48 protein-coding genes and 1 pseudogene (1 of these 49 running past the window's edge) are annotated in these 57,671 nt (G+C 57.3%); 20 read left to right on the forward strand and 29 right to left on the reverse strand.

Annotated elements, in window-relative coordinates; genetic code table 11:
- The 4 genes from traA to RWK44_RS27965 all read left to right on the forward strand — a co-directional run.
- Positions 1–3,095, forward strand: a 3,095-nt coding sequence (traA, locus tag RWK44_RS27950) for a Ti-type conjugative transfer relaxase TraA (RefSeq protein ID WP_316029696.1), incomplete at its 5' end; no start/stop codon positions are given.
- A 26-nt stretch (positions 3,096–3,121) separates the two neighbouring features.
- Positions 3,122–3,658: a conjugative transfer signal peptidase TraF gene (gene traF / locus RWK44_RS27955; RefSeq protein WP_316029697.1), complete on the forward strand. Its 537-nt coding sequence runs from the start codon at positions 3,122–3,124 to the stop codon at positions 3,656–3,658.
- A complete protein-coding gene (locus tag RWK44_RS27960) occupies positions 3,648–4,811 on the forward strand; it encodes a conjugal transfer protein TraB (protein ID WP_163880007.1) in 1,164 nt (387 codons plus the stop codon). Before traF ends, RWK44_RS27960 begins: the two co-directional genes overlap by 11 nt.
- Positions 4,812–4,827: 16 nt before the next feature.
- A complete protein-coding gene (locus tag RWK44_RS27965; protein WP_163880005.1) occupies positions 4,828–5,448 on the forward strand; it encodes a TraH family protein in 621 nt (206 codons plus the stop codon).
- A 429-nt stretch (positions 5,449–5,877) separates the two neighbouring features.
- On the opposite strand, the gene RWK44_RS27970 is transcribed toward RWK44_RS27965, so the two are convergent.
- Entirely contained in the window at positions 5,878–6,243 is a 366-nt protein-coding gene (locus RWK44_RS27970; RefSeq protein WP_313903388.1) for a ParB N-terminal domain-containing protein, read from the reverse strand.
- 131 nt (positions 6,244–6,374) lie between these two features.
- On the opposite strand from RWK44_RS27970, the gene RWK44_RS35070 reads away from it, so the two are divergent.
- From RWK44_RS35070 to RWK44_RS27990, 5 genes are all read left to right on the forward strand, one after another.
- Positions 6,375–6,689: a response regulator transcription factor gene (locus RWK44_RS35070; protein WP_163880003.1), complete on the forward strand. Its 315-nt coding sequence runs from the start codon at positions 6,375–6,377 to the stop codon at positions 6,687–6,689.
- A gap of 182 nt (positions 6,690–6,871) precedes the next feature.
- Entirely contained in the window at positions 6,872–8,617 is a 1,746-nt protein-coding gene (locus RWK44_RS27975) for a type I secretion system permease/ATPase (protein ID WP_316029698.1), read from the forward strand.
- A gap of 2 nt (positions 8,618–8,619) precedes the next feature.
- Positions 8,620–9,969: an HlyD family type I secretion periplasmic adaptor subunit gene (locus tag RWK44_RS27980; RefSeq protein ID WP_163880001.1), complete on the forward strand. Its 1,350-nt coding sequence runs from the start codon at positions 8,620–8,622 to the stop codon at positions 9,967–9,969.
- Between the two features lie 116 nt (positions 9,970–10,085).
- On the forward strand, positions 10,086–10,979 hold the full coding sequence (locus RWK44_RS27985) for a calcium-binding protein (protein ID WP_316029699.1): 894 nt from the start codon (positions 10,086–10,088) through the stop codon (positions 10,977–10,979).
- Positions 10,980–11,162: 183 nt separating this feature from the next.
- Entirely contained in the window at positions 11,163–12,038 is an 876-nt protein-coding gene (locus tag RWK44_RS27990; RefSeq protein ID WP_316029700.1) for a calcium-binding protein, read from the forward strand.
- Between the two features lie 162 nt (positions 12,039–12,200).
- Here RWK44_RS27990 and RWK44_RS27995 read toward each other — a convergent pair whose 3' ends face one another.
- The 3 genes from RWK44_RS27995 to RWK44_RS28005 form a co-directional block, all read right to left on the reverse strand.
- Positions 12,201–12,575: a DUF5615 family PIN-like protein gene (locus tag RWK44_RS27995; RefSeq protein WP_163879995.1), complete on the reverse strand. Its 375-nt coding sequence runs from the start codon at positions 12,573–12,575 to the stop codon at positions 12,201–12,203.
- On the reverse strand, positions 12,572–13,204 hold the full coding sequence (locus tag RWK44_RS28000; protein WP_163879993.1) for a DUF433 domain-containing protein: 633 nt from the start codon (positions 13,202–13,204) through the stop codon (positions 12,572–12,574). The genes RWK44_RS27995 and RWK44_RS28000 overlap by 4 nt, the downstream gene beginning before the upstream one ends.
- Before the next feature lie 120 nt (positions 13,205–13,324).
- Positions 13,325–13,573: a helix-turn-helix domain-containing protein gene (locus RWK44_RS28005; RefSeq protein ID WP_163879991.1), complete on the reverse strand. Its 249-nt coding sequence runs from the start codon at positions 13,571–13,573 to the stop codon at positions 13,325–13,327.
- Between the two features lie 291 nt (positions 13,574–13,864).
- On the opposite strand from RWK44_RS28005, the gene RWK44_RS28010 reads away from it, so the two are divergent.
- Positions 13,865–14,155, forward strand: coding sequence for a transcriptional repressor TraM (locus RWK44_RS28010; RefSeq protein ID WP_222315044.1), 291 nt, complete (start codon positions 13,865–13,867; stop codon positions 14,153–14,155).
- Positions 14,156–14,158: 3 nt separating this feature from the next.
- Here the strand turns inward: RWK44_RS28010 and RWK44_RS28015 are convergent, their stop codons facing one another.
- From RWK44_RS28015 to traI, 14 genes are all read right to left on the reverse strand, one after another.
- Complete coding sequence (locus RWK44_RS28015; RefSeq protein WP_390889255.1) at positions 14,159–14,833, reverse strand: autoinducer binding domain-containing protein; 675 nt, start codon at positions 14,831–14,833, stop codon at positions 14,159–14,161.
- Positions 14,834–14,968: 135 nt separating this feature from the next.
- Positions 14,969–15,709, reverse strand: a complete 741-nt coding sequence (locus tag RWK44_RS28020; protein WP_163879985.1) for a helix-turn-helix transcriptional regulator — start codon at positions 15,707–15,709, stop codon at positions 14,969–14,971.
- A 183-nt stretch (positions 15,710–15,892) separates the two neighbouring features.
- On the reverse strand, positions 15,893–17,188 hold the full coding sequence (gene trbI, locus RWK44_RS28025) for an IncP-type conjugal transfer protein TrbI (RefSeq protein WP_163879983.1): 1,296 nt from the start codon (positions 17,186–17,188) through the stop codon (positions 15,893–15,895).
- An 11-nt stretch (positions 17,189–17,199) separates the two neighbouring features.
- Entirely contained in the window at positions 17,200–17,640 is a 441-nt protein-coding gene (trbH, locus tag RWK44_RS28030; protein ID WP_163879981.1) for a conjugal transfer protein TrbH, read from the reverse strand.
- Positions 17,641–17,643: 3 nt separating this feature from the next.
- Positions 17,644–18,456, reverse strand: a complete 813-nt coding sequence (gene trbG / locus RWK44_RS28035; RefSeq protein ID WP_163879978.1) for a P-type conjugative transfer protein TrbG — start codon at positions 18,454–18,456, stop codon at positions 17,644–17,646.
- 17 nt (positions 18,457–18,473) lie between these two features.
- On the reverse strand, positions 18,474–19,136 hold the full coding sequence (locus RWK44_RS28040) for a conjugal transfer protein TrbF (protein ID WP_163879976.1): 663 nt from the start codon (positions 19,134–19,136) through the stop codon (positions 18,474–18,476).
- 20 nt (positions 19,137–19,156) lie between these two features.
- Entirely contained in the window at positions 19,157–20,338 is a 1,182-nt protein-coding gene (trbL, locus tag RWK44_RS28045; RefSeq protein ID WP_163879974.1) for a P-type conjugative transfer protein TrbL, read from the reverse strand.
- Positions 20,332–20,532 (reverse strand): entry exclusion protein TrbK, encoded by a 201-nt coding sequence (trbK, locus tag RWK44_RS28050; RefSeq protein ID WP_163880021.1) that lies wholly within the window; start codon positions 20,530–20,532, stop codon positions 20,332–20,334. The genes trbL and trbK overlap by 7 nt, the downstream gene beginning before the upstream one ends.
- On the reverse strand, positions 20,529–21,326 hold the full coding sequence (gene trbJ / locus RWK44_RS28055; protein WP_163879972.1) for a P-type conjugative transfer protein TrbJ: 798 nt from the start codon (positions 21,324–21,326) through the stop codon (positions 20,529–20,531). Before trbJ ends, trbK begins: the two co-directional genes overlap by 4 nt.
- Positions 21,304–23,754: a conjugal transfer protein TrbE gene (locus RWK44_RS28060; protein ID WP_163879970.1), complete on the reverse strand. Its 2,451-nt coding sequence runs from the start codon at positions 23,752–23,754 to the stop codon at positions 21,304–21,306. The genes trbJ and RWK44_RS28060 overlap by 23 nt, the downstream gene beginning before the upstream one ends.
- 10 nt (positions 23,755–23,764) lie before the next feature.
- A complete protein-coding gene (locus RWK44_RS28065) occupies positions 23,765–24,064 on the reverse strand; it encodes a conjugal transfer protein TrbD (protein ID WP_131714756.1) in 300 nt (99 codons plus the stop codon).
- Positions 24,057–24,440, reverse strand: a complete 384-nt coding sequence (locus tag RWK44_RS28070; protein ID WP_163879968.1) for a TrbC/VirB2 family protein — start codon at positions 24,438–24,440, stop codon at positions 24,057–24,059. The genes RWK44_RS28065 and RWK44_RS28070 overlap by 8 nt, the downstream gene beginning before the upstream one ends.
- The gene (trbB, locus tag RWK44_RS28075) at positions 24,430–25,407 is read right to left on the reverse strand and encodes a P-type conjugative transfer ATPase TrbB (protein ID WP_163879966.1); all 978 of its coding nucleotides are present in this window, start codon (positions 25,405–25,407) and stop codon (positions 24,430–24,432) included. Before trbB ends, RWK44_RS28070 begins: the two co-directional genes overlap by 11 nt.
- Before the next feature lie 10 nt (positions 25,408–25,417).
- The gene (gene traI, locus RWK44_RS28080; protein WP_163879963.1) at positions 25,418–26,041 is read right to left on the reverse strand and encodes an acyl-homoserine-lactone synthase TraI; all 624 of its coding nucleotides are present in this window, start codon (positions 26,039–26,041) and stop codon (positions 25,418–25,420) included.
- 371 nt (positions 26,042–26,412) lie between these two features.
- On the opposite strand from traI, the gene repA reads away from it, so the two are divergent.
- From repA to serA, 5 genes and pseudogenes are all read left to right on the forward strand, one after another.
- The gene (gene repA, locus RWK44_RS28085) at positions 26,413–27,636 is read left to right on the forward strand and encodes a plasmid partitioning protein RepA (RefSeq protein ID WP_163879962.1); all 1,224 of its coding nucleotides are present in this window, start codon (positions 26,413–26,415) and stop codon (positions 27,634–27,636) included.
- Complete coding sequence (gene repB / locus RWK44_RS28090; protein ID WP_163879960.1) at positions 27,633–28,667, forward strand: plasmid partitioning protein RepB; 1,035 nt, start codon at positions 27,633–27,635, stop codon at positions 28,665–28,667. The genes repA and repB overlap by 4 nt, the downstream gene beginning before the upstream one ends.
- 191 nt (positions 28,668–28,858) lie before the next feature.
- Entirely contained in the window at positions 28,859–30,073 is a 1,215-nt protein-coding gene (gene repC / locus RWK44_RS28095) for a plasmid replication protein RepC (RefSeq protein WP_163879958.1), read from the forward strand.
- 143 nt (positions 30,074–30,216) lie between these two features.
- A pseudogene (repC, locus tag RWK44_RS35145) lies at positions 30,217–30,354 on the forward strand (replication initiation protein RepC); the annotation flags it as partial.
- Positions 30,355–30,611: 257 nt separating this feature from the next.
- Positions 30,612–31,850, forward strand: a complete 1,239-nt coding sequence (serA, locus tag RWK44_RS28105) for a phosphoglycerate dehydrogenase (protein WP_163879956.1) — start codon at positions 30,612–30,614, stop codon at positions 31,848–31,850.
- A gap of 85 nt (positions 31,851–31,935) precedes the next feature.
- Here serA and RWK44_RS28110 read toward each other — a convergent pair whose 3' ends face one another.
- Together RWK44_RS28110 and RWK44_RS28115 are read right to left on the reverse strand one after the other, a co-directional pair.
- The gene (locus RWK44_RS28110; protein ID WP_316029701.1) at positions 31,936–32,454 is read right to left on the reverse strand and encodes a tyrosine-type recombinase/integrase; all 519 of its coding nucleotides are present in this window, start codon (positions 32,452–32,454) and stop codon (positions 31,936–31,938) included.
- Positions 32,455–32,838: 384 nt separating this feature from the next.
- A complete protein-coding gene (locus tag RWK44_RS28115) occupies positions 32,839–33,756 on the reverse strand; it encodes a recombinase family protein (protein WP_316029702.1) in 918 nt (305 codons plus the stop codon).
- Positions 33,757–34,266: 510 nt separating this feature from the next.
- On the opposite strand from RWK44_RS28115, the gene RWK44_RS28120 reads away from it, so the two are divergent.
- From RWK44_RS28120 to RWK44_RS28130, 3 genes are all read left to right on the forward strand, one after another.
- A complete protein-coding gene (locus RWK44_RS28120) occupies positions 34,267–35,400 on the forward strand; it encodes an RHE_PE00001 family protein (RefSeq protein WP_316029703.1) in 1,134 nt (377 codons plus the stop codon).
- A gap of 218 nt (positions 35,401–35,618) precedes the next feature.
- Positions 35,619–38,066 (forward strand): sensor histidine kinase, encoded by a 2,448-nt coding sequence (locus tag RWK44_RS28125; protein WP_316029704.1) that lies wholly within the window; start codon positions 35,619–35,621, stop codon positions 38,064–38,066.
- 31 nt (positions 38,067–38,097) lie between these two features.
- Complete coding sequence (locus RWK44_RS28130; RefSeq protein WP_316029705.1) at positions 38,098–39,972, forward strand: hypothetical protein; 1,875 nt, start codon at positions 38,098–38,100, stop codon at positions 39,970–39,972.
- Between the two features lie 32 nt (positions 39,973–40,004).
- Here RWK44_RS28130 and RWK44_RS28135 read toward each other — a convergent pair whose 3' ends face one another.
- The 8 genes from RWK44_RS28135 to RWK44_RS35075 all read right to left on the reverse strand — a co-directional run bounded on the left by RWK44_RS28135 (position 40,005) and on the right by RWK44_RS35075 (position 55,412).
- Complete coding sequence (locus tag RWK44_RS28135) at positions 40,005–45,242, reverse strand: FtsK/SpoIIIE domain-containing protein (RefSeq protein ID WP_316029706.1); 5,238 nt, start codon at positions 45,240–45,242, stop codon at positions 40,005–40,007.
- A gap of 6 nt (positions 45,243–45,248) precedes the next feature.
- Positions 45,249–46,718, reverse strand: a complete 1,470-nt coding sequence (locus RWK44_RS28140) for a hypothetical protein (RefSeq protein ID WP_316029707.1) — start codon at positions 46,716–46,718, stop codon at positions 45,249–45,251.
- Positions 46,719–46,761: 43 nt separating this feature from the next.
- Positions 46,762–48,537, reverse strand: a complete 1,776-nt coding sequence (locus RWK44_RS28145; RefSeq protein ID WP_316029708.1) for a hypothetical protein — start codon at positions 48,535–48,537, stop codon at positions 46,762–46,764.
- 148 nt (positions 48,538–48,685) lie between these two features.
- Positions 48,686–49,540, reverse strand: coding sequence for a phosphoadenosine phosphosulfate reductase family protein (locus tag RWK44_RS28150; protein ID WP_158474345.1), 855 nt, complete (start codon positions 49,538–49,540; stop codon positions 48,686–48,688).
- Positions 49,530–52,982 (reverse strand): hypothetical protein, encoded by a 3,453-nt coding sequence (locus RWK44_RS28155; RefSeq protein WP_316029709.1) that lies wholly within the window; start codon positions 52,980–52,982, stop codon positions 49,530–49,532. The genes RWK44_RS28150 and RWK44_RS28155 overlap by 11 nt, the downstream gene beginning before the upstream one ends.
- Positions 52,975–53,925, reverse strand: coding sequence for a DUF4007 family protein (locus RWK44_RS28160; protein WP_316029710.1), 951 nt, complete (start codon positions 53,923–53,925; stop codon positions 52,975–52,977). Before RWK44_RS28160 ends, RWK44_RS28155 begins: the two co-directional genes overlap by 8 nt.
- Positions 53,918–55,111 (reverse strand): cysteine desulfurase family protein, encoded by a 1,194-nt coding sequence (locus tag RWK44_RS28165; RefSeq protein WP_316029711.1) that lies wholly within the window; start codon positions 55,109–55,111, stop codon positions 53,918–53,920. The genes RWK44_RS28160 and RWK44_RS28165 overlap by 8 nt, the downstream gene beginning before the upstream one ends.
- The gene (locus tag RWK44_RS35075) at positions 55,104–55,412 is read right to left on the reverse strand and encodes an XRE family transcriptional regulator (protein ID WP_410056143.1); all 309 of its coding nucleotides are present in this window, start codon (positions 55,410–55,412) and stop codon (positions 55,104–55,106) included. The genes RWK44_RS28165 and RWK44_RS35075 overlap by 8 nt, the downstream gene beginning before the upstream one ends.
- Positions 55,413–55,565: 153 nt before the next feature.
- On the opposite strand from RWK44_RS35075, the gene RWK44_RS28170 reads away from it, so the two are divergent.
- Positions 55,566–56,198 (forward strand): poly-gamma-glutamate hydrolase family protein, encoded by a 633-nt coding sequence (locus RWK44_RS28170; protein WP_316029712.1) that lies wholly within the window; start codon positions 55,566–55,568, stop codon positions 56,196–56,198.
- An 18-nt stretch (positions 56,199–56,216) separates the two neighbouring features.
- Positions 56,217–57,371, forward strand: a complete 1,155-nt coding sequence (locus tag RWK44_RS28175; protein ID WP_316029713.1) for a hypothetical protein — start codon at positions 56,217–56,219, stop codon at positions 57,369–57,371.
- A 217-nt stretch (positions 57,372–57,588) separates the two neighbouring features.
- On the opposite strand, the gene RWK44_RS28180 is transcribed toward RWK44_RS28175, so the two are convergent.
- Positions 57,589–57,671 carry the end of a PIN domain-containing protein gene (locus tag RWK44_RS28180; protein ID WP_316029714.1) on the reverse strand. 349 nt of this gene lie beyond the right edge of the window, so only the last 83 of its 432 coding nucleotides appear in the window; its start codon lies beyond the right edge, outside the window; the stop codon is at positions 57,589–57,591.

Raw genomic sequence — 57,671 nt, forward strand, 5'->3', positions numbered from 1 at the left:
CCTTCTGGAACAAGGTGGAGGGCTTCGAGAAGCGGTCCGACGCGCAGCTCGCCAAGGACGTCACCATAGCCCTGCCAATTGAGCTGACCGCCGAGCAAAACATCGCTCTCATGCGCGACTTTGTGGAGCGGCACATCACGTCGAAGGGCATGGTCGCCGACTGGGTCTATCACGACGCCCCCGGCAATCCTCATGTCCACCTCATGACCACATTGCGCCCGTTGACCGAAGACGGTTTCGGTTCGAAGAAGGTCGCGGTGCTCGGCCCGGACGGCAAGCCAATCCGGAATGATGCCGGCAAAATCGTCTATCAGCTGTGGGCCGGAAGCACTGAGGATTTCAATGCGTTTCGCGACGGCTGGTTTGCCTGCCAGAACAAACATCTGGCGCTTGCTGGCTTGGATATCCGGGTCGATGGCCGTTCCTTCGAAAAGCAGGGTATCGAGCTCGAGCCAACCATTCACCTCGGCGTCGGCGCCAAAGCCATCGAGCGCAAGGCCGAGCAATCCGACCACAAGTCGGAGACCTCGACTCCCAAACTCGAACGCATCGAGCTTCAGGAGGAGCGCTGCAGCGAGAACGCCCGCCGGATCCAGCGCCGTCCGGAGATCGTGCTCGACCTGATCACGCGGGAGAAGAGCGTCTTCGACGAACGCGATGTTGCGAAGGTCTTGTATCGCTACATCGACGATGTCGCTCTGTTCCAAAGTCTGATGGTCCGCATTCTGCAAAGTCCGGAAGCGCTCCGACTCGAACGCGAGCGGATCAACTTTGCGACAGGTATTCGGACACCCGCGAAGTACACCACGCGCGAGATGATCCGCCTTGAAGCCGAGATGGCCAATCGCGCGATCTGGCTCTCCGGTCGCGCCTCCCATGGCGTCCGTGAGGCGGTGCTGCAGGCGACCTTTGCGCGTCATTCCCGTCTGTCGGATGAGCAGCGAACGGCAATCGAGCATGTAGCCGGGGCCGCGCGGATTGCCGCTGTCATCGGCCGCGCCGGCGCCGGCAAGACGACGATGATGAAGGCTGCGCGTGAGGCCTGGGAAACGGCCGGCTATCGTGTGGTCGGCGCAGCGTTGGCTGGCAAAGCCGCCGAAGGTTTGGAGAAGGAAGCTGGCATCCAATCACGCACGCTGTCGTCGTGGGAGCTTCGCTGGAACCAGGGTCGCAACCAGCTCGACGACAAGACTGTTTTCGTACTCGACGAGGCCGGCATGGTGTCGTCACGGCAGATGGGGCTCTTCGTCGAAGCCGTCACCAGGGCCGGCGCCAAACTCGTCCTTGTCGGCGATCCGGAGCAGCTTCAACCGATCGAAGCGGGCGCCGCCTTCCGTGCGATCGCCGATCGCATCGGCTATGCCGAACTCGAGACGATCTATCGTCAGCGCCAGCAATGGATGCGCGACGCCTCGCTCGATCTCGCGCGTGGCAACGTCCGCAAAGCTGTCGATGCCTACACCGCCCATGGTCGAATGATTGGTTCGAGACTGAAGGACAAGGCCGTCGAAAGCCTGATCGCAGCCTGGGACCGGGACTACGACCCTTCGAAGACCAGCCTGATCCTCGCACACCTTCGCCGCGACGTCCGAATGCTCAACGATATGGCCCGCGCCAAGCTGGTCGAGCGCGGCGTCGTCGCAGACGGATTTGCGTTCAAGACGGAGGACGGAACCCGCATGTTCGCGACCGGCGACCAAATCGTGTTCCTCAAGAACGAGGGCAGCCTTGGCGTCAAGAACGGCATGTTGGCGAAGGTCATCGAGGCTGCACCTGGGCGGCTCGTGGCGGAGCTTGGCGAAGGGGAACATCGCCGCCTGGTTACGATCGAGCAGCGCTTCTACACCAACCTCGATCATGGCTATGCGACGACAATTCACAAGAGCCAGGGCGCGACCGTCGACCGGGTGAAGGTGCTTGCTTCCCTCTCGTTGGACCGTCATCTCACCTATGTGGCCATGACGCGCCATCGCGAGGATCTCGCCGTCTATTACGGCCGACGCTCCTTCGCGAAATCCGGCGGCCTCATTCCGATCCTGTCGCGCCGGAACGCCAAGGAAACCAGCCTCGACTACCAGAAGAGCGCTCTCTATCGCCAGGCGTTGCGCTTTGCCGAGGCCCGCGGCCTGCACCTCATGAACGTCGCCCGTACGATCGCACACGATCGGCTCCAATGGGCCGTCCGGCAGAAACAGAAACTCGCCGACCTCGGCGCCCGACTTGCCGCCATCGGCGCGGCACTCGGGTTGGTCCGCGGCAGCAACAACCACTCCATCCCGGACACAATCAAGGAGGCCAAGCCCATGGTATCAGGCATCACCACCTTGGCGAAACCGCTCGACCAGGCTGTCGAGGATAAGCTCGCCGCCGATCCCGGGCTCAAGAAGCAATGGGAGGACGTCTCGACCCGCTTCCAGCTCGTCTACGCGAAGCCGGAAGCTGCCTTCAAGGCGATCAATGTCGATACCATGTTGAAGGACCAGTCGGTCGCGCAGTCCACCCTGGCAAGGATTGTCGGCGAGCCAGAGAGCTTTGGCGCGCTCAAGGGCAAGACCGGTCTTCTCGCGAGCCGTGGCGACAAGCAGGACCGGGAAAAAGCGCTCGCCAATGTGCCGGCGCTCGCCCGAAATCTTGAACGTTACCTTCGTGAGCGGGCCGAGGCCGAATTGAAACATGAGACGGAGGAGCGCGCGGTCCGGCTCAAGGTTTCGGTCGACATCCCGGCGCTCTCATCCGCCGCCAAGCAAACGCTCGAACGCGTGCGCGATGCGATCGATCGCAACGATCTTCCGGCTGGCCTCGAATACGCGCTCGCCGACAAAATGGTGAAAGCAGAACTCGAAGGTTTTGCCAAGGCGGTTTCCGAACGTTTCGGAGAACGGACCTTCCTGCCTTTGGCTGCGAAAGACACGAGTGGCAAGACTTTCGAGACCGTCACAGCAGGAATGACGGCCGGCCAGAAGGCCGAGGTCCAGTCAGCGTGGAATTCCATGCGTACGGTCCAGCAGCTTGCCGCCTATGAACGAACGACGGAAGCGCTCAAGCAGGCTGAGACGCTGCGTCAGACGAAGAGCCAAGGGCTCTCGCTGAAATGACGGCGGGAGCTGGAACGCGCCAGGCGATGACCGCGCAACAACGACGAGCGACTGGGATCATTTTGGTGGCCGCATTGGTCGCCATACTGGCGATCGGCACCGCCCTCGCCGGCGGTTACCGCGTCAATCTGACACCGAGCGAGCCACTCGGCCTGTGGCGCATTGTTCCGCTCGATCGTCCCGTTGCTGTCAATGACCTGGTGTTCATCTGCCCACCGGCAACCGCGGAAATGCGGGAGGCGCGAGCGCGCGGCTATCTCCGTTCCGGTTTCTGCCCGGGCGGTGTCGCGCCGCTGATCAAGACGGTGATCGCAGTCGCAGGGCAGCATACCGAAATCGGCGCCAGCGTGAGTGTGGATGAGCAGGTGATTTCCTCTTCCAGTTTCGCATCACGAGATGGAAAGGGCCGGCCGTTAGCGCCGTTTCCGAGTGGCATCGTGCCGCCGGGATATGTCTTCCTGCATTCGTCATTCCCCGGCTCCTACGACTCCCGATATTTTGGTCCGGTGCCCGCCTCCGGCATTCTCGGCGTGGCGCAGGAAGTGCTCACCTATGCGCCGTGATTATCTTCGACCAATGCTGCTGATATTCGCTTCGATCGCGATCGGCGTGGTGGGCTGGAGCGGCCATGTGTTGCTTTTGCCGGTCGCAATGGGGTTTCCGGTTCTTTGGTCGATGGCGCGAACGAGATCAGTGGCGGCACTTGTCTCCGCCGGATATTTCCTGGCCGCGTCCCGTGGTTTGCCGCAAGGCGTAGCGGCGTTCTATTCGTCGGACATCTGGCCGGGCCTTCTGCTCTGGCTGTGTGCGTCTTTGAGCTTCGTTGCCGTGCATACGGTCCTCTGGACCAAGAACGCCGGCACTCGTCCCTTCCGCTATTTCCTCGCGGTCGTCGTCATGGCCATCCCGCCGTTCGGCATCACAGGCTGGGCGCATCCCGTCACAGCCGCGGGTGTTCTGTTTCCGGGTTGGGGATGGTGGGGACTTGGACTTATGACAACTGGCCTTGCGGGCCTCGTAACCCGCATTTGGCCAGCTGTCGCCATCGCCTTGACTGGCTTTTGGCTGTGGTCCGCCGCTACCTGGACCGACCCGAAAATACCGGATGGCTGGCGCGGCGTCGATCTGGAGTTGGGCGTTTCGCTTGGTCGTGAAGCCGGTCTTCAACGGCAGCGTGACATGATTGCAACGGTACGTGGCGCGGCCACCGATAGCGCCCGTTTCGTAGCGCTGCCCGAAAGTGCGCTCGGTTTCTGGACGCCGACCGTCGAGAGGGTTTGGACAGGCGCCCTCCGCGACGGCGCTGCGACGGTCATCGCTGGCGCCGCGTTGCTCGACGCCGGGGGCTATGACAATGTCCTTGTCGCGATCGACAGGAAGGGCGGCCGCATCCTTTATCGCGAGCGCATGCCGGTTCCCGGTTCGATGTGGCAGCCATGGCGATCCTGGTTCGGAGAAAGTGGTGGCACCCGGGCGGATTTCTTCACGAACCCGGTCGTCGCTGTCGGTGCCAGCCGCGCAGCACCACTGATCTGCTACGAGCAACTGATCGTTTGGCCGGTGCTTCAGTCCATGCTGCACGATCCGGATTTTGTCGTCGCCGTCGGAAACGGGTGGTGGACCAGGGGCACGTCTATCGTCGCCATTCAGCGAGCCGCTACCACCGCATGGGCAAAGCTCTTCGCAAAGCCGCTTGTTATTGCCTTCAACACCTGAGTGCTCAGGAGACACCATGCTCGACGCCGCCCTGATGAAAGAATGCGCAGACCCTTCTCTCAAGCCCGCGATCGTCGAGCAGTTCGTGTCGGCAGCGGGCTCGGTTGATCCCCTCGCCGTTACCGTCAAATCGGGCGGCCGATTGGTACTCATTCCGAAAGCGGCGTCGACTGAAGAGGCGATGGCGATCGTACGGCAGTATGCTGGTCAGGCGGTCGTTCGCGTTGGGCTGACCCAGTTCCCCGCTGGCGTGGGAGTCAAGGATCAGGCGGATCTGAAACCCGACCTTGTCGATGCCTGCCAAAACCTCCGCAAAGGTACGGCGATGTTCGCCAAGGTCCTCAGGATCGTTGCGAAATGGTACGGCAACCCCACGAGCAAAGACGTCTTTCCGCAGATTTTTGAGGATGCGGTTTACGCGTGGAAGACCGGGGAGTTCGAGGGCGTGAGTGTGTTTCAGGCGGAGGATCCGGGCGGGGCACTAGCTAACCAAAAGGAAACGCGGGCCGATAATTCGGAGGCGGATACAATCGATGCCGGGGCTCCGCTGCCGACTGAGGCAGAACTTTCGGACGGAAAGAAAATCGGCACTGCGGGGATACGGGTCGATCTATCTCGCATTGATAGTCAGCAATAGAGGGCCGATGCCTCCAGCGCTACCTCCACCCCCTTTCATGTCTCGGCCTGGCACCGGCTCCACGGTTTGCGCTAAGGCGTCCATGGCAAGTTGCGTCAATAGCGGACGGTCGGATAGGAACGTGCTGGCGTCCTCGGCATACAGGTCGCGCAAGATACTACCGCCTGCCGCCACATAGGCTTCGATGCCGACGAACCGGGCCAGCCGGTCGGTGCTGCGCACATGCTCGCGGGTCAGCCGCAGATTCAGGGGCTCCGGGCTCCCGGTTCCAGTCAGGCAGCTCGAACCAGACCCGTTCCTGTTCGTCGGCAAGCGCGCGGGCCTGCTCGACAGTCATTTCATCATTGCGCATCACCTCTATAATTCTAGGGGCTAGATGGGCGCTAGCGCACGGTGATGACCGACTGCCCGAACCGCGACGCAGTCCGCTCAGGCGCGAGGCCGGCGATGGGCAAGGATTTCGTCGATGGTGTGCATTGCCTCACGTTGGGTGTTCTCGGCGAGCGAGATTTCCGCTTCGCTCACAGCGTCCAGCACCTTGCACGGAACTTTGACATGCTCGGCGAACCGCCCCTCCGTCACCAGCAGGCGCAGCGCAGCCAGACGGCGGGCACCGGCTACGAGTTCGTGTTTGTTGGCTTTTCTCGCCCTTCTGACAGTGAGGTTCTTAATGAGCCGTGCGCCTCGATGCCGTCGGCCAGCTGCGAAGTGCCGACGGCGCCTTCCATGCGGCGGACGTTGACCGTGCTCGGCACCTCCGAACCACCCCAGGCTGGCGGGTGAACACTTTAAGATCGGTGTTCAAGCCGAGGTGGAGAAGCTCGTTTAACGATACAATTGCAAATAATGATCATTCAGAAGTTGAATTGCGATGTCATCCCCGCTAGTCCAAATAGACATCAAATCCGATGCGCCGGAGAAAAATGATGGATGGACTACAAACTCGTCACGATGAAAGGCCTCCAGCTGACGGCGAGCATCTAAGCCGCCAAGAGAGGAGATGCCTCCAACTCTACTTGAATGGCCTCAAGGATGCCGACATCGCAAAACGGCTCGATCTTTCGATACATACGGTCCGCATGCATCTCACTCGAGCGCGCCACCGCTTGCACGCTCAGTCGAGAGTTGAGGCTGTCGCCAAAGCCCTCAGAAGCGGAATCATTCATACGAGCCTTATACTTCTACTGAATTTATCGTTTGTTGTTGGCATAGTCCTTGACGAAATAAGCCCCATAATTTGATGGACTAGAGAATGAAATGCCAAATTTCGGAAAATGCCAGTTTTGACGAAACACCGTTTTAGGGCATAAAATCATACTTTTAATCCCCAAAATACATGACTTGTCGTAGATTGCACGCGGCAAAAATTCATCCCAGGATTTAAATATACCCGCGTTGGGATGGGTATCGGGGACGTGCAGACATGCCAATTCACGATCGGGAAGCTCCTGGCGGAGCTCTCGGACTCTTTTCATGGCCTATTGCCGGCGCGGCGGTCTTTTCAGGAATGATCAACATTCTTGGCTTCACCGCTCCGCTTTTTATGCTGGAAGTGTACGACCGCGCCATTCCAAGCGGTAGCGTCCCTACCTTGGTCGCCTTGATGCTTCTTGCTGGCGGTCTGTATGCCTTTTCAGGTCTGCTCGACATCGTTCGGGGCCGGACAATGAATCGAATCGCTGGGACGCTGGACGCGAAGCTCACCCAGCGGGTGTTCACCGTCATTGCAGGATCGACGTTACGTCTGCGCAATGGCGGCGATGCCTTGAAACCCGTCCAGGAAGCCGATCAGATTCGGGCGTTTCTTGCCGGGCCCGGGCCGACCGCGCTTTTCGATCTCCCATGGATGCCCGTGTATCTCTGCGTCTGCTTCCTGTTGCATCCATTGATCGGATGGCTGGCGGCTGGAGCCATGATTGTGCTGACAGGCCTGACCATTCTGACAGACTGGCAAACCCGCTCGTTGACGCGACAGGCCGCTGCGGCCGTCGCGCGACGCAACCGTTATGGCGAAGCCTCACACGCCAATGCGGAGGCCATGGCAGCAATGGGAATGATGAGCCGGGCAGCGGCCCGATGGGATGAGGCGCATTGGCGCTTCACAACGATCCAGCGTCAGATTGGCGATATTGCCGGCCTTTACTCCGGGATGTCGAAAACTGTCCGCTACATGGTCCAATCGGGGTCATTGGCGCTTGGCGCTTTCCTCGTGATCCAGGGCGACATGTCGGCGGGCTCAATCGTAGCCGCCTCGATTATTGTCTCCCGCGCGTTGTCGCCAATCGAGCAAGTCATCGGCAACTGGAAGACTCTTTTGGCCGCACGGCAGGCATGGCATCGGCTGAAGGAGGCGTTCGTCCTGTTTCCGGAGGAACAGCCACGGACGACGCTGCCTCCCCCCTCATCATCACTCACGGTCGAAGCTGTTTTCACATCACCGCCGGGGGAGCGCCTCATGACCGTTCAAAACGTATCGTTTCGCGCCGATCGTGGAACGGTTATCGGCGTCATCGGTCCAAGCGCATCCGGCAAATCGACCTTGGCACGCGCAATTACAGGCGTTTGGCCATTGGCCAGGGGGGCCGTTCGTCTTGACAACGCAAGCCTTGATCAGTGGTCGGATGATGAACGTGGCCGACATATCGGCTACATGCCTCAAAGCTCCAATCTCCTTCCCGGCACCATTGCCGACAATATCGCTCGCCTGGAACCGGTACCGGACCATGCCGCGATCATCGCAGCAGCACAGGCAGCGGGCGTACATGAGATGATTGTCGGGCTTCCCAACGGCTACGAAACTGAAGTGGGCGATGGTGGTCTCAACTTGTCTGGCGGCCAACGCCAGAGAATCGCCCTCGCCCGGGCTCTCTACCGCAACCCCTTCCTGATCGTGCTCGACGAGCCGAATTCCAATCTTGATGGGGAAGGCGATCTTGCTCTCGCCAAGGTCATAGCAGGCGCCCGCGCCCGCGGTGCAATCGTGCTTGTCGTCGCCCATCGAAGCAATATCCTTGCCCTCGTCGACTTCCTGCTCGTCATGGAGAAGGGCGTAGCAAAAGGCTTCGGGCCCCGCGACGCCATTCTCAAGTCTATCCAGCAACGTCAGCTAAAGCCTGCGCGTACAGCGCCCGGCCCAGCCTTGACGGTCATTGATGGCGATGGGGCATAGAGATGAGCGAAGCTACGCGGCTTAATTCCCTCCCCCATCGCTCGAAACCAGACAATGCGCATACCCTCACGCGATCGCTGCGCAGGCATTTGGTCGCCGGCGTCGTTGCGATCGGCCTTCTTTTCGGCGGGGTGGGTGGTTGGGCTGCCACGACTGAGCTTTCCGGCGCAGTGATCGCCTCGGGGCGTCTCGTTGTCGAAGGCAGCGTAAAGAAAGTCCAGCATCAGATTGGCGGCATTGTAGCCGAACTGCTGGTGCGAGAAGGACAGGTCGTTGAGGCCGGCGAAGTCGTTGTTCGCCTCGATGCCACGGTCACGCGCTCGAATCTTGCGGCGGTCGCCACCAGCCTAAATCAGCTTCATGCGCGTAAGGCCCGTCTCAAGACCGAACTTGACGGGCTCGAGCAGGTCGAAACACCGCTGGCGTTGCACCAACGGCTCTCCCCCGAACAGGCGGAAGCCGCAATGGCGACGGAACGGAGACTGTTTCGGGATCGCACCGCCGCGCGTGACGGACAAAAGGCGCGATTGCGCGAACAGACCTCGCAACTGCGGGAACAGATCTCCGGGTTGGATGTGCAACAGCAGGCGAAGACACGAGAGATCGCGCTCATCGGCAAGGAGCTGGAGGGCCAGCATCGCCTGTTTGACATGGGGCTCACATCGATGAACCGCGTCAACAGCCTCGACCGCGACGCGACCCGGCTGGAGGGCGAGCGCGGTCAGCTGGTCGCTTCAATTGCGGCGACGAAAGGCCGTATCGCTGAAATTGAATTGCAGTTGCTTCAGGTTGATCAAACCATGCGGGCGGACGTGGCAACTGAGTTGCGGGATGTCGAAACAAAAGAATCCGAACTTGTCGAGGAAGAGGTGGCTGCCCTCGACCAGCTCAAGCATATCGAGGTCAAGGCGCCGATTGCAGGCACCGTCCATCAATTGTCGGTGCATACCATCGGCGGTGTGGTCACTCCTGCCGAAACGTTGATGGATATCGTCCCGCGCGAAAGCCTGCTCACCGTAGAGGCTAGAATCCCGCCACAGGACATCGACCAGGTCGCACCCGGCCAAGCTGCAACCCTCAAGTTCACGGCGTTCAACAGGAATACGACGCCGGACCTGAAAGGCTCCGTTCTGCGGGTCGCGGCTGATCTGGAGACCGACGACAGGACGGGGATCAGCTTCTACCGGGCGTCTATTTCCATGCCGGCTTCGGAACTGGATCTTATCCAAGACCTCAAGCTCCTTCCGGGCATGCCGGTGGAGGCTTTTGTCCGAACCGATGACCGGACAGTGGTGTCGTATCTGATCAAGCCAATCCGCGATCACGCCGCGCGCGTCTTCCGCCACGATTAGCCGATCGGCTGTCCCGGCAGATGGGACAGCCCCAAAATATCTGAGCGAGGAAGTACCCCTTCGCGACGATGACCAGGGCCATCGAGCCTACCCCAAACTCCAAGGAGTCAAATGCAATGGCGACTATCACTGGCGACAACAGTGCAAATTCTCTTCCGGGAACGAGCAGCCCGGACCTGATCTACGCCTACGACGGCAACGACACCGTCCTCGGCGGCGACGGCGGCGATTATATCAATGGCGGGCGCGGAAACGACAACCTCTATGGTGAGCTCGGCGATGATATCTTCGAGATCGGCGGTTTCGGCAGCGACATGGGCCTTAACCCTGCAGGCGGCCTCAACAACGGTTGGGACAATTTTTTCGGAGGTGAAAATTACGACACGATCCGTATCCTGCCGACCGCCGGCTACGAGTGGACGGCGATCATGGTTAATTCGCTTAACAGCATCGAGGCGCTTGATAATACCAGCGGCGGACCCGGCTATGTCTTCTTCCAGGGCACGGTTGATTTTTCTTCGGTCGTTTCGATGACCAACATCACCCAGATCCAGGGTACGACCGGCAATGAAACCTTCATCGGCGGCGCACTCGCTGAAACGGTATTCGGTGACGCCGGCAGCGATACGTTGAGAGGCAATGGAGGCAATGATTACCTCTCTGGCGACAATGGGACCGACAACCTTTACGGCGGCCTCAACAACGACGAACTCTATGGTGGAAATGACGCAGACAAGCTCTACGGCGGCAGCGGGGATGATGCGTTGTACGGCGAGGCCGGCGCTGACCAGTTCTGGTTCCAGATTGGCGAAGGCACTGATATCGTCTACGACTATGTGGACGGAACCGACAAAATCGGTGTTGGAGCCTCAATAGCGGGGATCAATCTGTACAACTACAACGGATCGGCACTGCTTGAATTCGTAGCGACCGGTGCAGCATCCACCTATGCATTACTGAACGGGGTCGCTCCAACTGCTATCGACGGCACGGATTTCCTGTGGGCCTGATGTAATCGACAGGCCGCCGCTAACAAAGACTTTGGCGGCGGCTTTTATTCGCGCAATGATTGCACATATGCAATACTCTATTAATGTTCCCGTTGCACTCTAGCGATATCCAATGAATCACGTTCGTCATGATGACGATCTGCAATGCCGCCGCATGAGGGGGCGCTCAACAGAGAGGACATCATGGTTTCCGTTTCATCTTCCGCGGCTTCCGGCAATTCGACGGCATTGACCCTTCTCAAGGGATCCGCCCAGTCGGCCGCGGCCGCTACAAAACAGTCGGCCGCCAGCCAGATTCTGTCATCGATTTCCGGCTTCAACGCCGATCCACTGAAGCAGGCGGAGGGCCAGATCACCAGCATCTTGCTTGAAAGTGGTGGACAGTTCATCATCGGCGGCGCGTTTTCGAACATCACCGGCACAGACAAAGACGACGTCATCATTGCGGGGCCAAACAGCTCGGTGAATGGCGGCGCTGGTGATGACATTATCAGCGGCAGCTTCCTCATGGATATTAGCGGCGGCGCGGGAAATGATAGGATATCCGTCGGCTCAGGCAGCACGATTGAGGGTGGCGACGGCAATGACACGATCTCCGCTGCATTCGAAAATACGGTGATTGGCGGTGTCGGCAACGACGCCATCGTCGCCTCAAGGAATAATACCGTCGATGCCGGTGCAGGCGACGATACGATCTCTGCCGGGATTGGAAACACTATCACAGGCGGAGCCGGAAACGACAAAATCACGATTGGCGGTAATCAAGCAGAACTTGGTTCCACCGTTAAATTCGCAGTTGGCGACGGCCAAGACTCCATCACTCTTCTGCGATCGTCGTCCACGCTTGAACTGGGTGAAGGCTTCACCGCTGCAAATACCAAAGTGACGATTAGCGACAACAAGGCAACGATCTCGTTCGACGGAAACGACACCGATGGAATCTCGGTCAATTTCTTCCTCGGCAGTGCGCTGACGCTTTCCTTTGCCGATGGTAGTACTTTGGAGGTCAAGCCCGCCGACACGATGCCCAGCCTGGTGTCATCATACGGGCAACCCTGACCAAAGGCCCCGCCGACAAGGCGAGGCGTTGCAGATCGTGAGATGCAACGTTGCACCGTCATTGCTTTCCTAGTTCCAGCGATATGGCTGGAACTAGACGGCCTTGTCCTTACCGAGAACCAGGACCCGAATCGATCTGTCCAGGTCGGCGGGGATTGACCTTCACTCTGGCAGTGCATAGCGCGTCAGCAGTGCCTCGCCCTTTTCGATGGCGATCTCGATCACCTCGTTAACCAAATCCGGAGAACCGGTGAGTTCCTGCAGAACGAGCGCGAACAATTCCCGTTGTTGCACCGGCAGAACCTGCGGCACGATTATCACCAGGCCAGCGTGCAGATCCTCCCGCGCATGGAGTTTCCTGAAGTCACGGGCATTGTTTGTCACGAAGGTAAAATCTTCCGCGACGATCCGAGGCATCAAATCCCAATCGGTCTCGCCGCTCAAGCCCAGCCAATTGACGTGAAAGCAATCGTGGCCGTGATGTTGAGCCACGGCCACGAGCGATGTGTGCAGGCATTCATCGACGAGAAACTTCACGAAGCCGTGCCCGATGGCTTTTCGGTCCCGGCCTTTTCGAGAGACAAGCGCTTCACCGACTTCACTTTCAGTCCCTGCTCCGACAACTTTCGTGGCCGCCCACGGGCAGGATGAGCCGCTACCCAGATTTCGGCGAGGTCCACCATGCGCGCAGTGAGAGCGGGGTAGCCCTCGACGATCTCGTCCGTGGCAGCGCCTTGCAATCTCATCGCAGCGATTGTTCGGACTGGAACGCGCGTGCCTTTGAAGACCGGCTCGCCGCCAACCAAGCCTTTCACACTGTGGATGATCTTATCCGCTTCCCTGAGCGCTTCGCCGCGCGCGGCCAAGTGCTCCCTTGCTCTCGCGACGTCGACGATCAGATAGTCGTCGGCTCTGACCGTGTCGGCTTCAGGATTTTCGTCGATGGCGGCAAAGAGGCGTTTCCGGCGCTCGGCGGAAAGGATCGAACCGACGCCGAACCAGAGCTTCAGGCGCAGCAGATCGTCGTCAGTGATCGCGCGGCTTCGTTGGCTGGAAGAGGGTCTTCCAATGATTCGTTTGTCGATCGCGTTGTGTACCGACTTAATGCCGATCTCACTCACGGCAGCCGCCTCGGTGGGCGTGTATTCACGAAGAGCGTTACTCATAATCATTCTCCTCCGAAAGAATATATATGATGCACGGGCAATTCGCAATGTGGCTGGTAGAAATGAATTCTCGTCATTGCCGGCTAGGCATGAGCTCGGAAGTCCGCATGACAACTTCTTTTAATCGTCAAGCTCGGCGGTCGACATCTGTGGTTCTTCCGGTGGCCGCTTTAGCAACTCACAGGCTTCGATGCCCAAGACTGTTGCCAAACGGTCAACGACATCGATGCTTGCATTGTAGACGCTACGCTCGAGGGAACTGATATAGGTGCGATCGATGTCCGCGCGATGGGCAAGTTCCTCCTGGGACAAGCCTTTAGCCTGCCGTGCAGCTCGCAAATTTCGCGCAAATACCTCTCGAATCTCCATGGTCGAGAGAACAGCGGCTTGATGAGTATCCTACCACGGAGTATTCTCTACAACTAAAGCGAGGGTGGAATCCTTTTTGAACAAATGGGCAAGGCAGCCTCGTTCAAATCCGTGCACTTCTTCTACGTCAGTATGGGGAGACGCGAGATGAAGTCGCACAGGATCCAGTTGCCCGTAATCCAGAAATCTTGGATGGATGACGGTCAGTGGATATTGTGGTGGCGCCCACCCGATATAATAAGGCCGCAGACTTAGGTCCGGGCGGCGGAGAATGAAGTTAGGGAGAAGCGGATGAACGATCTGGGCTCATCTCGCTACCGTTCGCTGCAAGAGGCAGAACTAGAGGTGCTAGCGGTTGCTGCAATCCGTGAGCACCGCCATCTTATTGCCGCCGATGAGGCTGTCTATGAGGAATGGACTCGCGCGACCGCCGATCTGTCGGTTTCCGCCGCCGTACTCAAGAGCCTGCAGGATGAGTATGTCGCGCGTCAGAATAAATTCGAAGCCCAGCAGGCGGAGCTTTCGGAAATCATCGATGCGCTTGGCTATGTTCCTCAGGTTCCGCTGGACGGCGGTGAATGAGCCTCAAACCAAACCGTGATCTTTCGCGATCGCGACGAGCTGTGGGACGGTCGCCGCCTCAAGCTTTTCGCGCGCTTTATCGAGGTAGTGCTGCACCGTCCTCGGGTTGATTCCCGTCAACATGGCGGTTTCCGGAGCGCTTTTGCCCCTTGCCGCCCACATGAGGCACGTTGCTTCTCTTGGTGAAAGCAACCGTTTCGGAGCGACAATCGTCGTCGCAGCGATGATCTTCAGCCGGTAATGGATCGCCAGAACCGCCTGAATCGCTTTTTGCGCATCATGCAATTCTGAAAGATCAGCCGTCTGCGTTGAGGATGCAAACGTCAGCATCATCGTAGAGCCGAAACTTCCTTCGACGGGTATTGTCAGTCCGCTGCGAATGCCGTGTTCGATCGCCTGGTCCCGAAAGCGCCTGAGTTCGGAGGTTCCACGAGCTGGCCAATCGTCGGCCGTCCAGGAAAACACCTCCATACGACGCTTTGCTTCCGTGACAACCGGATCGATGCGAGAATATCGGTTGCCGAGGTAAATGTCCTGCCATTCCTCGGGATAGGAGTTGAATGCACGGACTTCAGCGCCTTCGGTTTGCAGGTACGCAAATCGCTCGAAGCCATAAGTGTTCGCGAAGCTTTTCAGGGCACTCTTGATCATCCGCTCATTGTGCGCAGCCTCAATCATATCAATCAAATTTCTTAGTGCGTCATTCAATGCTGCTCTCCAACTGTCCAGCGCGCAAGGCAGCCGGAGGCTCCCTGTCGCGCCGTTGGAACATGCAGCGGGATTGCGAGGAGATAAATCCCCCAAACCGATACCCTAGTTTGGGTTACTCATGTGGGGAGTGATGAGGTTCAAATGTACTGCATGCGCTATTGCGGCTGATAGCGTAGGGCAACCCAACTTATACCGCGCTGATTTCAGATATCCACGAGCCGTGTGCTCGGACAGTCCTAGGATTTCAGCAATGTCCTTGCTGTCTTTGCCGCGCGAGGCCCAGTGAAGGCACTCGACTTCCCTGGTTCCGAGCGCCGGCACGGGATCGTTTTCCCCGTGAAGTTCGAAAACCGCTTTGCGGTGCAGAAGAAAACCTAGCTCGGTCCACTCAGGTAGGAACTGCCGTTCTATCGCTGTCCATTCTTCATCGCTCATCTGCGAATTGATCGAAAGAAGCGACCGGCGGGATTTATCAACGATCGGTATCGAGACGCCATTGCCTCCGATACCGTGCATCTCTGCATCCACCATGAATTGATGCGCACTGTCAGGGATGTCGATCTCACGCCAATCGAATGGCAGCTGACGAGAGAAGCCTTCTCGGATGATCGGATCAACATTGATGTAGTCGTTCAGAAGGTATCGCGAAACCCAGCTGTCGGGGTAGGTGGTCCTTACGAACGGGGCATCGACGCTATCGACTATGGTCCTTGCGAGATGAAACGTGACAAAATCCACGGGGTAGTGCTGCTGGAATTCGTCCAATGCGACGGCTACCGTCGTCGCACTTTTCATTGCTTCATAGGCGTTAGGATAGCTAGGCGAATGCTGATTTTCCTGCATGCTTCTTTCTCTGAACAATGACTTTTCTGGAAGGGTGCTCACATAAATTCGTCAAGCCCGCCCTGAAATGCAACCCCAGAGGGCCGATTTGTCAGGCTTATGATGATTTCGGCTATCTTTGGATGCGCTTTCCTGCTCGTGTCGGTTCTTTAGCCAACCGCACAAAATGACCAGCAAAGGCCGTCACCGCGGGTAGGTCGAAGGAAAGATGATGTCCTGGTCAACCAGGACATTGAACTTGTAACCCGGACGGATGTGAATTGTCGGCTGCACGTTCAGATTCTTCGAAATCGTCTGTTCCGCGACGCGACCAAAGCTTTCGGCAAAATTCCGCCGTGCCGCATCCGAGGCCGTATCCTGAGTCGCCAGCGTCGAACTTTCGGGCATCGACATATCGATCCCGGTCCCGATGATGGCGACCAGCGCTGCGGAACCGAATGTCCTCCAGAGATGGCGGTCGACCTTGTCCTGGAAGCCCCCATATCCTTCGGCATCCGTGCCCGCCATGCCGCCGATCTGGAGAGTAGACCCATTCGGGAAAATGAGGTCCGTCCAGACGACGAGAACCCGTTCCTGGCCGAAGGACACCTTGGAATCGTAGCGACCGAACAGCTTTGCGCCCTGCGGAACAAGGAGGCGGTAGCCGGTCGCGCTGTCGTAGACATTCTGGCTGACCTGAGCGGTAATGCGGCCTGGCAAATCGGAACTCAGGCCGGTGATCAATGTCGCCGGGATGACCGAACCGCGCTTCAACTCATAAGGCGACATTTGGGGCACCACCTGGTTTGGCAGGTAGCCGAGATCCTTGATGTCCTGATTGAAGAAGTCCTCCTTGGACGTCTGCCCGTTCTGATCGACGTTCTGTCCCATCAGGCCGGATTTCATGGCGGCAGCGTAAAGGTCTGACGCGCTGTTTGCCGCGACATTTGTCGGCTGACGGCCGGTGTCGTTACTGGAGTTTGCGGTCTTCTCAACATCGGAGACGTCAACCTTCAGCGGCGAATCGAGCGCCGTGGCACGGGCCTGAAGACGCGCCATCCGTTGGCGCTGGGCCTCGCGCATATATTGTTCATCCTGCTCTCGCTTCAGGCGAGCCTTCCACTCCCCTTCCGATTCGAGCCTTTGTTGACGGTCTTGCCGTTCAATTGGTTGGCGCTCGACGACCGGTTCTTGCTTCTCCGTTTTCTCCACCACGACGGGTGTCGGCTGAAACACCTCCTGCTTTTCTGGGTCACCGATAATGCCATCCGTGACACCCCGCTTAAGCTGGTCGCCGAAACTGGTCGCAGGACTGTTGGAAGCGCTCTCGATGTCGCCACGACTGAAGGAAAGCCCGCGCAGCGACAGACCAATCACAACGACGCCGACGAACAGCACGATGACAATGATGGCGACGATGATCGGCAGGCGGTTGAGCCGGCGCATGCCATTCTGATCGTCTGCCTGGCCGGACGTACCAAGCTGGAGCGACTGGACCATGTTAATCTCCGTCAGTTGCGCTGCATGATCGAAAGCGGACTGGCCGGCGTGGCACCGGCAGCCGTCGGCGTATAGGCGCGGCCAAGAGCGATGGACGGTGTTGAAAGCCGGGCCAGCACCTGTCCGTCGAAGCCCTCGATTGCATAAGCAAGCTCGACCGGCTTGACGTCTTTGGCGACTTTGCCGTCCGTGATGACCGTGTAGCCCCACCCCTTCAGGGCCGCCTCGAGGGCGGTCGCGAACTCCGACGTGTCCGTCTCCATTTTGATCGCCGTCGTGGCACCGGCCGGGCCGATCTGTTCAGCCAGGCGACTTACCATGTCGCCGGCGATGGCGCTTGCAGCCGGTCCGGTGACGGCCACAGGGGTCGAGCTGGTGGTGAGTGCGTAGTCGGCCGTTTGGCAGCTGGAGAGCAGCACGACCGCGATGAAGAATGCGAATAGCTTCCGCATGGTTCAGCCTCCCCGCCGGATAGTGATCTTCTGCTGCCGCCAACCGACTCCGGAAACGAGGATCGCCTTGTCGATCGCATAGTCGACGGTCATCATGTCGTTCTTCATCCGATAATTGACGATACGATTTTGACCGCCGGAGACGACGAAAAGCACAGGCGCATCCTGGCCGGAGATCGACTTCGGGAACTGGATGTAGGTCTTCACCCCGTCCGAATAGACCCGCTTCGGTTTCCACGAAGCACCGCCGCTGAGTGAATAGGAAAAGTTCAGTTTGTCCGGCGCGGTGCCCGGAATGCCGCCAGTTTCGAGACGGGCGTTGATGTCGGCGAGCTTTGTCGACACGTCTTCCGGATATTCGAACCCGACGCGCGCCATGTACTGGCTCGGATGGGACTTGAGCTGAATATGATAGGTTCGCCGTGACGTGGTGACGACCATCGAGGTGAGAAGGCCTGGCTCCGATGGTTTGACGATGAGATGAATCGCCTGTCCGCCTGTCGCCCCCGAGGTGGCCGGCTCCACCTTCCAACGCACCGTGTCGCCGACCATAACATCGCGAACGATCTCGCCACCCTGAAGTTCGATGTCGCAGACCTGTAAAGGCGAGCAGACGACGGAAGGTTGCGTTTCGCCGAACAGGAAGATCACCTTTCCGTCCGGTCCCGTCGTGACCAGTCCCGGCGTGCCGCGCCACTTCCTGGAAAGATTTGTTCCTTTCACCTCGTTGCTCGTCATGCTTTGCGCTTGCGCGCCCGCCGCAAGCAAGAGTCCGGCTATGCAGCCGGCGGCTGCGATCAATCCCGTGTTTTTCATTGAAAGAATCCCTGCCCTTAAAGCTGTGCCGTCCAGTCGAAATCCTGGACGTAGAGGCCGATCGGATTGAGGCGGATCGTCGCCTCATCCTGTGGCGCGGTAAGCGTCACCGTTGCGATCCCGCGGAACCGCCGCGTGCCGATCTCCTTGCCCTTGCGGTCTCGCTCGTATTCCGTCCAGTCGATCTGATAAGTCTGGTTCGAAAGCGCCACGATGTTGTTGACTTCGATGGCAACTGTCGAAGACTTCGCCTTCTCGAATGGAGAATTGCCTCGAAACCAGGCGTTGACCTTCTCAGTCGACGGATCGGACGTGCGAAGAAGGGCGTAGGTGCGGTCGATATATTGCTTCTGCACCACCGCATCCGGCGTGATAGAGCGAAAGCTCGTGACGAAGTTACCGAGTGTGGCGCGCACCACGCGGACATCGGCATACTCGATCTGCTCGGGGAAGCCTGCCGTGACTGCGGTTCCGAGCTTGTCGACCTCGACGATGTAGGGCACAAGCCTCACCTGCGTACTCAGATACATCGCGTAGCTGAAGCCGATGACGGCCATGACCAGGCCGAGGACACCAACAATGCGCCATGCGGCTGCGGCCTTCAAATAGGAGCCGTAGCGTTCGCTCCATTCCTGGCGGGCGGCAAGATACGGGTTTTCCGGGGCGCGGTTCGCTGCCATTTATTCTTCCCTTGTCTCGATTACGGTTTGTCGTTGCGTTCGGGAGGAGGCTTCGGTGCGCTATTACCGCCGCGCTGTTGATCGAGCTTGGCATTGGCCAGTCCGAGAATGGACCCGGCATAAGCGCCCGGAGAGCCGATTGCCTTTTCCTTCGCGGCGGATCCGGCTGCTTGCGCGCCGGAACTGAAGCTCGCACCCATGCCGCGAAGTGCGGCTCCTGCGACCGATGAGCCTGCGGCGCGGGCCGCCTGCGCAGCCGCGAAGCCCGCACCGGCAGCGCCGGCGGCGAGGAAACCAGCACCGGCGGCGAAGGACGCCGCTTGCCCGCCGTGCCGGATTGCCTCCATGCCACCGGAGACCGATGCGCCCTGGACAACGCCCTGGATGATGTTCGGGACATACATGGCGATGATGAAGACGACGACGGAGATACCGGCGATGGCCAAGGTCGTGACGAACTGATCCGATGAGGCCGTCGGAGCTTGGGCCAGGCCAAGCAGGACGTTCGATCCGATCTTGGCGATCATCACCAAGGCCATGAGTTTCATGCCGACGCCGAAGGCATAGACGAGGTATCGGATGGCAAAGTCCTTGGTGAAGGACGAACCACCCAGCCCCAGCATGATCATGCCGGCGAGCAGGCCGACATACATTTCGACCATGACCGACACGAAAATCGCTGCGACCAGCGAGAAGGCGATGACAACGATGCCCATGGCAAGAACGGCGGCAATCGCCAGCGCATTGTCTTCGAACACCCCGAATTGCGCTTGTTGCGACATTTGCGAGGCGACCCGAATGCCGGCATCGAACACCTCAGCGGGCGACGCTGAACCGCCGCCGGCGCCAATCTGGAAAAGGCTGTCGACCACCGCTCGCGCAAAGGTCGGACCCTGGGTCAGAACGAATGCGAAGAACCCGATGAACATGATCCGCCGCACCAGTTCGGCGAACCAGCTGTCCAGCGAGGCTGACTGGATCGCCAGCCAGACGGCGGCGATGCCGATCTCGATCGTTGCGAGAATCCAGAATAGGGATTTCGCCGCCTCCATGATGGTGGTCTCCCACCCCTTCGCAGCGGACGAGACCTGGTTTTCCAGCTCTGTGAGGACCTGTCCCTCCTGCGCGAATGCGGGAACAGCATAGGCGAGGCAAAAAAGACCGGTATTCAGGAATGAACGCGCGACAGCAACCTTCACCATCTCGAGCGCATCTCCTGACCTTCTTTGATCGGCGGAAGCTCCTTGCTAGAACCGAAGAATTTCTCCCGGACGGCGCGCTGCTCCTCGGTCAGAGCAGGTATTCCTATGTTTCGGGAATTGACGATCAGCACTGTCGCTGCAGACGATGCGGCAGTGACAGCCAACAGCAAGGCAATCAGGACGGGGCGGCTCACCATCGCGGTTCCATTTTCTGGCCGTCCGGAACGCTTTTGACCTCGGCGTTGAAGAACTTTTCCCGCCGCGCCTGCGCCAGGTCCTTGTCGGTCTGTTCCGTCTGAAGCCAGGTTCCCATCATTGTCATCTGTTGGGAGACGAGACCGCGAAGCTTCTGCATTTGCGCGACTTGCTGAGCGGCGATCTCGTGCCCGACCTGCAAGGCCTTCATCTGCCCGTCAGCCGTTTCCGACATCGACCGCAGCGAGGACATCGCATCTTCCTCGCTATCGAACTGGTCGGCCGTGAGGCTCGCCGCTTTTAGCGAGCTGGCGATCGTGTCGCGGTTGGTGTCCGACCAGGACTGGTAGGTCGAGGAGAACGTTGCGTTATCAGGCAAATCCGTCTTGAGATCGGCGTAGCTTTGGAAGCGCTGCTGAAGAACGTCGTCGGCGTTGCCCATCGAAAATGAGATGCTCTGACCCTGTTCGACGATGCTGCGCAACTGGTTGAGATCGCCTTCGACCTGCCCCCACACATGGCTAGGAAGTTGCGCAGTGTTTTGCAGCATGTTCTCGTAGATTTTCAGCTGGTTCTGGATCTGCTCTGCAAGCTGGCTGATCTGGGTCAACTGATTGTCGACCTGGATGCCGGAGCTTTTCATGAGGTCCACGAGCTGCGCATTATTGGCGAGCTGCGTCCATTCGGTCGCTGCGCCGGTCGCCGTGCCGGCTTGCACTGAGCCTGCGCCTCCAATCGTGAGAGCGACGGCCGCCAAGCAGGCGAGCCATCTATTTGAATAGCGATGCGGCATCGTGAACTCCTCTCGTTTCAAGCCAGCGGATCGGCCAGTCGCGGCCATGTTCGGATTTCAGTGTGCGGATGCGTTTGAGGTCCTCTTTGCCCGACGCGCCGACAAAGCTCAGCGCGACTGGCCCAAGCGACATGTCGAAGAGCCGCCGGCCTTCCGGCGTGGCGACGTAGTATTCGCGCTTCGGAATGGCGGTAGCGACGATTTCGAGCTGGCGCTCATTGAACCCTATTCGCTCGTAGAATTCCCGCGTTCCCGGCTCTCGAGCGGCGCCATTCGGAAGGCAAATCTTGGTCGGGCAGGATTCCTTCAGCACGTCGATAATCCCGGACCGCTCAGCGTCCGAGATCGATTGGGTCGCAAGGACGACAGCGCAGTTGGCCTTACGCAGCACCTTCAGCCATTCGCGAATCTTGTCGCGGAATACCGGGTGGCCGAGCATCAGCCAGGCCTCGTCGAGCAGGATCAGACTTGGGGACCCATCCAGGCGTTTCTCAATCCTGCGGAACAGGTAGGTCAGGACCGGTACGAGATTGCGCTCGCCCATATTCATTAACTGCTCGATCTCGAAGGTCTGGAAGGCACTGAGCGTGAGACCGTCCTCTTCCGCATCGAGGAGCTGTCCCATAGGCCCGTCGACGGTGTAGTGGTGCAACGCGTCCTTGATCTCGCGCAGCTGCACGCCGCTGACGAAATCCGAGAGCGAGCGACCTGATGCACTCGCCATCAGTCCGACTTGCCGAGAGATTGCGTTACGATGATCGGGGGTGATGGCGACGCCCTGCAGACCGACCAGCATCTCGATCCATTCCGTCGCCCAAGCCCGGTCGACATCACTTTTGAGTTCGGAGAGTGGGCAGAAGGCCAATGCCCTCCTCTCTTCCGCATTGTCGCCGCCGATCTCATAGTGATCGCCGCCGGCTGCGAGCGTCAGGGGCAGAAGTGAACTTCCTTTGTCAAAGGCGAAGATCTGCGCATGTTCGTACCGGCGAAACTGGGCGGCGATCAGGGCGAGCAACGTCGACTTGCCTGAACCGGTTGGACCGAAGATCAGCGTGTGGCCGACATCATCGACATGCAGGTTCAGACGAAACGCTGTCGAGCCGCTCGCAACCTGCATCAAGGGCGGGGAATTCGGTGGATAAAATGGGCATGGGGAGACTGGGTTTCCGGACCAGACCGAGTTCAGCGGAATCAAGTCGGCGAGATTGCTGGTGTTGATCAGCGGCTCACGGATGTTGCAATACCAGTTGCCCGGCAGGCTACCGAGATAGGCGTCGGTCGCGTTGAGCGTTTCGATCCGCGCCCCGAAACCTTCCGCCTGGATCAGCCGACGCACCGCTTCAGCCTTCTCCTGCAGTGCCTCGCGATCGCTGTCGAACAACACGACGACCGGTGTGTAATAGCCATAGGCAACCAGCTGCGACGAGGCTTGCGCGATCGCATCCTCAGTCTCGACCACCATGCTCATGGCGTCCTGGTCGACGGATCGACTTTGTGTCTGGAATATCTGGTCGAAGAACGGCCGGACTTTCTGCTGCCATTTCTTGCGTGTGCGTTCGAGCTTCTGTCGAGCTTCCTCGGCATCGAGAAAGATGAAACGTGACGACCACCGATAGGTCAGAGGCATCAGGTCAAGGCTGTTCAGAATGCCGGGCCAGCTTTCGGCCGGCAGACCGTCGATCGCAACGACGCCGAGGAAACTGTTTTCGACCTTTGGCGTCAGTCCGTGCTCAAGCTCCGCGGTGGCGATCCAGTCGAGATACATGGGCACGTCGGGAAGCCGGATTGGATGGCTTTCTCCGGTGGTGCAGAACCGGGCGAATTGGAGCAGTTCGTCATATCGGGCAATTCGCTCCCCTCCCCTTTCGAACGCTTCGCGGGTTTCCATTCGCCGGATCGAAAGTGTGTTGGCAAAATACTGCTCAAGCTCGCGCACCGCGTTCTTGAACACGAAGAGCACCGTGTCCGCGTAGGACTTCTTCCGGCTTTCCTCATCCGAATAGATGTATTTGCTGAGAGCAGTCTTCTTGGACTCGAGGGGCCGGTAGGTCAGGATCAGCGCATGCTTACTCTCGAAATGCCCCTGCGCGCGCGCGAAATGCGCCCGACGCTCGGCATCGATCGCGCGGGTCACCGGGTCGGGGAAATGGCAACGGTCTTCCGACGGATAGTCGACCGTTGGAATGCGGATGGCCTCGACCTGGATCATCCATCCGCTTCCGAGCCGCGACAGAACGGCATTGATCTGCCTCGACAGCTCGTTGCGCTCGAGGTCGGTCGCGCTTTCCGAGTCCGGTCCTGCGAAGTACCAGCCGGCCATCAGACTTCCGTCCTTCAAGAGGAGGACACCATTGTCGACGAGGCCGGCATAAGGAACAAGATCCGCGAAGGACGGGCCGGTCACCCGGAAGCGTTTGAGAGCTACCATGGCAGCCTCCTCAATACCGGCGCCAGGGCGAAGTGGTCGCCTTGTAATAGGGCTTGTAGGAAATGTGCCTGATATAGACCTGCCGCATGTGCGGGTCGGCCTTCGCCATCATCCTGAGCGCCCCGACGATGACGATCCAGACGGCGACGCCGAAGAGCGCAGAATAGACCGTGAGAACCACGAAGATGAGAATGACAGCCGCAAGACCGGTGATCAGCACCAATTCACGGTCCGCGCCCATCAGCAGGTTCGGGCGGGAGAGGGCACGATGGATGCGATTGCGTCGCAGGCCGGACAGGGACTCAGCCATGATCTCCCTCCCCTCCTCCGTTTGAACCAATTGAAGTGATGTGCTCCTCGACTAGCCCGATCGAAGCGCCGGTCGCACCGAACAGGCCGACGATGTTGGTGGCGCCGAGCAGGATGCCGGCGACGAGAACGACGTACACAAGTCGCCGCGCGAAATCGTTCAGCTCGCCCCCGAAGATCAGCATTCCACCCGCGATAGCCACGGCGGCAAGAGCAATTGCACCCGCGACCGGTCCGGTGATCGACTCCTGGATCTGTTGCAGCGGCCCTTCCCATGGAAGGCTGCCGCCGGAACTGGCGAGCGCTGGCGCGACAGAGGCAAGAACGATTGGCGCCGCCAAGAGTGCTACGGCGATGAGGGCATGTTTACGCGACATGGCGCGCCTCCCGTTCTTCGGTGAGCTGATCGGATTCGGTCTCGTACTGTCCGTTGATGAACCGCTCGACTTGGATGATGTCGCGAACAATCCGCCCGCGCGGCGTCCGCTCGATTGAGATGACCAGGTCGACCGCCTCTCCGATCACCTCGTGCATCGGCTGCTGGCTTGCCTCGGCCGTCAGCTGTTCAAGACGACGCAGCGCCGACATAGCGGTGTTCGAGTGAATGGTCGCCACGCCGCCCGGGTGACCGGTGTTCCAGGCCTTGAGCAATGTCAGGGCCGCGCCGTCGCGGACCTCGCCAACGACGATCCTGTCGGGACGTAAGCGCATGGTGCTTTTGAGGAGCCGCGCCATGTCGATGGAATCGCTGGTATGGAGGAGAACGGCGTTCTCGGCCGCGCACTGGATTTCCGCGGTATCCTCAAGGATAACGAGGCGATCCTCTGGCGCCGCCTTGATGATCTCGTGGATCACTGCGTTCGCAAGCGTCGTTTTGCCCGAGCCCGTTCCCCCGGAAATGATGATGTTCAGCTTCGCGGAAATGGCACTGCGGATCGTGGCGGCTTGGTATTCTGTCATCACGCCGGTGCGAATATAGTCTTCGAGCGGAATGAGGCGTGATGCCCTGCGCCGAATGGTGAAGGCGGGCCTGGCGACGACGGGGGGCAACAGACCCTCGAAGCGGTGGCCACCGATTGGCAGCTCGCCGGAGATAATCGGTTGTTCCGTGTCGACCTCTGACTGAAGCGCATGTGCCACGGTTCCAATCACCATTTCTGCAGCCGCAGACGACATCTCGCCGGCCGGCGCAACGCCGTGGCCGAGTCTTTCGATGAACAGCTTTCCGTCTGGATTGAGCATGATCTCGACGACAGTCGCGTCGTCCAGGGCGACGCAGAGCTGATCGCCGAGCGCTTCCTGAAGTTTGCGGACAAGCCGGGGATGAGAGCGAAGCTGGTTCACGGATGTCTCCTTAAGCTACCTGGCTGAGAGGGGTGAGTTCAGAGCGGTAATTGGAGGGACGGAGCCTGAGGAACGTGTCCGGATTGGCTGGCAGTGTGCCCGCCACGGCCATTGTCACGCCGATCTTCTTCGGCTCGCCCAAACGCTGCAGCGGCCATCCGACGCGGGCAAGGATGCGCTCGAATCGGAGATCGGTCACCGTGACAATCTCGGTGTAGCCATTCGCCATGCACCATTCGTTGATGCCCGCGAACATGGTGAGCGTCGCTTCATGGACCGAGCCGTCGCCCCTCCCCTCCGCAAGAGCCGTGTCGATGCAGAAGCGAGAACTCTCGATCATCGCGGCATGAGCGTTGAGTTGACCGTTGGGGAGAAGCGATGGGAAAACGTCGGCCACCATTGTGGGGCCTGTGACAGGAAGAAGTCGGGCGCAACCCGCGACGACGCCTTTGGCGGTCGTCGTCACAATGTAGGTGGGATGGAGTGTATCGAATTCATCTGTTTCGTCACCGTCTCGTACAGTGACGTCCCAGCCAAGCCGTTCCCCGAAAACACGGGCTCGAAGCTTATGTTGAGCGTCGATGAGCTGTTTATCGTTTTCGGATTTGGGGATTGCAACAACCGATGCCAGCATATTGTCATTCTCCGACGTTAAATACCGCCGGGTAATGAGCACAGATAGGAATCAGCGGGCAGTTGTAGGATTCGACATACTCGTCACGAGGTGAGTCGCGGTTCGCGAGGAGCTCCGAAGACCCCTAAATTTGTCGGCGGTAGACTGTTCAGATTTGTAGGATTCACAAGAGAACAATCCGCGATCAAAGAATCGGAGATCTGAGGCTAACTGACGGAGCGGAAAAGCAAAAATCCGAATAGCTTCGTGCAGATTGTCCTCAGTCGTTAACCTTTTGTTAACCCTAAACTTCTGGACCGGTTCGGAGAATCATGTTCTACCTTTAGCGGGCGGTGACCGGTAAACCGGTAGAAAGCCGCCAAGAGGGACAGATGGCGATAGCGAACCGAGTAGAAGCAGTTGTTGGCTCGAAGGAAGATGCCGGCACCAAAATTATGCGCCATGCCGGGCTTCTGTCCGGGCAATTGCAGCAACTTCGAACTCGTATGTATCCGCCAAAGTCGGAAAAGACGCTCCGTCCGTTCCTGACCAACGAAGTGTCGAAGCTGACATCGATACCTGATTCCACGCTAAAGCTCATGTCGACCGAAGGACGCGGACCCGTTCCCAGCAGGCTGGAGAACAATCACCGCGTCTATACGCTGGGCCAGATCAATGAGTTGCGCGAGTTGTTCGCCAAGCAGAAGCCAGTAGACGCCTTGCGCTTCCTCCCACGCCGTCGTGCCGGCGAACACCTCCAGGTTCTTGCTATAGCTAACTTCAAGGGTGGTAGCGCGAAGACGACAACCTGCGTCCACCTCGCCCACTATCTCGCCCTTCATGGTTATCGTGTCCTCGCACTCGACCTGGACCCGCAAGCATCCTTGTCCGCTTTGTTCGGTGCTCAGCCAGAAGTTGACGTCGGCTCGAATGAAACGATCTACGCCGCTTTGCGTTACGACGACGCCGAACGTCGTCCAATCCGCGATATAATTCGCAAGACATATTTCGATGGCATCGACCTCATTCCTGGCAATCTTGAAGTCATGGAGTATGAGCACGAAACGCCACGGATCTTGGCGAACAAGTCCAGCTCCGGCGCAATCTTCTTTGAGCGACTGAAACTCGCCCTTTCGGAAGTCGAGGCGGACTACGACATCGTGATTCTTGACACTCCGCCGTCGCTCGGCTTCCTGACGTTGAGCGCGATATACGCTGCGACCAGCATGATCATTACGGTCCACCCGGCCATGCTGGACGTCGCGTCAATGAGCCAGTTCCTTCTCATGATGGGCGATCTGATTAGTGTTCTGAACGAGAGCGGCGCTCAGTTGGACCAGGACTTCATTCGGTATCTGGTTACACGACACGACCCCAATGACGCGCCACAGTCGCAAGTCGTCGCGATGCTTCGGCACCTGTTCGGCTCTGATGTATTATTGCCCACGGCCATTGAAAGCACCGCCGTTGAGGCCGCCGGCTTGGCAAAACGTTCGGTATACGAGCTCGAATTGGGGCAGATCGGACGCGATACTCACAAGCGTGCCCGCGAGGCGGTAGATGCTGTGAATGAGGCGATTGTTCGCCTCGTCAATGAGAGCTGGGGGCGGACATGAGCAAATCCCCTCGCAAGTCGATTGTCGCCAGCTTCGGGTTGCTTTCCGCAGAGCTGGAGAGTGATCAGGCTGTGGATCAAGAGCAGCCGTCGCAGCCCCCTGCCCCGGTTCCCGGAAATCGTGTCGGCGCAGGTGTGATCGGTGCTGCTCACCGAGCGATCGACGATATCCGAACAGAGCGAGATCGCTTGAAGGCTATCGTTGAGTCGGGTGGTGGTGCGGTTCGCGAGTTGGATCCGTCGCTCATCGACCCCTCCCCTTACCCGGATAGACTGCCGGACGATGACACAACGAGCTTTGAGGCGTTCAAGCGGTCGATCGAGACTGAGGGGCAAAAAGTTCCCGTTCAAGTCCGCAAACACCCTTCGTCGCCAGGCCGCTACCAGATAGTCTATGGTCATCGGCGCTGGCTCGCTGCCATGCTGCTCGAGAGGCCTGTTCGCGCTCTCGAAGTCGAGATTTCTGACCTCGACCTAGTTCTTGCACAAGGCATCGAAAACGCGGGCCGGCAAGACCTGACTTGGATTGAGCGCGCGTTATTTGCGTCGCGCATGGATGATGCGGGGATCAAGCCTCGGCACATTTACGCGGCGCTGTCGATCGAAGACGCGGAACTGGCACGGATGAGGAATGTCTACAGGATCATTCCCACGGATATCATCGAAGCCATTGGAAGGGCTCCAAAGATCGGGCGGCCACGCTGGCTCGATCTTGCCAAGACAATTGCGGGCAATGCGGGAACGCTTGATGCCCTACGAGCGGCGCTGGATAGAAAAGGCGATGCTGAGACATCCGATCAAAGGTTTCAGCGTGCCTTGAGCGCCATCAAGCCAGCATCGACGGGTCGTCGGGCGCCAAGTCCGCTCACAGACAAGAGCGGAACGAAGCTCGGCGCTTTGTTGATGTCTTCGAAAGAGGTTCGAATTTCGGCCGAGGGCTCACTCGGGATCGAATTTTTGAAGTTTGTTGAGGCGGAGCTTCCAGCGCTTACGGAGCGCTTTGCCCGTCTGCGGGAAAACGAGAAACCCTGACAGCTGTCAGGGTTTGGAGGTGAAGAAAGGAAGAACTGCAAAAGAAAAAGGCCCCCTAAACGTTGCCGTCGTGGAAGCCTCTCTCAATGTGTGACAACTAGAGAATCGCATTTCCCCGAATCCCAGTCAAGAGTCTTTGGCACCGTAATTTTGGTGAGCGGGTTTCTTTTGCCTTTTTGAAGGTGAAGAAAATGCAGATTGGAAGTGTGACGACGCCCTTTGGGCGGCGGCCGGTAACGCTTGCCTTGGTGAGGCGGCAAATCGAGACGAGTGAAATCAAACCAGGTAAGGCGACGGACAAATGGAAGGTGTTTCGGGATGCTTCCGAAGCAAGGGAACTGCTCGGGCTGCAAGATCGCAGCCTGGCTGTCCTGGACGCGCTCCTGAGCTTCTATCCGGACAACGAATTGCGCCAAGATGCGCAACTGATCGTTTTCCCCTCGAACACGCAGTTGACGCTTCGGGCGCACGGTATCGCCGGCGCGACGCTTCGCAGGCATCTGGCGCTTCTCGTTGATGCCGGCTTGATCGTGCGGAAGGACAGCGCGAACGGAAAGCGTTATGCCCGGAAGGACAAGGCGGGGGCGATCGATCGCGCATTCGGCTTTGACCTGTCACCGTTGCTCGTTCGAGTGGATGAACTCGCCATGATGGCGCAACAGGTCGTTGCCGATCGTTTTGCACTCCGGCGGGCGAAGGAAAATTTGACGATATGCAGGCGAGACGTTCGAAAGCTCATTTCTGCGGCGATCGAGGAAGGTGCATCGGGCGACTGGGAAAGCATCGAAGCGATGTACATCAGTCTCGTAGGCAGGATTCCGCGATCTCCGACGCTTAGTGACGTGAATTCAATCCTGGACGAGATGGAGCTCCTGCAGCAGGAGATTATCAACATCCTGGAAATGCAGGAAAAAGACGAAAATATTAGCACCAATGCTGCTCACAATGAGCATCACATACAGAATTCAAAAACCGAATCTATCCATGAATTTGAACCTAGCTCAAGAAAAGAGCAGGGCGCGAGGGCGGTGGGGAATGATCAGGCGAAGCGGGGGCCGATCCGGAGTTTTCCGCTTGGTATGGTCCTACGAGCGTGCCCGGAGATCGCGATGTATGGGCCGGGCGGTACGGTCGGGAGTTGGCGCGAAATGATGGGTGCAGCGGTGGTCGTCCGGTCGATGCTGGGCGTCAGCCCGTCGGCCTATCAAGAGGCCTGCGAGGTGATGGGGCCGGAAAGTGCGGCCACGGCGATCGCCTGCATCCTTGAGCGGGCCGGGCATATCAATTCGCCGGGCGGCTACCTGCGTGACCTTACGCGTAAGGCGGAGCGGGGAGAATTTTCTTTGGGGCCGGTTCTTATGGCGCTGTTGAGAGCGCATGGGCAAGGCGATCGAGCCGTCGGCTAGGAGCGGGCGATACGAAAAACCCTGACAGCTGTCAGGGTTTTGGTTCAAGGATACCTGACGGCTCACCCCTAGCTCAATCCGCAAAGCCTGACCGCGGATTGGGTACTGCGGAAGTTATTGGCAAAGTCGCCGGTTCCGACGGCGGTGGCCATGTGATCAATTCCGCTAGTGGATATCTGCGTGACGTGACGAAGCGCTCGAAGCGCGGTGAGTTTTCGCTCGGCCCGATGTTGATGGCGCTTCTGAAGGGGAATGATCGGCAGGACGTTCGTGTGAGTTAGCCAATGAAACCCTTGCGAGGCTAAGATGGCGCTATACGGCTGACAAGATATGAAAAACAAGCAATTAGCGGATTTGACGTGTAATCAAAGGATCTCGCGTGATCTAATTAGCCGCCGACGCCCGGCCGTGTGAAGTGGAGAATATTGGTATTTGCGCTTGCACTGCTTGTCGGATGGTCGCAAAGGCATCCTGTAGAGCGCCGCAGTGGCCTCGAAACGATTTTGGCCAGCTTTAATCGGAAATCGAAAGTCTTATCATGATGCCCCAGCTCTCCCTTTCGCGCGACCGAATCTCCGTGCTGCTGCTCGAAGGCATCAGCCAGAGCGCCGTGGACCATTTTACTGCGTGTGGATACACAAATCTCTCTCATCTGCCGAAGGCCCTCGATGACAAGGATCTTAAAAGCCATATCGCCGATGCGCATATCATCGGCATTCGCTCCCGAACGCAGCTAACGGAGGAGATTTTCGAATCCGCCAAGAAGCTGATTGCCGTCGGCTGTTTCTCAGTCGGCACAAACCAGGTTGATCTGGAGGCGGCGCGGCGCCGCGGCATACCTGTTTTCAACGCACCTTATTCGAACACGCGCTCGGTGGCCGAACTTGTGATCGGTGAGATCATCATGCTGACCCGGCAGATCTTCCCGCGTTCGGCGTCGGCGCATGAGGGTGGATGGGAGAAATCCGCTGTCGGCAGTCGCGAAGTCCGCGGAAAAACGCTCGGCATCGTCGGCTATGGCAATATCGGCTCGCAGCTAAGTGCTCTTGCGGAAAGTATGGGCATGGTGGTGCGCTACTTCGATCTTTCCGATCGACTGCGCCGCGGCAATTCAGAATCGATGGCTTCGCTCGGTGAGCTTCTCGATATTTCCGATTACGTGACGATGCACGTTCCGGAAACGGCATCGACTCAAAATATGATCGCCGAAACGGAACTGCGCCGTATGAAAAAAGGCGCCATCTTCATCAACAATTCCCGCGGAACTGTGGTTGATCTCGATGCGCTCGCGAAAGTGCTGAAAGAAGGACATCTGGCCGGTGCTGCCATCGACGTCTTCCCGAAGGAGCCACCATCAAACAAGGAACGTTTCGAAACGCCGTTGCAGGGCTTGAGCAACGTCATTTTGACACCACATATCGGCGGGTCCACTGAGGAGGCCCAAGAGCGCATCGGTGGAGAAGTCTCAAGAAAGCTGGTCGAGTATTCCGACATCGGCTCGACGATGGGTGCAGTCAACTTCCCACAGGTTCAACTACCCGAGCGCCCGAACGGCACGCGTTTCATTCATGTTCATGGAAACCGTCCCGGGATGCTCATTCAGCTGAACGAGATCTTCTCTTCACGCGGGCTGAACATTGTTGCCGAATTCCTGCAGACCCATGGCGATACGGGCTATGTGGTCATCGAAGTCGAGGACCTGTCCGGTACAGCCGACGAGATTCTTCAGTCGCTTCGCGAGATACCGGGAACGATTAGGACGCGATTGCTCTACTGACGCATCAAGTCAGTGCTGCATCGCCATCGACAGACAGGTGATGGGCAGGGAAAGCTCGCCTTCCCGAAACCATGATGCAGCTTTGTCAAAGCATCCGCGTCGTGCGCCCGCTTCGACGCGCAGCGTTGTTATAGTAGCTCGACGCCTGCTGAAGCGACCGATGGCGCGATTGCTCCATTGCCTCGGGCAGCGGAATTCCACGATAGGCAGCCTGCGTTAGGTATCCCGACCGCAGTCCATGCGCGGAAAACTCCGCGGGGTCCAACCCCGCCATCATGACGCGCTGTTTGATGATGGCGTTGACCGATTGTGGGTCGAGCGCTCGCCGCGAAACCGTCCCCCAGCGCCCGATTGCCCGAAACAGGCTGCCCTTGTCGATCTTCGACGCCGTCATCCAGGCGTCGTAGCGCATCCACCCGGCCGGCCCGTGAGATATACGACATCGTCCTCTTCGCCGCTGCTTGTCTTGGTGCGACCGAGATGGATGGCGAGCGAGGGGAGGGGCTCCGTTCTGTACAGGAATGGAGGGTTCGATCGTTAGCTGGTCGGTGCGCAGCCCGGCGATCTCGCTGCGTCGGCGACCGCCGGAAACAAAGGCGACCATCAGGATGGCTCGGTCTCTGGTATCGCGCAGGCTGTCCGTCGCGCAGGTCGCCAACAGCTTGAACTACACGTCGGATGTGACGGCCTTGGCGCTCTTGTAGCGACGGGGTCGGCCGCCGGCCCGGACCGCGAGACGGATGGCCGACTTCAGGGCAGGGGAGGCGAAGGCGCCCTCGAGGCCGCGCCACCGGGTCAGCGTCGACCAGGTCGCCGCCGCCGGCAGACCGTCGACGGTGCGTCGGGCCGATCGATCTTGAAACTTCGTCCTGAATCCGAATACCGGAAGCTCGCATGTGACATCTCCAGAGCCAAGGCTGGAAATCTCTGCCGCCAAAAACAGGGCGCGCAAGAAACCGCGCAATCGGCAAGTTGATGCTCCGTGCCCTCAATGACGGATGAGACCGAACCGATGCGCCTCATCCAGCAGGTTGCGAACGGATGATGGCTGCCACTTGCGTCCTCCGCGCGCCGGCCGTTCTCCCATCTGATCAAGCTGGCTGGCAATGTCGCGTAGCGACAGGCCGGGATCGGCGATGGCAATCGCTGCGACGAGCTTCATCAGGTGATCTTCTGGCGCACGGCGTGGAGAGCGAACCAATAGTTCTGGGTCCGCGAGCTTTTCGCGGACCATGCGATGCACGGCACGACGTAGCCTTTCCACCGTCCAATCATGGCCCCGACGATTGAGGACCCGCACGACATTATCCCAGCTGTGCTTCGGGCGAAGTTGCCGGACGGTCGGGAGCCAGGTTTGGGCAGAGGAGATCAACTCGTCGAGATAGAGTTTTTCTCGTGCCTTCGACACCGCCTTGATGGCTTCCGGTCGCCTCTCTCGAAGGCCTGGATTGCCTGGCAGCTTGCCACGGGCTTTTGCCGCCTTGATGCCGGCTTTGGTTCGCTCAGCGATCAGCGCTCGTTCGAGCTGAGCGACGGCACCAAGGACCTGGAGAGAAAACATGCCTTGTGGCGTGGACGTGTCGATCGGATCGCGGATTGATCGGAAATGGACGCCGCGCTCTTCGAGATCTTCGATCACCTGCAACAGATGGCTAACCGACCGGGCGAGACGATCCAGCCGGACGACGACAAGCACATCGCCGGCGGTAAGATCCCCGAGTAGCCTTGTCAGAACCGGCCGGGCCCGTGATGCGCCCGATCCATGCTCCTGAAAAATCCGCTCGCAGCCGGCGGCACGCAGCTCGTCCATCTGCGCGTCATGAACCTGATCGTCGGTCGAGACACGTGCATAGCCTATAAGACGTTTTGGGGCCGGCGAGGGATTGGCGACTTGCCGTTTTGCCATGGTTTTCTCGTGCGCTTTTCAGGTGCTTTGTACATATAAGGAACGCGTGAGTAAATGACCAGTTGCAAGCGTGGTTTATGGTCCAAATGCAGCCCCGTCAGACTCGAAAAGCGGCCTTAAACGGGCATCGGGTCGTAACTATCGTCAAACGCGCTCTGGTGGCCAGCTGCGGCGGAAATGCGGGAAAAGAAGGAGAACGGAGGAGGGGAGGGCCATGAAGGCCGCTTCGCGCGTAAAGACGATGGAGAATTTTGGGCTCATCGGTAGGGAGGCTGCTCTAAGTGGCCTGCAGAGCAGAGACGTTTCCGCTGAACCTAGCCGAAATAATGCCCAAAAGGGCGGAAACTTAGGCGTTTCCGCTTATCCAGGACGACCGACAACGGTCATTTTCGCTCCAGGTCAATTACCATCGCTACACGCTTGTTATCGATGGTTAGACCGCCAACTATCAATCATACCATGTGAGGAACCGTAATATTCAAATAGCGTTCCTATAAGAAATCATTTACCATGATTTCAATGACTTACGATCTCGCGAAAATCAGCATGAGTACCTTGATGCGGCCGGCTTTCGACGCCGGCATCGCACTGACGCGTCTGGACGAGCGCATCGCCCGTTCACCGGTCGGCGCGGGCTGGATCGAACGATCCCATTTCGCCGACGCCTGCGCTTCGCTGTGGATCGACGGCGAACTTGTGCATCTCGAAGACCTCGTCCTCCACGACGCCACGAAGGATATTCGCACACCGACCCATGAGCTGACCATTGCCCGCGACGTGCTGCGCACCCGTCGGCGCATTGCCGCCCAACTCCCCGGCTGGGCACTGTCGGCCGACGGCCTGCGAACTCTCCGGCAGACCGCTCCCGACGCGGCGGATGAAATCGGGTCCGCTGAAATGGACGGTGGCGCCGGCCGTGCCATCATGGCCGAGCCGGTAGGGGAGGGGGAGGATGATGACGAAGGCGTCGAAAATCTTCCGGGCATCGACTATGCCGCCATCGACGCAGTGCTCGCCCGCTCCGACGCCGCCATCGCGCAAGCAAGGAAGCCCGGCCGGGCTCCGGCCGATCCGCTGGTCTATGATCTCGACTGGGACGAGAACGAACGACTGGACGAATGGCGCGCCGTGCTGCGGCAGGCGGAAACCCTGCCGGCGGTGCCGCAGGCGATCGTCGCCCTTGATGCCTGGAATGAGTTGTCAGTGTTGCAGCATGCGCCATGGCTCGGCCGACTGTTGGTCGCGTCACTTCTGCGTCACGTGGGTGTCACGACTGCCGCGCATTTGGCCGCCATCAACCTCGGCCTCAAGACCATTCCCGTCGATCGGCGCCGGCATCGCGATCGGGAAACCCGACTGCTCGCCATTGCTCATGGGCTTCTGGCGGCGGCCGAGATCGGGCTGAAGGAGCACGACCGGCTGGCATTGGCTCGGCAGATGATGGAGCGCAAATTTGCGGGAAGACGAACGTCTTCAAAGCTGCCAGAACTGGTCGAGCTGGTGATGGCAAGACCGTTGGTGTCCGCGAAAATGGTGGCGAAGACGCTGGAGGTCACGCCGCAGGCGGCGCGGCGGATCGTTTTGGAACTCGGACTCAGGGAGATGACCGGGAGGGGGAGGTTTCGGGCGTGGGGAGCGCTTTAGCGCTGAAGCAGCCGTTCTTCATCCTCAATCGCGGGTGTCAAGTCAACACCACTGTTTAGCTAGGCCTAAGCGCGGTGGGAAACACCTGTCAGCAAGCTGTCGAGAAGTTTCTGTATTGGCGCAGACTCGCAGCTTTAAAATTGATAGAGATTTAAGTATCTGCAACCTATGATCACCTACAAATTGGAAGTTGCTCCGCCGCCTAGATTGGTTTTGAAATGACGTTTACGGTTGCTGCCAGGACATTGCTACATCTTGGCGCGGAACTTATCAGCTCTGACGGCATCGCATTCTACGAGCTGATTAAGAATGGGCTTGATGCGCTGCGCGATGTCGATCCGCCATCTGAGGCCAAAGTCCGGCTCATAGTAGTCTCGCGACTGGAATTTGACGCGTACGAGACTGTGCTCCGTGAACTGGGCGTTTGGTCATCGGCAGTTGTAGATGACGAAGCCTTCGACTTCGAAGATGACGAGGATGACGAAGACGACGAACCCCCATTCGTTCCGCGGTCGTGGCAAGTGTTGCTGCAGCTCGTGCGAAACAGTGTCATTCCGGGCTCAGTTGGCTTGGATGACTTTGTCCACTCTCTGAATGGCGTGGCCTCTGAGGATGACTTAGCTGAAGCCATCCTTGCCGCCAATTATGTGGAGATTGTTGACGAAGGTGTTGGTATGTCTCACAGCGATCTCAGTGAGATTTTCTTGAGGATCGGAACGACTAACAGGGTAAAACAAAGGATCTCGGAGCGGCGCGCCGGCACGGTGAGGTCCAGGCCGCTGCTTGGCGAAAAAGGACTCGGTCGCCTGTCCGCGATGCGCCTGGGTGACAAGCTGAATATAAGAACGGCTCGGAAGGCCGATGTCCGCTGGAACATCCTTGACGTTGACTGGATGGAGTTCGCCGCCGCCGGAGACGCGGACCTTACAACTGTTGTTATCGCTCCAGTAATTGGCGGGCTAAAACTACCTCCCGACCACAGCGGGACAACTGTCCGCATCAGTGGGCTGAAATCGGAATGGACTTACGAGAAGCTTGAGCAGCTCGCAACGTCTGAGTTCGCAAAGCTTACCGACCCATTCTCCGCAAGTGAATTTCCGGTACAGGTTACATTCAATGGTCGCGCTGTTCCGATACCGAAGTTTGCTGATTTTATTTTCAGTCACGCGCACGGGGTGCTCAGCGCAAAGTTGTTTAAAAGCCCCAAAGGCAATCCCGTGCTGAAAGGCACAGCGGAGTATAAACTTAGAGACCGCAAGCGTAGCTTTCGCCTGCGTGGAGTGGACCTGTCGTCGATCGCGGGCGCTGCCAGCAAATCAACATTGAAACGGGTCGGGCCATTCGACCTGAAGGTTTACTGGTTCAACCGACGTCTGCTCACAAAAATCGAAGGAATCGGTGATCTGAAGCAAGTCAGAGCTCTCATTGAGCGTTGGGGCGGCGGAGTGATGGTTTTCCGGGATGGCTTCCGGGTACACCCCTACGGCGGGCCGGATGACGATTGGTTAGACCTAGACCGCGAAGCGTTCAGCACTAGTGGCTTCAAAGTTAACCGCGGTCAGCTGGTGGGGAAGGTAGACATTTCCCACGGGGGGAACCCATACTTGGTCGACCAGACCAACAGAGAAGGTCTACGCGACTCTCCTGAGAAAGCTGCGTTCGTTGCCATCATTGCCAATCTTATGGACAAGCACTTTCGTCAGTTCCTCAACTCGGTCGATGACGACATTAAGCGCGCCGATAAGTTGACCCTTGCTCAGGTAACGGCCCGAGTAGATGCGGAAGATGAAAAGATATCGGAAGCATTGGACAAGCTCACGGCTGTGCTTCCAAAAACCGTGGTCGCAAGAGAATTGACGCTGGAGTTTAAGTCGGCGTTGAGTTCAATAAAGCATCTGAACCATCAAGTTAGAGCGACGGCCGAGACGTACGATAGAGAGCGGCTGCGTGTGATCCATCTTGCCAGCGTCGGTTTGATGGTTGAAGTTCTCGCACACGAACTATGGCGAGCAACCGCCAGTGGGCTTCGAACCATTGCGGAAGCCCGCAATGCCAAAGACGCCGTGACGATGACCCGGTCACTGGCAGTGCTCGATGCGCAGATGCGAACTCTGCAAAAAAGACTGAAAACCTTAGATCCACTCAGCACCAATTCCCGGCAAGTTCGGGAAAAATTTGACGTCGTGGATTGGGTTCGTTCCATAGTCGCGACGTTTTCCAGCCAGGCGCGCCGTGAGCGTATCCAGTATAGCGTTCGCTGCGTGCCCCGCGATGGATCGCTAACAATAGAGGCGGTAAAGGGCATGTTCGTTCAGGTGATCGAGAACCTGTTGGTCAACTCGGTTTACTGGATAGAGCAGCAGCGACGATATACGGGTGATTTCGAAGGGAGCGTCGAGATCCTCATCGATTGTGATCGAAAAGAAATCTCAGTGACCGACAACGGCCCGGGGATACCACGGGATCGGCGTGAAATCGTCTTTGAACCCTTTTTTAGCACAAAACCAAAGAAGGAGGGACGAGGGTTAGGCCTGTACATCAGTCGAGAAATTGCTGAGTACCATGGCGGGAAACTCTATCTGTCCGATCGTCCTGACAAAGATGGTCAGCTACGCACTTTTATTTTCGAAATCAAGGCGTTGAAAGGCCATAGCGACGATGAATAGCATTGGTTCAATTGCTTTGAAGGACGTAGCGATGTTTGGCGAGATCGCGGTAGTCGACGATGCATTCATCGAGATTACGAGTAAGAGCCTTACCGAGGACGAAGTCGAACTAGTTACTCTGGCGCTGGGTGCCGAGGGGGTGAGGGAGGAACTTGAAACACAGGGTTTGGTGAAGGGCGGCGAAGAAGTTGACCTTGATGTGGTTTTGGCTTCATTGACCGATGTCGAACTAAACTTAGGGATTTTACACGCCGCTTTGCACGAGAGCGACCTCCCCTTGATTACGCGCTTAGAAGAGCGACGCGCTATGCTTGCTATTGTGAAAGCGATGCGAGCGGTCTCCCAATGTGTGGTGCACGAAATCAAACCTCAGGGCGCGGTACCTGATCTAAGAAACTGTGACATTATCTTTCTCGACTATTATCTTGAAGGAACAAAAAGCGCGCAAGGTGGTGATCTCGCGGAGCGATGGGCTGCTGAAATAAGCGCAAATAAGCCGCGAGACAGAAATCAGCTTTTGGTCCTTATGTCATCCCTCGACAGCGTCGGACAATTCAAACGGTCGTTTCGAGAGAAAGCGAATGTAGCAGGCGGAGCTTTTATGTTCGTCGGAAAATCCGACATGGACGAGACTTGGAAGGTCGGCGCCCATCTGAAATCTTTGGCCGGCGCGTTGCCTCATTCCTCCGCACTCAACGACTACATAGCTGCAATAAGCTCGGAAATTGATGCAGCTAAGTCCAAATTCGATGACATGCTCAAGCGCCTAGATATGACGGATTTCGCCTATATCCAGAACTTGTCGCTACAAGCTGATGGGCATCCCCTTGGCGATTACCTTTCCTGGTTGTTGAGCACTCACCTAGCTTCGTTGGTTTTCGAGGGCGCGCTTCGCGACAAGCAAAAGCTTGTCGATGAAGTTGTGTTCGATCACCTGTTGATGACTCCCATAGCACCAACGACAGAGGTTGCTCACCTCTATCATAGTGCACAGTTCTCGAGGCGAGTTGGCGCCTTGGGTAAACATCCGCGCGACAAAGGCGACACTTGGATCCCGCTGCTTCAGTTGGGAGACGTGTTCCTCACCAAGAAGCGCGAGAAAGCGGTGGTAATTCTCAGCGCCGACTGCGACCTGGCTTTTACACCTGATGCAGGTGGTAGGGCGCCTGATCCCGATCGCTCGGTCATTCTGGTGCAGGGGGCTCCTGTGCGCATGAACGTAGCGAAGAAGACAGCGGAGGGGAGCGCAGCTATAAGTTTCACCGATGGCGACGACGTCTATCAAATTGATTGGGATTTCAGAGGGTATAAGGCTATTCCCCTTGACATGGTAAGACAGTACTTACGGAAAGAGAAGTATGAAACTGGCGATCATGATCGACTTCGTCCGCTTTATGCTTTGAAGCTTCAGCAGGAATTCGCCGCCCATGCTTTCCGAATCGGTGCGCCCGTTGTTCCTCCTGTTATGCGGGGCGTGAGAGCTGAAGTTTGGTCCATTCTTCCAACGGGTGCGACTAAGCTTCGCGATCTCGAGCGGGAGGATCTAGTCGAGATCTCACACGAATCGCAGCAATCCTTGGTGATCACACTGAGCTTGGCCAGCGAGCTGCGGATCGATCTACAGGCCTTAGCGGCGGAAGTTTACGCCATCCGAGCAAGCCATGATGACACGAGCGATCCGAAGGGTCGGCAGAGGACACGATTGGGCGGCGCCGAACAGGAATTGCGAGACCTGCTGAAAGAAGATGCATATTGGCAGAAGCTTGTCTCACGGCCAGTACCTCTTCCGGAGGCCGGAAAAACAACTAAAGGCCGGGGTCTATCGTTTTTTAGAGCCGCTGAAATCTCGAAATTCTCGCTCGATGAACCCAAATTAGTTGTCAATCTAATTGAAGAGATAGGCTGAACTATAGCTTACCAAGCGATCACCACATGCATTTACGAGGTGTTTGACAGCGCAGACACCACATCAAGAATAAACGACTCGCTTGCGAACGGAACCTGGGCATAAATTAGTCCCGACTCTCCTTCTGCTCGGATTAGAAGATGTCCTTTGCCTAGGAGCCGCTCAGCACCGCGTTCTCCGAGAGCGATTTCTGACGTGCCTTCAGAATCAACCCGCAAAATGAGGCGGTTCCCCAGCTGCGATCGCAGCTGCATCGGCATAACGTTCGCGTCCGGCCGCTGTGCTGCAAAAATCAAGTGAATACCGGCCGCTCGCGCTTTTACACCTAGTCTGCCAACAGTCGAGGTAACGGCGGACCGATAATCATCGGTGAGCATCCACTCCGCAAACTCATCATGGATAATCCAATAGGTGGGCAAAACGTCCTCGGGCTTCGCCTTGGCGTTATAAGCGGTGATATTAGGGACCCGAGCTTCCTTGAACAGCCGGTAACGCCGATCCATCTCGAGCACCATATGTTCCAGCTGATCCACAGCTGTCTCTTGCCGATCTATAATTCCACCTTCCAAGTGGGGGAGGGCGTCAAAGGCGAAATAATCCACGCCTTGCTTCGGATCGATCAGTACGATCTTCGCATGTTTCGGGTCGTTCGTGGCCGCGATACCGAGGATGATCGACTGCATGAGCACTGATTTACCCGACCCGGTGCTGCCGGCGATCAAGGTGTGAGGCGCATGACGCTGGCTAGGCGACAAGAGAAAAAGTTCGTTGTCGTCTTCGCGGACACCGATCACGATGTTTTGGTTTCCTGTCGGGGAAACGGTCGGGTTCCACCGCTTCCAGAGGCTCTGAATATCGACAATTTGCCGCTGAGCTCTCGCGACATAGACCGCAATTGAACCTGGCTCTGGCCGTACCGAGATTATTTCCAACCGATGTGTCGTCAAAAGCTCCGAGCGCTTTTTCAGTACCTGCTCAACGGTAAGATTGGCGCTGCCAGTAAACCGAAGGATCGCGGCGTTCGGTGTCAATTTCTGGTCAATGAGCTTCGCCTGCATTCCAAGTTGCTGCAAAGCGCTTCGCGCCTGCAAAGCGGTGTTGGATAGCCATTGCTGCTCTTCTGCGGTCTCCGTTGGTTCGACATCTGTGTATCGCGCGATCACAGCTGCCACCGTTTGTGTCTCCAAGGCTGGTTCTGTGACGTCAATGGGTTCGGCAACATCGGGAGGGAAAACTGTCATCAGTTCGGGCGTTGGACGACCAAAGGCGCTGTCAGGCTTCGTGGGCGGCCTGGCTTCGTGTCGGAGGTCAGCGAATGGAGCCTTTGCGATTCCGTTCGGAGAATGTGCGACCGGTGGCTTGCCGTAAATGGGATCGATTGAGGTCAAGAGTTCATCGACGTTCGAACCTTGCGAATACGCAGCTATTACGGCCTTGAGTTCAGCGCGACCAAAAATCATCTGTCGGCAGGCCGGAACACCGCTGACATCGCTGAAGTCGGTAATGGAGGCGTTATCTAAAGCCGTCGGAACGAACACGTGGCTGAACCCCACTACCTCTATTTTAGCTAAGCCATCGCGAACCCGTCGGCGCCACTCGATTAACGGGACTGTGCTTGCAGCGGGTATTTGAATCCCATCCAAGAGCAGGTCGCCCAGACGAGAAAGCCACGACTCTCGATCTAGACGGTTTGGCTCTGACACTGCATCCACGATGCGGCGTACGGTGTCACGAAGCTGTTTTTCAGATTCTTTGCGCTTTGGCGGGAATGAAACGGCGTCGACATACTTAGCTTCCGTGACCAGAATGCGCAGTGTGAGCGCATCATTCTCGTCCACCGCGGGAGAAAGGGCCAAGATGTCTGCCTGCGTTTCCTCGCGGGCTCCGAGCCAGCTCGCGTAGTCGTCCAAAAAATACCAACCCACCAGCCGTTCAGTTTCAAGCGTCTGTCGAGCAAGGAATCTGCTTAGAACGACGCCGATGAGTTCGCCAGCTGCCTCGCCGCGTTTTGCAGCGCGGAGGACGATGTCCCCTGAAATATCGTTTGCGTCGCCAATGAAGCGGTCTGCAAGTCCATCGACTTCATCGGCCGAGAGATCGAGTTGCAACTCCTCGAGCCGACGCCTTACCATGGCGCGAAGCAGCGTGAGAGGAGCCCGCGACGAAATCACGACATTGCGGCCCTGCGTCGCGGACTGCTTGTAGCGGATTACCCGAACGCTTTGGTTTTGGAGTTGGCGGCGATCAAGAAGTTCATCGTAATTGACGACCCACGCACCCAAATCATGGGTTTCTTCAAAGATCCTTGCTGTGCGATCGTCCCGGAAATCGAGTTGGCGGACCGGAAGCAGGCGCTTTCCGTCCTGCAGATCTTCCGCATCCTTCAGGAATGCGGTCGTCGCGGCCAGGTACGCCCAGCCTTCTCGGCTTTGTACTGGAGAGCAAAGATAGACGCTCGATTTTAGGTCGTCCATCGCGCCTGGCCGCCGGCGCGACCACCGTGCTGGAAGGAGGCTCGCAATGTCTGCCGGATCGGCTGACTCTCGATACCATTCGACGGATGCATGCCGGGAAATGACATCCTGACTGAAAACGATATCGTATGGCCGTCCGTCACGGGGATCTGGCGGCGGCGCCTGGTCTGCGATTACGCTAATCCGGAGCCTTGCCATGAAGTCTTGGGTAATTTCCGAAGCTGCAAGCACTTCGGCCGATCCGCTGGTGCTCGTCAAAATGGATCGGTAAATATCACGAAGTCGAGTTCCATCTGTGTGACGCAACATCACCTGGCATCGCATGTCCTCGTCGTCATTCAGTTCGCCCAAGCCTTCGACCAACTGCTGGGGGAGACGCGCTGAATCGCAGTTATAGAGCACGAGCGACATGTTCGCGCGTTCGTGCGGATGCAAATTGAGGTAGCGCTGAGTCAGATCCAGCAAGGTGTTCGTACCAGCCTTTGCATCGTCATTCGTTTCACCTCCGCCGACCCCATCGAGAACAGGTCGTTCATGAAGCGAGTAGTCGCCTTGATGATCAGCCAACGACAGGAGGTCGGGCTTTCGGCCGCTCCAGGAAACGACGACCTCCGGGTAGAATACGTGCCGCATATCTTCGGCGAGATCTCTGAAGAAAAGCTTCGTGTCGCCTTCCAGGCCACCGGGCACGTCAATAATTTTGCGTACAACCTGTCGAACAAGGTGCGCTTTGCGCCAAACTGCCGCCAAACGCAGCGGGTGCCACGGGGCAACGATGGCGGCTGCCGCCCCATCTCCGACTGGCGCTTGTCCCAACTCCAAGAGAGGGCGCAACAGCAACTCTTTGTTGCGATCCCCAGGCGCCAAGGTTCGGACGAGATCAAGAAGCTCTGCATAGCTCGTCGCCTGGTCGCGACACACCGGGTTAGAAGCGCCTTCGTTCCGGAACGCCCTAATTGCGTTTTGATACTGCTCGCAAAAGATTTCGAAGGCGGCAGACAGGTTTTTTGCCCCGTCCGCGTCGATGAGCTCCTGGTCGACCGCTGCTTTGAGATTGGTTTTCCAATTTAGACGCAGGTCACGCTCACGCCTGTAGGTCGGGACGAGTGACCCTCGATCCCGGTCGTAGGCGGGGACGAGCGTTTTCACATCCGAGAGGTCGATCGAACCTGGCCGCCGACCGGCCATACCGGGTTCTCGGCCAGATCGAAGGGCCACAAACGCGTGCTCCGATAGACGATCCCAATCGTCCGTCAACTGTGAGGAGATGACATCAGGTCGATACTTCCAAATCAACTGCGCAGATGCGGTTGACGTCCCTCCTTCAAAATCGGTGGTTTCAAGTTCCAGCTGAAACTTTAGCTGCAGCGCTGCTTTCGCAAAGGATCGGTTAACCGCCGATTTGTCTTTAGCATCCTGCCAACCGCGTAATACCGAGGGATAGTCCATCAACGAACCAAATTCGATGATCACGTCCGGGCCCAGCAACCGCTGCAAGCCAGCATAGCGCAGCGAGAAAAACAGGCCGGCTTCGGAGTTTAAGCTGCGAAGGTCTCGTTTCGTTAGCGAGTCGCATCGGATGGTGAGAATGCGCGCAACGCCAACCATTGCACGCGCGTTGAGCGTGTCCATCATCATCGCCAGGCCTGCCAGGAAGTCCTCGGTTTCCAGCGGGCGCCCATAGATAAATTTGTCCCAGGAAGATTTGAGTTTGCGGTCTTCCCTAATCTCGTCGCGGTGGCTTTCGTAGAATTCGATATCTTCAGGCTCCGGGCTGCCGGTGGTTTTCCTCCGTGCGAGAAGCTCTAAATACTCATCATCTTCCTTGGAAAGAAGGTCCTGCGGACCTTCGGCGTAGAATCGCTGAGTGTCTTGTCCAAGGTTGGTTTTTTCTCTCGCCAGGCCCTCGAATAGCGGCTTCACGTGTTCCCAGAGGCAGTTCGCCAAGGCCTCAGAACTTGAGTTCCAAGCGGGCCGGCTTTCGATGAAAAGCTCGACTACCGGGTGGATGATCTCGGGAATTACATCTCGTGCCTTCTCGAAAGCATCCCGCAGCTCGGACTCCGAGATGACGATCTGGTTCGGGTTCTGTTTGAGCAGATAGGGATGTCGTTTACGGCGCAGCCCAACATACTCACGCTTCCATACCGATGCATGGCGGCGAGACCTGTCTTTTATGCCGGCGAAGGCCGCCGGATCGCGAGGTAGCTGAAGCGCTGGAAGGGCATATCCCAGGGCTTCGATGATCGGGTACCCTTCATCAATCACTGCCTCCCGGGTCGCTACGATGTATCTGGCAAAGCGTTCAAGGGCGACCGAGCCCACTTGGCTAAGACCTGCGAGAGACCGCTCCCACCAAGCTTTCGCATCATCCGTTAATGCTAAACCGGCGCTCGCTGACGAAACCCAAGCGGGCAAACGCTCAATTAGTTGAGCCGCTCCAATAGGTGTGACTTCGTGGAGGGACATATCTTCAGCCTGTCCCTCATCCGCACTTGCGTTTGTTATGAGGAACGCCGCCTTGTCGCAATCGGCGCTTCGATAAAAAGTCGCATTGCGGTCAGTCAAGACTTCGTCAGGTAGAGCGTATCCTTCGAAAAGGGCCCGAGGCAATTTGATGTCGACACGTTCGCTCAAGAAAACATCGGCCAGGACAGCGCGTGTGACGGCAAGTGTCTGGGGAATACTCAGGCCATCCAACAGGAATCTTGCAGTCCCTGCCTCTCCGCCGGCATCGCCTAATTCCTCCTTGAGGATCGAGACTGCAACTTTCCCAATCAGTTCGTGGATATCCATTTCTGATTACATCCTGACTGAAAGTGGGTTTTCGACGTAAGCGCAAGCGTCAGAAAGGCGCCTCAACATACCGAGGGTTCGCAGTCGTCGCTCAAGGCGTGCTGAGTTCATCTGGAAGGATTTTCGATCAAATTCATCGTCAGACAGTACCTGCACCGCCTCGCGTTCGCCGATAACGAGACCGTATCTTCGATAGAGGAGATCCAAAAACTCGCTATAATCCATGCGGGTTTCGACGTTCGCCAGTATCAACGACTTCAGCAACGCGTCTGTCGGTGCGTAACGGAGCTGACTTGTTCCCCGCCGAGATACCAGTCCGGCCCCTGCGCCGTACGAGCGGTGAACTGCTGCGACATGCTTACGATGTCGCGCCTGGGCAGCACGTTTCAAGTCGGCTAACAGCTCGACCTCATCCGGTTGTCCGCTGTAATCGTCTTCTTCCGGCCAGCGGACCATGTCGACAAGCAAACGTCGGCAGTCCGGGAATGGCGTCTCTCCAAGGCGTCGGCGCTCCCACTCCTCGCTTCTGCCAATGGCATCGATATAGGCATCGACTGCCCTCGACGGCAGCGTGTCATTGGACTGGAAATTAGAAATGGACAATTCGCGAACCGGGGTCCGTTTAGGAGCAATGATCTCACAAATGAAGTGCGGCTTTGCTGAGAAGCAATGCGCGGCTGCGACGAGCAGCTGGTAGCGCAGCAGGTGCAACGCGGTGAGCGAAGCAAGGTGGGGATAAGTATCGAAGCGTGGAAGGGGGCCGCGCAAAAGCGAAAGCCAATCTTGGCCTAGATCGTCAAAGGTCTCGTGTCGCGCGTAGGGAAGATAGCTATTGCCGCGCGTCGACCGGTCTTCGTCATAGTCCGGCTCCATCAATTGCAGAAGGCGATCGCAAGGATCTCCGTCCAGCATCTTGGCAATTTCGGGTGCGAGCTCGGTCGCATACGCCGAACGGCACAGCATCTGGTAAACCAGCTCACCGGGCAGGCCAAAGTTGATATATTCGCGCGATGCCGTCAGGCTCAAATCTTCGTAAAGCGCATGGCGTCCAAACGGAAATACGAAGCGTGAAGACCATCGTTTGTTTGGCCCATTCTCGATCGTTGTCCCGCGTAGCATGGATACCAGCGCCACGAAGTCCGAGAACGAGTTGAACCGTTTGCGCAGGTACGAGAAATCTCTAAGAGGTACTCCTTGCGCACGATTGGCAATCGCCGACAACCATTTGTCCCACGAAGCGCTGTCAGCGAGTTTCTCGTCGGCAATCCGCAACATCGGCTCGTTATTGTAGAGAATGTTTCGGACATACATCCGCTGCGCCGGTTTAAAGCGGAGAGGATACGTCTTTCCCTGGCCATCAAGGAGCGATTGGTCTCTGTCCTTTGCTTCGGCAACGCCGAGAAATTCCAGGAAAATCAGCCAGGGGGTCGTCGCATCCCAAAGACGATGACCCCAAATTTGCTCGTCGATCCACATATCGTTTTGCGGGTGATCATTTCGCGGAGGTGGGGGAAGGGTCTCAAGCAAAGTTCACCTCGATCACATCATCCACGGGCTCACCCTCGCCGTTGAGGCTAAGGATTCTGAAGCTCAGGTCTTTGGTTTCTTCCATGGGGCGAGACCGCGAGAATGCCGCCAGAATGGCACTTTTGAACGCGAGAATGTCCTCATGACACTCTTTGGAAAAGCTGCCCGGCAGTGCACCGCCGGCAACCCGCATTAAAAATTCATAGCGGACAAGGTTTAGTTTCAGTCCGATTTCGACACCACTATCGATCTGCACGATCAGGGTTGGTAGGCTTCCATCCCGAAGCTCGATCCGCTCATGCCGCCGGGGCGCGACGCTTATCCGCTCAACCAGGATTTGACTAAGACCTGCGGCTGAACCTGATAGTCCCGCGGCTATCAAGAGCTCTCTGTCGGTCGTCACCAGCATACCGGTGAAGATCCTGTTGAGGCCATTCACCAGACGCGCGGTGATGGACCGGTTTGCCTTTCCAACATCTCGAAGCGGTTTGACAACGTCCCGCAGGAACTCGCCAGCGTGACGAAACACGGTGAGATCCCACAGCCTCAAATCGTCAGATTGATCGTCGCCAATCTGAAAGAAAATAGCGCGGCGTTGAGCCTGCAGGCTATTCAAAAAGGGATGTTCGCCTTCCTGTGTCGCGTCCGGTCGTTCAAGATAATCATTCCGTAGCGCCGATAGGTCATCCAATGCTTGAGTAGAGAAGGCTCCGACCACAAGGCTTTCGTAGTAGGGCCGCAATGTTTCATCGGATGGGCCGAAGACCAGGATATTGTCGATCCGGTTTGTGGTTTCATCGCCTATGCCGAACCGATTGAGGAACTCGAAAATTTCCAGGCTTTCTCGCCGGGCGGATGTCAGATTGGCGCCGAACAGGTTTTGATGGATGTCTGCGATATGAGCCTTGCCTGCGCGCACGAACGGCCTGATATCTGAGGGCGACATCAAACGATCTTTCGCAGACGGGTGGCCAAGCAACATGTTTGCGATCAGCAAAAGGACCCGCCGAATTGGCGTATGGAGTTCGTTTAGGTCCATCAATTCGAACAGCTGCCGCAACCGCGATTTGAACTGCGGAGATGATAGAATCTCGAAATTGCGCCGGATTGGACAAATCTCCGAGAAGAAGCCCTCGGCTTCCTGTTCTGCATAAGCCGCCGCCCAACCAGGATGGGCGATAATGGCTTTGAGCGTCAGGTCGATGATCCTTGCGCATGAAACTGCACTCAGATTGAAAAATGCCACGTCACCCTGACTGGCGGGCTGTCCTTCGACCAAGCAGGCCTCAAGCAGCTCGTAGCTCTCTTGCGATAGCGGCACTTCTGCAGACCTGCGCCACGTGTCGAGAAGTTGCCCGTCATTAGCTGCAACAACGAAGATCCAGTCCGGGTCCGCTGAAAAGAAGCTTCTATTCACCTCCTCTAGCAAGGCATTCTTGCCCTCCCAGATCCCATAAGTCCCTTGCGAAGGGAGGGCCGTCAGATCACGGATGATCCCGACGGTTCGAACGCGGCCGGCTATCTCGGCGGTGATTTCCTGATAAATTTCGTTGGCAGTCCAATCATCGGAGCTTCCACCCAATTCAGTCCACAGCCGGCCGCAAAGCCGGCTTTTTCCATCGCCCGCGGTCCCGGTCAAGATGATGGAACGGGCGCGTTCAGCAGCCTTGGAAACCGCAGAAAAAAGATCCGTCTCAAGCGGATGCACGAAATCCAAGGCGTCGACGTCGTATCGACGTGCAGACCGACGAATTTGCTCGTCGTACATGTTGTCATTTCTTGAGATTGGTCCGTACTGCCGCAAGAAGCGAACCCATCGGCCCCCCAGCCCATTCATGCTATTCGCTCCCCTAAAGCATTATCTCAATCTTCGGCTAAAACGTCTACCATCCATTCATGCTATAAAACGATGGACCTCAAATAGAGCAAACAAGACAACCGTCTCGCAGATGACTGTCGTCTTCCACTTCAAGACCGCCCAACGTCTCAACAAGAGACAGCGATTTGCGATTGGCTCTTTTCTTGGCTTGGGATTTCTCCCAGTCGGACTTGATCCTTGCAACACGCTCCGGCATTGCGAGCTGACGCAATGACTCGCTCTGGCACCAGAAGAACTGCTCACCAAACTGGACAGCGCGTTCTTCGTATTCCATCGCCAATTCGAAGTAAGTCGGATGCGTCTCCAGCAACCGGACCCATTCAATTTTCTGTTGGTAGAAGCAGAAGTAGCATCCTGACCGCGACCTGCCCCAATCCATATAGGGCGGAAGACCAAGGCCCGAATCTTCCAGTATGGAGATGATGTCAGCTCGCACCAACCCATCGTCCTGAAATGGATAGACGGCGAGGATGTTGGGCTTTGTGCTGATGTAGCCGGTGCGATTTTCATCTGCCCGAAGGCCGACGTAGTTTATGACAGGTCCGTCGCCCACATATGTCTCGAAAGGCTTTAACTTGAGCATCTTGGTGCACCACCGACGGTGGTTCGACGGCAGCATGCCACGATAAACGGTCAGCCAATGATCGAAGCTGTCGGTTGGAGTTGTGCGGACAATCGGCTTTCCCAAGATTGCTTCTAGGCGACCGATATAGTCGTAAGTCTCCGGAAGTTCTTTATCTGTGTCATGGAAAATGTACTCAATGTCCGGCACGCGATCGCGCAGATAAATGGCAAGTGCCGCGCTATCTTTGCCACCAGACAGGCTTAAAATATGTCGTGGTTGCTCGTTGCCAAACGACGAAAAAATTTGTGAAGCGTAATCAGTTATCATTCTGTGTTCTCACGCTTGCCAGATTACTGGAGCTTTTGTCGTCCGCTGAAGTTTCTCTGATACGGGACAACTCTTGCCAGAGCAGACTTGCCAGGATCTGAATGCGTTGTGCATCCCCCTGGGGCAGCCAGTCGGTGAATGTTGCCATTTTCTTTTGATCGGCAGCATCAAGATCGACGGGATGGAGGACACGGACCAAGTCCCGTCCGTCGCCGCGAGTGAGGTTTAATCGTATAGCTTCGTTATCCGGGCGATCCTCCGAGGTCGAAAACGCCGTACTTTCGACCTTTGCGAAAAGCTCGGCCAGTGCAGCAATCTCCTCGGTGAACCTAGCCTCGTCTCCCGGCAGCCAACGGGCAGGTGGCTTCGAGACCACGAAGCTTGCCAGGGATTCGGCCCATGCATCGTCATGCAAGGCGGGGTCCCTCAAACGAAGTGCGAAGGCGCGAAGCCGCGGCTCTCGTGCTGCGAGCGAGACGCGAGCGCCGCGAGACGCGAGCGCGACTCGGTCGAATTTGTCCGGGTCTTGACCGGCTGCCTCGCTCGTTCTTTGGACAATGCGCGCAAGCAAGTTGGAATAGGTGTTCTGAAGCTCCTGAACCGCATCGCTAAAACGGTTGATGAATTCATCAACCGCGCTGTCATCGGCCTCATCGACCTGGAAAACCGGAAGACCGCAGGCATTCGGCAGATCGGCGAAAAGGAGTGTCGCGGGCTCGCGTGCCGAGAGGAGCGCGTCTCGCACGGCGATCGTTGTCGGCGGCAACCCTTTTGCCTTGCGCGTATATTCGGGAAGCTTGGCAGCAAACTGGCAAAGCTCGGTTACGACGTCCAAGAGAACAGGCTGACGACCCTCGATACCCGATGCGAAGAGGTGAGCCAGACGGGCAAATACGTTCGAACGCACCCCCTCGACGCTGCAAAGCTGGACTTCGAACGCCTGTGGCGCCTTGATCAAACGCAGGAATTCCATTGCGCCGAACTTCGGGAGAAAGGTCCCGTTTTCATAGAGCGCCAATTCATGTCCATGCACTCGCACCACAACCGCTAGCAAAATCGGTGAGAGCCCATCTCGAACGCCATATGGGCGGCCCGACATCCGAGCTAGAATGTCCGTGATCGCAATCCTGCAACCCTTTCCAGCCTTGATCATCCTGACGATCTCGGACAAGGCAGGTTGCAGATGGAGGGGATCGTTCGACGGCTGGGGTATCTGTAGCGCAAAGCCTTCGCCGTCCGGAATATGCAGCGCGCCCTTTTGAAGGACAGAAAGATACATCGATTTTTCGGGTGGAGCCTTGCGCTCGTCCATTCCCAGGAGCGGCATTCCGGGAGCCTTGAACAGACCTTCGATCAAACGCATACGAGCAGAAGCCGCGGCACTGCTAAGGACGTTGCGATTGATCAGTTCATTGGTAACCTTGGGGCTCGACGGGTAAAGGTCGGTGCAAAGTTGAGAAACGATTTTTGGAAGGTTTCCTGTCGCGTCAAAGGTCTTGCCGCCGTATAGCCATTCCAGGCCTGACTTGGCATTTATCTTCGTCAGTTCGGCGAACTGCGCAAGCAGGGCTTGGCGCGTGCGCGAGATCTGCCGTTTCACCTCCGCAGACGCGAAGTCATCGCTTGACAGGTCAGGCGTATTGGCCTCCACCCAGCGCCACACCATGACGTCGCGGAGATATGAGGCGAGCTGCCAGACAGGTGCAGGCACCGCCACCAGCGTCGATGGGTTCTCGGACATGAGTGGGGTGGCCGCAAGATCCCGCGCGATCTGCTGCTGGTCTTTATGGTCGGCGAGGGCAACGATAATAAGACCGTCCGCATTGGTAGGCTTGCTGGCACATTTGCCAACATCTTCCGCAGCCGTATACCGCAATTCGAAATACCGCATCGTGCCGGTTTCCAGATAGTGGCGGCGCGCAAGTACCATCTCGCCGTCCAGGATCCCAGAGAGCGCCGGGGCAACGGCCTCGACTTCACCAACCGCCCGCTTAGCGGCATTGAAGGAAGCCGACAGGTTAATGCTCGAGCTTGGCCAGAGGCGGTATACCCCAGATCCGCCACGCTCGAACAGGAGACCTTCGCGAACCAGAAGGTCGATCGCAGCAGTGACATCGCCGGTCCCTGACAAGCACGATGACACTGTCCGGTCGGTCGGCAAAAGATCGTCGGAATCGAGCAGGTTGAGCAGTCCGACCGTCTTCAGGACATTCAGTCCATCCATGTCGATCCCCACACAGCCATCAATCGTCGCGACGATACGCAGCCATTGGCTCTGGTAGTTTCCAGCCGATACGCGATGACCGAAGGAAGCGCGGACATAGTCGTAGAACCTGGCGGTATCGAACCAGCCTTCGCCCACCTTTGTCGAGGAAGCGAAAGCCTGCAATCCCATCGGTTCGCTTGACAGTAGGAAGCCGAACAAGGATCGTTCACTCTGACCGAAGCGCGAGAAAAACCGCACCATGACAGGAAGAAGCGCTGGGTGCAGCGGATAAAAGCGGGCGGGATCAATAGCAAAACCGCGGCCACCAAGCCAACCAACTTGTCCCGCCATCTCAAGAGCCGTGGTGGCCTGGTTCCTGACGAATGCAGGAAGCGCGCTCTCGTCAACACCCAGGGCGCCAGCAACCAGAGAAGCGGAATGAACCAGCGGCTGGTCGAACACAATTTCTTCGAAACGGCCCGCGACCTTATCCCACTCGTGGCGCAATGCGAGCGGAAGGCGCTCTGCATAGGCTTGAAAGCCCTGATGCAAGATTCCGATAAGCAGGAATGGCGTGGCATTACTGCGAGCAGCCATCTCGGCAAGCCGCTGCAGTGCAAATACATCTTCTTGGTCGGGGTTCAATGCCGCATGCTCAAGCAGCTTTCCCAGTTCGTCGATGATGAGCAGCAATCCCAGGTCACGCTCTGCTGCACGCTTCGTCAGCATCGAGACCAGTTGTTCCAATGCGCGAACCGAGCCGGTGGTTTCACAGGTAGCCAAAGCCACTTCAATCCGAGGGGTCAGCAAGTCCTCAAAATCAGGATGAAGCGTGCTCTCTCGAATGGCACGAGCAACAGCAGTTGCTATGCTTTCACGACTTCCTGTCACAAGAACGGGAAGAAAACGTCGAGCGGCGTCGCCAGAGCGCCAACCAATAGTCTTCGCTACCCGCTTTGCGTCCTTCGCCGAGGGGTTAGACAGAAGTCGAGCCAAGACCAGAGCCATCGAAGACTTGCCGACGCCATAGTCCCCGGTAATGCGCCATGCCCGTCGCTTTGACCCATCGCGGACGCTCGCAAGTATTTGGAGCAGCGCGTCTGCCATTGGAGGCGTGACGATATAGTTTTCGAGCGCGGACGCGTCCAGGAAGTCCTTTTCAAGTTGGACCGACCGAAGAAAGCGACCGGGGATCGAGAAAAACTCGGCGATTGTTGCAGCGTTCGTCTCAGCCATTGATATTCGCCTCGTTTGTATAAATCGTCCGAGCCTCAGCACTGATGGGAGCGTCGCGCGTCAAGAGGCCTTGGATTGCTGACGGCCGATACGCAAATCCATATCGTCCATCGAGAGAAAGGCTCTCTAGTCGCGCACGAACGTCTTCTTCCGGAAGCTTGAACGACTGCCCAGGTGCCCCTGCTGCCGAAAGAATATGCCGAATAGGGATTGTCTTTTCGCCGGGCGCGTTTCGCTCCCAGTAGTCCAGGATAGTGTAAGCGAAAAGATCGTTGGTGATGTCAGCTTTTGGTTCTTTCCGGAAAGCGTAGACCGCCTCCCAACGTCCGCCCTCCCCACGCCGCTCACCGGTCTGCTGCAGGAGGCGCAATTCCACGAGTGGCCCGTCCAGGGAATCTTCGATCCCCGACCTTGCACCCCGTGCTGAGAGATAGGTATGCAGAAAGACGTCCAGGTGTTGGCTCAGCGTGATTTCTGAGTGAGAATGCCCCAAGCGCTGGGATTGTCTTGCGAATGCTGCAAGGGCCTCAGTCCGAGAAAATTCCGCGTAAGGCCATGCCCCAAGCAAATAGTGCCATGCGAAAGGGGCAGGCGTCGCCGATGAGGAAAGGTTCCAGTGAAGAAGCCAGAGCGTCCTGGTGTCTTCCAGATAGGGATCGCAGCCTCCGGCTCCGAAGACAGTATGGGCAAGCTTGGTAAGCTGGTGTTTGCGTTCAGAGGTCGGGTGAGCAATGCCCATCGCGTCGATCCAGAAACGCAGCGAACGAACCATGTTCTTGCCGATGCCGAGCTCGACCATCGCAGCATCCTCGTCGTAGAAGATACTGGCATCTGCGGCAATGGCTCGGTATGCCTTCGGCAACCACGCATACCGGCATGCAAAGGTCTCGTGACCCGAAAATCGATAGCTTGGCTGACCTTCGGCCGTGGATATGTCAAACATCGAGAACTCCAGAAAAAGAACTGCGGACATCCTTGATAGCCTCAGCTATCTCGACGGCAGCACGCTCAACGTCGGCGGCTGTGGTTGTGCGGCCCAAACCAATCCGCAGGCAGCTGTCGATATAAGGGTCTGGCAATCGCATAGCCCTCAGCACGTGTGAGGGCTCCTGTGCGCCCGTGTTACACGCTGATCCTGTTGAAATCGAAACCTTGCCTCGAAGACGGTTCAAGACGACATCGTTGGGGGCCCCTGGCGCGGAGACGTGCAGGTTATGGGGCAGGCGTTCAGTTTGAGGGCCATTTACGATCAGCCCGGGAACCAAGGATTTTAGGCGCTCCTGCAACTGGTCTCGCAACTGCGCAAGCCGATGGCTTTCCGTCTCGCCTTCCCGCGCCATCAACTCGCAGGCGAAACCGAAAGCTGCGATGCCGCTGACATTGGGGGTTGGATGATGGGCGCCTTGAAGACCGAATATCGACGCATACTCAAAAACGCGAGAGATGAGTGCCCCGACGCCCTTCGGCCCGTAAACCTTGTGTCCGCTCAAGATGACATAGGCGGCACCAAGCTCCTCAAGATCCAGCGGCATCCGACCGATTGCCTGTGTGGCATCGATCAGAACATCCGCGCCGTATTCGCTTGCCTTTCGGACAATCTCGGCGATTGGATAGATCGTGCCGACTTCGTTGTTCGCAGCCATCACACAAACCAGATCGATGCCGCCGTCCAACACGCGTCGAAGGCTCGACAGGTCGATTTGCGCTTTATCGTCGACGTCGATCCACGATATCGACGCCATGCCCAGACGTTCAGCATGTAATGCGGTGTCGATGACGGCCTTGTGTTCGACACGGCTTATTGCGATCCGCAGCTGATCACGGTGAATTCCAATTGAATGGGAAATTGCAAGCTGGATTGCCTCTGTCGAGCCAGAGGTAAAATACACATCACGGGGTTCTGCCCCCAACAGCTGCGCAAGCCTATCTTTCGCCTGCGCGACGGCAGACGCCGCTCGTTCCCCGTGGGTATTTTCAACGCCGTTCGCGTTCCCGAATTCCTCCACCATCATGCGAACTGCAACGTCAGCGACCCTCGGATCAACTGGGGTGGTGGCATGATGATCGAGGTAAAGCGCCGTCCGCTGCGGTGCGGGGGCCTGCAGGCTGACCGAGATATGTTCATTCATCGAATGACGCCCTAATGGAACCCGGGTGTCCCTTGCGCGAATTGCGAACCGTAAGGTCGACATCGCAGCCAAGTTGAACGAGCCAGCGGAGGAGTTGATCTGTGCTCACGCTGTCGCTACGCCCAGACAAAATCTTTGAAAGCGTGGGCTGGTCCGTTGAGCAAAGCTTTGCGGCTCGCGTTTGGCTTAGTCCTTTGTCGGATACGACACGAGCAAGGACAGCCCGCAGGTCGGCGCGAACGACTTGGGATGCCTCCGCAGGTTGCAGTTCAGACGCGGAATCTATTGCAGAGGTCGTCATCACCGCTTATCCCAGATTGATTCGGCTGGCATTATGGGAAATTTTCCATAGGGACGGCAAGTGGAGATTGGTAGTGTAAGGGTAGATTCACAACTATTCGTCAGCCTTTATTGGGTCGGATATGCACGCTGACGTTGACAGCAGGGAGGGGAGATGGCTGAAGATCGGTTTAAATCATACCGGGGACTTGCGGCCGTTTACGACCGCGGCAACGATTTCGATATTACAACGAGAGTGGGTTCAACCCACCCTAGCGTTCTGATCATGGCGCCACACGGGGGAAAGATCGAGGCTCGCACCGGCGAAATTGCGGAGGCCACGGCGGGGCAGGACTATTCTTATTACTTGTTTGCAGCCAAACTGTCCGCGAACAATAAAGTGGAGATGCACATCGCGTCCGAGAACTACGATGTACCCGAGGCTTTGACTGCGGTTAAAACGGCGGAGCTCGTGATTGCGCTGCATGGCCGTTACGACGACGATGACCCTGAAAAGATTTGGATGGGTGGGCTGGATACAAGATTGTCGGAACATATTGGTGATGTGCTTCAGCGATCAGAGTTTCCAGTCCTTTTCGATCCACCGAAGTTCAAAGGGATACATCCCGAGAACATATGCAACCAGGGAATCAACAAAGCCGGGGTCCAGCTGGAGATACCCTTGTCGCTTCGAGACAATTTCAGAGGCGCACCGGCGCGCGAGGCTGCATTTGTCAGCAGTTTGAGAACCGCGATCGTCTCATATCTTCAAAAACTGGATCAGGAACGGGCTCGATCAAAACGATAGCCGTCGAGAAGCTGCAAAATGATAGATCTATTTGAGCCAAGGCTGCCTGAAGACAAACTCCATCCAAGCTTTTGCGAAATTAAGTCCAATCCGGACTATGCAAAGGTCATGCCTGTAATCCAGGGCTGGTCGGCTGGTCTACTTGGTCGAAAAGGAGAGGCGGAGAAATTCGTGAACGAATTTCAAACGACTTTCAATTCGTCAATGTGGGAGATCTACCTGAACAAGGCGTTGAGTGAATTAGGCTGTACCGTAGACTATACCAAGTCTTCGCCGGACTTTTTCGTCACCTCTGGCGGGACCTATGAATTCAACATCGAAGCTGTGATATCGGACCAACCTCTAGGCCAGGCCGGGGAGGGAGAGAGTGCACTGAACTTCAAAAACCGCTGCGCGCTTAAGCTTGCGGGAAAAATCAGAGACAAGTTGAGGCTCTACCGAGGCAGTGACGGCAAGAAGCATCCATACAACTCCCTGAGCCACGTTCGGGGAAGGCCGTTTGTGATCGCAATTGCGCCCTTCGATAGCAAACACTCTCTTTTGCAGAACAACGAGCTGATCAATCTCGTCCTGTTCGGGATTGGTTCGCCCGTAGTTGAGGGAGGCGTAATCAAACAAAACAAGGTGGCTTCTATCATAACAGCTTCCGGAGCGCCGGTCGAAATGGGGATCTTCACAAATGACTCCTTCAAGGAGATCAGTGCAGTAATTTTCTCGACTGTCGCGACATTTGGGAAAGCAGTCGTAGAGAGCAAGATCGAGAGACTCGTGAGGGCAACTCGCTATAGAACGATCGAGAAGGAAAGACTTCCCATCTCCTCACCCCTATGGCAGCTCGGAATCCACCGATTTCAGCTCGATAACTTTCACTACCTCCTGACCCAACGATGGGATTTCGGCCGCATTGTCACGGGGTCGGACATGTACATCCGGCATTCTAGTTTTCATCGGGAAAGCCACCTGGATGGGTTGCATCTTTACTTCAATCCATACGCGGAGGTGCCATTTGAACCGAGCTTCATGTGGCCAAATGAAGTCTCTCTGAACTATTATGATCCGGCGACTGACCAGTCGGACCAGATACATTCCGATCAGGCGCTCGTTTCCCGACAGGTTTTCGAGCCGAGCTTTTTCTGGATGCAACATCTCCTCAATAGCTATGGCTTTCTTTGATTTAACCTACTGCCTCACGTGAGGTCGTACGGACGACGTCGATGCTTCGTTGTCAGTGGAGCCGACCGGCGACCGGACTGCGCTGTCCCACCTCGACAAACCGCTCAGAGATCACGTCGCAAGAACCATGCGGGAAGAGTGATATTTCAAATACTTAGCGAAAACAGAGGATGGAGCGAAGGTTCGACCCCTTCCAAGGCGAAAATCTAGCAGTCGGTTAGATCGCGTTCGCTCGAATAGGGTTTATGATTTCGATCCCGTGAAAATCTCGCTCATTATCGGTGACAACAATGCAACCAT

It is taken from the genome of Rhizobium sp. 25PS6, from assembly GCF_032464655.1.
Taxonomy (GTDB): domain Bacteria; phylum Pseudomonadota; class Alphaproteobacteria; order Rhizobiales; family Rhizobiaceae; genus Rhizobium; species Rhizobium laguerreae.

Coding starts and splice junctions, on each gene's coding strand:
- traF (WP_316029697.1), top strand. CDS start 3,122: ATGACCGCGCAACAACGACGAGCGACTGGGATCATTTTGGTGGCCGCA.
- RWK44_RS27960 (WP_163880007.1), top strand. CDS start 3,648: ATGCGCCGTGATTATCTTCGACCAATGCTGCTGATATTCGCTTCGATC.
- RWK44_RS27965 (WP_163880005.1), top strand. CDS start 4,828: ATGCTCGACGCCGCCCTGATGAAAGAATGCGCAGACCCTTCTCTCAAG.
- RWK44_RS35070 (WP_163880003.1), top strand. CDS start 6,375: ATGGATGGACTACAAACTCGTCACGATGAAAGGCCTCCAGCTGACGGC.
- RWK44_RS27975 (WP_316029698.1), top strand. CDS start 6,872: ATGCCAATTCACGATCGGGAAGCTCCTGGCGGAGCTCTCGGACTCTTT.
- RWK44_RS27980 (WP_163880001.1), top strand. CDS start 8,620: ATGAGCGAAGCTACGCGGCTTAATTCCCTCCCCCATCGCTCGAAACCA.
- RWK44_RS27985 (WP_316029699.1), top strand. CDS start 10,086: ATGGCGACTATCACTGGCGACAACAGTGCAAATTCTCTTCCGGGAACG.
- RWK44_RS27990 (WP_316029700.1), top strand. CDS start 11,163: ATGGTTTCCGTTTCATCTTCCGCGGCTTCCGGCAATTCGACGGCATTG.
- RWK44_RS28000 (WP_163879993.1), bottom strand. CDS start 13,204: ATGAGTAACGCTCTTCGTGAATACACGCCCACCGAGGCGGCTGCCGTG.
- RWK44_RS28005 (WP_163879991.1), bottom strand. CDS start 13,573: ATGGAGATTCGAGAGGTATTTGCGCGAAATTTGCGAGCTGCACGGCAG.
- RWK44_RS28010 (WP_222315044.1), top strand. CDS start 13,865: ATGAACGATCTGGGCTCATCTCGCTACCGTTCGCTGCAAGAGGCAGAA.
- RWK44_RS28015 (WP_390889255.1), bottom strand. CDS start 14,833: ATGATTGAGGCTGCGCACAATGAGCGGATGATCAAGAGTGCCCTGAAA.
- RWK44_RS28020 (WP_163879985.1), bottom strand. CDS start 15,709: ATGCAGGAAAATCAGCATTCGCCTAGCTATCCTAACGCCTATGAAGCA.
- trbI (WP_163879983.1), bottom strand. CDS start 17,188: ATGGTCCAGTCGCTCCAGCTTGGTACGTCCGGCCAGGCAGACGATCAG.
- trbH (WP_163879981.1), bottom strand. CDS start 17,640: ATGCGGAAGCTATTCGCATTCTTCATCGCGGTCGTGCTGCTCTCCAGC.
- trbG (WP_163879978.1), bottom strand. CDS start 18,456: ATGAAAAACACGGGATTGATCGCAGCCGCCGGCTGCATAGCCGGACTC.
- RWK44_RS28040 (WP_163879976.1), bottom strand. CDS start 19,136: ATGGCAGCGAACCGCGCCCCGGAAAACCCGTATCTTGCCGCCCGCCAG.
- trbL (WP_163879974.1), bottom strand. CDS start 20,338: ATGGTGAAGGTTGCTGTCGCGCGTTCATTCCTGAATACCGGTCTTTTT.
- trbJ (WP_163879972.1), bottom strand. CDS start 21,326: ATGCCGCATCGCTATTCAAATAGATGGCTCGCCTGCTTGGCGGCCGTC.
- RWK44_RS28060 (WP_163879970.1), bottom strand. CDS start 23,754: ATGGTAGCTCTCAAACGCTTCCGGGTGACCGGCCCGTCCTTCGCGGAT.
- RWK44_RS28065 (WP_131714756.1), bottom strand. CDS start 24,064: ATGGCTGAGTCCCTGTCCGGCCTGCGACGCAATCGCATCCATCGTGCC.
- RWK44_RS28070 (WP_163879968.1), bottom strand. CDS start 24,440: ATGTCGCGTAAACATGCCCTCATCGCCGTAGCACTCTTGGCGGCGCCA.
- traI (WP_163879963.1), bottom strand. CDS start 26,041: ATGCTGGCATCGGTTGTTGCAATCCCCAAATCCGAAAACGATAAACAG.
- repA (WP_163879962.1), top strand. CDS start 26,413: ATGGCGATAGCGAACCGAGTAGAAGCAGTTGTTGGCTCGAAGGAAGAT.
- repB (WP_163879960.1), top strand. CDS start 27,633: ATGAGCAAATCCCCTCGCAAGTCGATTGTCGCCAGCTTCGGGTTGCTT.
- repC (WP_163879958.1), top strand. CDS start 28,859: ATGCAGATTGGAAGTGTGACGACGCCCTTTGGGCGGCGGCCGGTAACG.
- serA (WP_163879956.1), top strand. CDS start 30,612: ATGATGCCCCAGCTCTCCCTTTCGCGCGACCGAATCTCCGTGCTGCTG.
- RWK44_RS28110 (WP_316029701.1), bottom strand. CDS start 32,454: ATGGTCGCCTTTGTTTCCGGCGGTCGCCGACGCAGCGAGATCGCCGGG.
- RWK44_RS28115 (WP_316029702.1), bottom strand. CDS start 33,756: ATGGCAAAACGGCAAGTCGCCAATCCCTCGCCGGCCCCAAAACGTCTT.
- RWK44_RS28120 (WP_316029703.1), top strand. CDS start 34,267: ATGATTTCAATGACTTACGATCTCGCGAAAATCAGCATGAGTACCTTG.
- RWK44_RS28125 (WP_316029704.1), top strand. CDS start 35,619: ATGACGTTTACGGTTGCTGCCAGGACATTGCTACATCTTGGCGCGGAA.
- RWK44_RS28130 (WP_316029705.1), top strand. CDS start 38,098: ATGTTTGGCGAGATCGCGGTAGTCGACGATGCATTCATCGAGATTACG.
- RWK44_RS28135 (WP_316029706.1), bottom strand. CDS start 45,242: ATGGATATCCACGAACTGATTGGGAAAGTTGCAGTCTCGATCCTCAAG.
- RWK44_RS28140 (WP_316029707.1), bottom strand. CDS start 46,718: ATGTGGATCGACGAGCAAATTTGGGGTCATCGTCTTTGGGATGCGACG.
- RWK44_RS28145 (WP_316029708.1), bottom strand. CDS start 48,537: ATGTACGACGAGCAAATTCGTCGGTCTGCACGTCGATACGACGTCGAC.
- RWK44_RS28150 (WP_158474345.1), bottom strand. CDS start 49,540: ATGATAACTGATTACGCTTCACAAATTTTTTCGTCGTTTGGCAACGAG.
- RWK44_RS28155 (WP_316029709.1), bottom strand. CDS start 52,982: ATGGCTGAGACGAACGCTGCAACAATCGCCGAGTTTTTCTCGATCCCC.
- RWK44_RS28160 (WP_316029710.1), bottom strand. CDS start 53,925: ATGTTTGACATATCCACGGCCGAAGGTCAGCCAAGCTATCGATTTTCG.
- RWK44_RS28165 (WP_316029711.1), bottom strand. CDS start 55,111: ATGAATGAACATATCTCGGTCAGCCTGCAGGCCCCCGCACCGCAGCGG.
- RWK44_RS35075 (WP_410056143.1), bottom strand. CDS start 55,412: ATGACGACCTCTGCAATAGATTCCGCGTCTGAACTGCAACCTGCGGAG.
- RWK44_RS28170 (WP_316029712.1), top strand. CDS start 55,566: ATGGCTGAAGATCGGTTTAAATCATACCGGGGACTTGCGGCCGTTTAC.
- RWK44_RS28175 (WP_316029713.1), top strand. CDS start 56,217: ATGATAGATCTATTTGAGCCAAGGCTGCCTGAAGACAAACTCCATCCA.